This window comes from Achromobacter sp. 01N37 (assembly GCF_056399725.1).
On sequence record NZ_JBFTRX010000005.1, the window covers coordinates 802,741 to 859,926 of the forward strand.

Sequence of the window (57,186 nt, forward strand, 5' to 3'; positions counted from 1 at the left end):
ACGGTGCGCAGCCGCATCCCGCATGCGCGCTGGCATGCGGTGGGCGTATCGCTGGGCGGCAATGCATTGTTGAAGTACCTGGGTGAACACCAGGAAGACACCGGCTGGCTGACCGGCGCCGCGGGCGTTTCCGTGCCGCTGGACCTGGTCGCCTGCGGCAAGACATTGTCTACCGGGGTGTTCAACCGGCGCGTCTACAGCGCCCATTTCCTGAAGACGCTCAAGCACAAGGTGCTGGAAAAGGCGCACCGCTTTCCCGGCTCCATCGACGTGATGCGTATCGCGCACGCGCATGATCTGCGCGAATTCGACGACACCTACACCGCGCCGATGCACGGTTTCCGCAATGCGCTGGATTACTGGACGCGCGCGTCCAGCAAGCCCTGGCTGCCGAAAATTTCCGTGCCCACGCTGGTGCTCAACGCCCGCAATGACCCCTTCATTCCGGCGGCCTCATTGCCCAAGCCCGACGAATGCGCGCCGGTCATTCTGCTGCACCAGCCCACTGACGGCGGGCACGCCGGTTTTCCCACCGGCGCGTTCCCTGCGCATCTGAACTGGCTGCCGCAACGTTTGGGGCGTTTCTTCGAAACGGGCTTGTAAGCCGCGACCCGGCCCGGGGTGATCCCGGGGCCGGGTCCAACGACATCAACCCGACTTGAAGCGTTCCAGCAGTTGCCGTTCTTCGGCCAGCTTGTCTTTCACTTCCTTGATCTGCACGTCGATCTGCGATTGCTCGTAGAAATCGGTCGACAGGCCACGTGCCTGTTGCAGCTGAGATTCCGCAGCAGCAAAGGCGCCGGTCATGACGTAATAGCGCGCCAGATCGCGGCGCGCCTGCACGGGCTTGCCGTTGCGCTCTTCGCTTTGCGCCAGCATCTGGTACAGGCTGGGCTCGTCGCTGCCCCATTGTTTGATCTTCGCGCGCAGGTAGTCTTGCGCATCGGCATGACGGCCGTTGCTTTGCAGCGCCTGGGCATAGGCGATGCCCAATGCCCGCTGCTCGGGCCAGCGCTTGGTCGCCGCCTGGGCCAGCTCCAGCGCACGCGGATATTCCTTGCGCGCCAACGCGATATCCACACTCAGCTTGGCCAGTTGCGCCGAATTGCGCCCCCCCGCCGTGGCCAGGTTCCAGTAGCGGTCGGCTTCGGCCAGGTTGTTGCGCTGGAAGGCCTGCAAGGCCAGCCCGTAATAGGCGGCCGACTGACGCACGCCAGACAGCGCCTGCGCCTCGTCCTGCAATTGCTGGCCGGCCGAACGCAGGCTGACGGCATCTCGCCCCTGCACCACGCGCATCTTGGCGCGCACGTACCAGAAATCATCGCTGTCCACGTGACGTGACGCGGGAAGCGACCGCACACGGTTCTGGACGTCGGACATACGTTCTATGGACAACGGGTGCGTGCTGGCCCATGAACCGCCGCCCGCCCCTTCGTTCAGGCGCGATGCGTTCATCAGCCGCGAGAACATCTGCGACATGCCCTCGGCGTCGTAGCCCGCTTTAGTCAGCATCTGGAAGCCCGCGCGGTCAGCTTCGCGTTCAGCATCCCGCGAAAAGCCCAGTTGACGGTTGATGGCCGCGGCCTGCCCGAATGCCGCCACGCCCATTGCCAGGTTGCCGCCACCGCCAGCCAAAGCCGCCAGCAGCGCGCCGGCCAAGCTGGCCAGCATCACCATGCTGTTCTGGCTTTGCTGCGTCATGCCACGCGCAATATGGCGCTGCACGACGTGGCCGATTTCGTGCGCCAGCACGGCGGCCAGTTCCGACTCACTGCCCGAAGACACGATCAGCCCCGTGTTCACGCCAATAAAGCCGCCGGGCATGGCGAACGCGTTGATCTCGGGGTCGCGCACGCCGAACATTTCCACATCCGGCACGGCGCCAGGCGCAAAGGCCGCCAGCTTGCGGCCCATCGTGGTCAGGTATTGGCTGAGTTCAGGGTCATCGACATAGGTAGGGTCGCGCCGGCCTTGCGACATGATGGCTTCGCCCAGGCTGCGTTCCAGCATGGGGGACAGCTCGGCGGCCGAGGCCGCGCCCATCGAGGGCAAGCCGACCGGCTGCGCCCAGGCGGCGGCCGGAATGGTGGGGGCGACGAGGGCGGCGCTGAGCCCGATGATCGCGCCTCGTTTCGCAATCGAGCAAATGGATGGCATTTTCCTGCGGTTCATAAGCCTATGATAGCGATGAGCTTAAAATGTTTCACCGATACCCCAAACGAGGTCTCAATGCGTCCCGTCCGTAAAGCCGTTTTCCCTGTCGCCGGCATGGGCACCCGCTTCCTGCCCGCCACCAAGGCGATGCCCAAGGAAATGCTGCCCGTGGTCGACAAGCCGTTGATTCAATATGCCGTTGAAGAGGCCGTGGCCGCTGGCATCACCGACCTTATTTTTGTGACCGGCCGCAACAAGCGCGCCATCGAAGACCACTTCGATTCCGCCCCTGAGCTTGAAACCGACTTGGAAATCAAAGGCAAGCACGAGCTGCTGGCCATGGTGCGGGGCATTCTACCTGCGCATGTGAATTGCCTCTACATCCGGCAATCGGCCCCGCTGGGTCTGGGCCACGCCGTGCTGTCGGCCGCGCCCGCCGTGGGCGACGAGCCCTTTGCCGTGCTGCTGGCCGATGACCTGATCGACGCCGACACCCCCGCCATGAAACAGCTGGTGGACATTGCCGTTGCGCAGAACGCCAGCGTGCTGGGCGTGCAGGACGTGCCGCGCGCCGACACGCGCAAATACGGCATCGTGGCCACCCGCGAGGGCGAAGCCCAGCTGGATGCACGCACCGAACGCGTCACGCATATCGTTGAAAAACCGGAACCGGACGCCGCGCCGTCAACGCTGGCCGTTGTGGGCCGTTACGTGCTGGAAGCCGCCATCTTCGACCACCTGCGGTCCACCAAGATGGGCGCGGGCAACGAAATCCAGCTGACTGACGGCATTGCCTCGCTGATGCGCGAACGCGCCGTGTTTGCGCACCGCTTTGAGGGTGTTCGATACGACTGCGGCAATAAGGCCGGCATGTTCCAGGCCACCGTGGCGCTCGGCAAGAAATACCACGGCCTGCTGCCGGAATAATCGGGTAGCGGTTTACGCGGACACCGCCGCGCGGGCCTTGGCTCGCGCGCGCGCATCCCGGTCAGCCTTGCGCAACCGTCCCTTGCCAGACAAGCGCATCAACGTGCCCAGCGCCACCATCAGGCCGATCACTTCGACCAGCGCAGCCGGAATCCACATGGTCAGGCCGCCAATGGTCTGGTCGGTCTGGGCGGACATGGCTATCGCCCGGCCGCACAATTCAAACAAGGGATAGATATCGCTTTCGGTGAAGGCGATGACGGCGCCCGCCACCATTTGCGGCAGCATCGTCAGCACGGGCGAGATCACGCGCCCGCCGGGCGTCATCGCGGCAGGCGGCGCGGGGCGGCGGTCCAGAATCAGGTTCCAGTACATGAACCCGCTGATGACTACCGACCAGTTCATCAGCCGATACAGCCGCCAGTCCAGCATGGAATAAAACTGCACCGACGGAATCAGCCAGACCAGCACCAAAAAGACGAACAGCGTCGGCACGAAAATCTTGTTGGTCAGCACGGCCACGGTGGCGCGGCCTGCGCCCGTGCGCAGAAAGTCGCGCAGGCGGATGCGCCATGACATGGGCAACCCTGCCCGCATGACCTGCCCCGGAAAGGCCGCCATCACCAGCAGCGGCCCCAGATGGTGCAGCACCAGATGCTGGATGCGGTGGATGAAGAACATGCGCTCGGCGTAGTAGTCCACCCGCGTATGCATCGACAGGTACAACAGCACCAGCCCCGCCCAGAAGAACACGCGCCGCGCGCCCGTCACATGGTGGACGCGCTGGCCGCGCACGAACAGCACGATCGCCACTACGAAGGAGGCCACCAGCGTGGGAGAGAACTCCCAGGGTATGAGCCATTCGAGACTATCCATGCAGGCTATCCAGAAGACATCAGAAGGACGGGAAACGGCGCCAGGCGCTGCTACCCGCCGATTGTAGTGGACCCTGCCCGCCTCTGGTCCGGTGGGGCGGAGGGATCAAAAATGGTGCGAAATGCCGGCTCCAACACGGGTGGTGTGGGAGTTGGCGGGGTCAAACTGGTTGTCGAGCGTGTAATTCGACGCATATCCGGCAAAGCCATACAGCGTCGTCCGCGGCGACAGCGCATAGGTATAACCCAAGGTCACCAGTTGCGCATTGCGCGCCGTCATACCGTTGTCCCAACGCCAGTCCGGCCGCGCCAGCGACCATTGCAGCAATACCGTGCCCGGGCCCACCGGCGCGCTTGCCCCCACCAGCCACGCATCGACCGTGCCGCCCCGCACAAAGGCGGCCGGCCCCAGGCCCAGCCCCAGGTCGTCGGGGTCGCCGCCATCCAGCCCCGCATAGCCGTTTTTCTGCCGCGACCAGGCAAGTGACAACTTCAGCACTTCGAAGTCATACGAGGCGCCCAGCTGAATCGCTTGCGGGCGCCCGCCGATGTCTTCCGGCGCATTGGCCAGCCGTAGCTGGTCGAACGTGGCAACCGCCAACAGCGGGCCGCCTTCGTATTTCACGCCCATGCTCAACGCACGGTTGTTCTGATTGGTGCGGAATTGGCCTTGGTCATCGGCATCGAACGCATACCCAACGCCCGCCTGGAATCCGTTCCAGCTGGGCGACATGACGTTGACCATATTGCTGAATTGGAAATTGTCGGACGCCTTGAACGTGGCGCCCATGCCCATTTCCTTCCACGAGGCAATTTCCAGGGCATTGCCGAACTGCTGGCCGATGGTGTGCTGGCGTCCCAGCCGCAATTCGCCATACTCCTCGTGGCCCAGGCCCACCCAGGCGGCGTAATTGAAAAGCTTGCCGTCTTCTTCCAGCTTGCCGCTGGACGGATCGAACCCGCTTTCCAGCTGGAAGCGGCTACGCCAGCCGCCCCCTAAATCTTCGGCGCCCTGCAACCCCCACAGGGAATCCGTCAGGCCGCCGTTGAGCAGGCCGCTATGGCTGCCCTGCCCTGACACGTGGGTGACGGCGACACCCGCGTCCACCACGCCGTACAACTGCACGCCCAATCCGTCGTCATCGGCGGCGAATGCCGCAAGCGGCTGGCCCACGCAGCATGCCAGCGCCACCCCGCAAAATGCATGTTTCATGTTCTTCTCCTGACAGGCGGCAGGCGTCACGCCCACCGCCTCTGCACGATTTACTGCCAGCCGTAACGGCGGACCCAGATGCCCTTGAGCAGTTGCGTCAGAACGCAGTAGCTCAACAGAATGCCCACCAGCCAGGGGAAGTAGCTCCACGGCAGCGCCTGCAGCTGGAAGTATTCAGCCAAAGGCGAGAACGGCAGGATCAACCCGGCCAGCACCACCATCACCGTCATCAGCATCAACGGCCAGGCTGCGCGGCTTTGCAGGAAGGGAATACGGCGCGTACGAATCATATGCACAATCAAGGTTTGCGATAGCAGGCCTTCAACGAACCAGCCGGATTGGAAGAGCGTCTGGTGCTCGGGCGCGTTGGCTTGGAACACGTACCACATCAACGCGTAGGTCGCGATGTCGAAGATGGAGCTGATCGGGCCAAAGAACACCATGAAGCGGCCCAGGCCATCCGGGTCCCATTGCTGCGGCTTTTTCAGGAGTTCTTCGTCGACATTGTCGAACGGAATGGCGGTTTGGGAGATGTCGTACATCAGATTCTGCAGCAGCAGATGGATGGGCAGCATCGGCAAAAAGGGCAGGAAGGCGCTGGCGACCAATACGGAAAACACGTTGCCGAAGTTGGAGCTGGCCGTCATCTTCAAGTACTTGAGCATGTTGCAGAAGGTCTTGCGGCCTTCGATGACGCCATCTTCCAGCACCATCAGGCTCTTTTCCAGCAGGATGATGTCGGCCGCTTCCTTCGAGATATCCACCGCCGAATCCACCGAAATGCCCACGTCGGCCGCGCGCAATGCCGGCGCGTCGTTGATGCCGTCGCCCATGAAACCCACCGTATTGCCCTGGGCGCGCAGGCTGCGCACGATGCGCTCCTTGTGCGCGGGCGTCAGCCGGGCGAACACATTGGCTTCGCGCACGGCGGCAGCCAGCTGCGTATCGTCCATGGCTTCGATCTCGGTGCCCAGATACACCTTGCGGACCTCGAAATCGACTTCGCGGCAGACCTTCTGCGTGACCAACTCGACGTCGCCCGTCAGCACTTTCACTTCAATGCCCGATGCCTTCAGCGCCGCCAACGCGGGGCCGGTGGATTCTTTCGGGGGGTCGAGAAAGGCGATGTACCCCACCAGCACCAGATCGGATTCATCGGCCACGCCATAGGTTTGCTGCGTGGGCGGCATTTCCTTCACGCCCACCGCAATCACGCGCAAGCCGTCGCGGTTGAGTTCGGCCGTCACCCGGCGGATGTCCGCCCGGCGCGCATCGGTCAGCAGATGGACGTCATTGCCCACCCGCAACCGCGTGCATGCCGACAGCATTTCTTCCAGCGCGCCTTTGCAGATCAGCTCGTGATGATCGCGGCCATTCTCGGTTTCGTTGACCACCACCGACATCCGCCGGCGCGAGAAATCAAACGGGATCTCGTCAACCTTGCGGTACTTGGCCGCCAGGTTCAGGCTGCGCTGCACTTCCGCGTGCTGCAACACCGCAACATCCAGCAGGTTCTTCAGACCGGTCTGGTAGTAGCTGTTCAGATAGGCATAGGCCAAGACATCGTCGCTGCTGGTGCCGTAGACATCGGTGTGGCGTTCCAGCACGATGCGGTCTTGCGTCAGCGTGCCGGTCTTGTCGGTGCACAGCACGTTCATCGCGCCCAGGTTCTGGATGGCGTCCAGCCGCTTGACCACAACTTTGCGGCGCGACATGCGCAAGGCGCCCTTGGCCAGCGTGGCCGTGACAATCATCGGCAGCATTTCGGGCGTGAGGCCCACGGCGATTGCCAGCGCAAACAGCAGCGCTTCCAGCCAATCGCCCTTGGTGAAGCCGTTGATCAGCATGACGATCGGCGCCATGACCAGCATGAAGCGGATCAGCACCCAGCTCACGCGGTTGATGCCCTGTTGAAACTGCGTGGGCGCTCGGGTGGTTTGCGTGACGCGGCCAGCCAGCTGGCCGAAATAGGTGTCGCCGCCCGTCGCAATGACCAGCGCGCTGCCCGACCCGCTGACCACGTTGGTGCCCATGAACGCCATGTTTTCCAGTTCCAGGGCGTTTGCCGTTTCCACGCGCTGGATGGCGTGCTTTTCAACCGGCAACGATTCACCGGTCAGCGCCGCCTGCGCAACGAATAGATCCTTGGCGTTGAGGACGCGGCAGTCGGCGGGGATCATATCGCCCGCGGACAGCAGCACGACGTCGCCGGGCACCAGCTCCGCCAATGGCACTTCCATCTGGTGGGAACCCGAATCGTGCAGCGGCGCGCCGAATAGACGCCGTCCGCTGCCATTTGCGGCCGGCGCTTGCGCGTCGGCACGCAGCACCGTGGCGGTGTTCTGCACCATGGCTTTCAGGGCCTCGGCCGCCCGGTTCGAGCGCAGTTCCTGCGCAAAGCGCAGCACCGTCGAAATGACGACCATCGAGCCGATGATGACAACCGCCGTCCAGGACTGGTCATCCGAGTCGGCCATCTGCACATCGGTCAGCCACGACAGGCCGGCCAACGCGGTCAGCAGCAGATTGAAGGGGTTGCGGTAGGACAGCCACAGGTGGGAATACCAGGACAGCGGCTTTTCGTGGTCGACCTCGTTGGCGCCATGGCGTTCACGCGCAGACTGCGCCTGCGCTTCGGACAGCCCGCCGCGTCCGCTGCCAAATCGTGAAAACAGGGCGTTTAGCCCCATGCTCGACAGGTCGAGCATGCGCCGGTTGGCGCGGCGGGACGTATCGGACTCGGTGGCGGCGGCGTGGGCGCCTTGTTCAAGAATGGGGGAACGCCGGAAATGGCGGCCAACGCGCCGCCGGCCCGCGGCGGACGAGAAAAAGGACTTCAGAAAGGTAAACATCGGAGTCTTCCGGTTTTTATTGTGTTGTTGTCGAAGACACGGGCACCCCGCCCGATGTGCTGCGCGCGGGCAGCAGCGGGCCGCAGCTTTCAAAGGAAAGCCGACAATCCGCCGCGTACGGGCGCGCGCAGGCACCGGGGCAATGTTGCCGGTGTCCGGATCGCGTGGAAGTCGCGCCGGGTGCGGAAAACGGAAGGGAAGCGAGCTAGGGAATCGAAACCGGCGCAAGCGGCGCGATCGTCAAGGAAGACGTCGGCCAAGCCGGGGATTCATTGCTGCGGAGTCCGTATGCGCCGGAAGAATGTCCGGCCAGTCGGCTCGCAGGGAGAAGACAGGTCAGACAGGCATGCCGGCGCCGTGCACGTGGCGCAATCGAGGGTCAGGGTCTAAGGCACTGGGCATGATCTCTCTCTTGGGTGGACAGCGCCCGTCAGGCGGCCATTGCGGCGGTTTGCGCGCCGAAATGCACGTGACGAACGGCGGGGTTGGCGCTCAGGCGGCGCGCTTGCGACATCAATTCAGCCCGCAGCTCCGGGGGGCAATTGACGGTGATGCAAGCCGACGCGAGGTTCGGGTCGCGGCCTTGGTCAATCTGCACTTGCGAGACATCCAGGCCGGCGGCGCTGAAGTCCAGGCAGATCTGCTTGCGCAAGGCGCCCAGCTCGTCGCGCGGACAAATGACCGTCAAACGCGACGTGCCGCGACGGCGGCCCAGGGCGGTGGCGCGGTCTACACCAGCGCGGCGTAGGAACAAGTCGAAGAAACGCATAACGACCTCCATTGCAAGAATAGGGAACGGTCATCGCGAGTACGCGTGCACGCGCAGACGCGGCGCATGGCGGGCGAACACAAGACGTGCACGAACGCTGGCGCTGCGACGAGCGGCGGTTCTGGCGGTTTATGCTGGGGAATGTCCCGGCAAGCCGAAGGCTTGCGCTATTGCCTGGGTAAAAACAAAGACCCGGGGCTTGGGATACGCCGCAACCTGTATGACAGGATGCGGCAGATGGAGCTCTGCGTGTTTCCTGTCAGACAGCGATGTCGATGCAAGATCGACTACTTTCGCCGGAATCGGTATTCACGAAGACTGCTCCTGAGATGGATAACAGGCGGAGTTTACGCGGGTTTCCACTGATGGACAAGGGTTGACCGCTTAATTGTGGGCCTACTTGCTTAAGAGGCAGCAAAAAGAATGCAAAAGCGGCGCAACGCCTACAGGCCCTGCGCCGCCGACTGCGTTGCGCCTAACAATCAGGCGTAGAAGTGCCAGCCCAGATAGGCCGCGAACAACGCATAGAACCCGCCCACCGCCGACAACGCCGGCACGCTCATGACCGAACGGCGGAAGCGCAGCCACAGCAGCCCGATCGACAGCATCGTGAACAGGCCAGCGGCCAGCAACGGGGCGTCAAGCAGCCAGGGGGTCATGAAGATACCGAGCGCGCTGGGAATGGTCGCCTGGATCATCATCGCGCCCGAGATATTGGCCAGCGCCAGGCGTTCCTTGCCCTGGCGCACCCAGATCAGCGCATTCATGATTTCCGGCAGCTCGGTGGCGACCGGGGCCAGCAGCAAGGCGGCCACATGCGGCGATGCGCCCATCGCCACGCCCAGCACTTCAATCTGATTCACAAACACATGCGACGCGCCGGCGATGACCACCAGCGCCAGGATCGTCTGCGTGGCGGCCCAGAACATGGACGGGTCTTCGTCGCGGGGGCGCAGCTTCAGCGGCTCGAGGTCTTCGCTGTCAGTGCGTTCTTCGTCATGGCTCAGTTCGCGCTTGATATACAGGCCATACGTGGCCAGGAACAGGATGCCCAGCCAGGGTTTCCACGCGAAGGCCAGCAGGCCCAGCCCGACCTTGAAGATGAAGATGCCCATGAACCAGGCCTGGTCGCGGGCCAGCCGGCGCTGGTCCGCGTTGATACAGTTGGCCTGCAGGGTCTGACCACTGCGCTGCCCACGGCGGGCGCGCCACAGCGCAACACCGACCACGGCATACGCCAGCGTCGCCAGCACCAGGGGGCCGCCCATGGCGGCGCCGACGCCGATATCTTTCTGTTCAGGGGTCTCGCCGAACACGACGGCCATGAAGGTGACCGCGCTTTCAGGCAAGGCTGTGCCAAATGCGGCCAGCACGGTGCCGGTGGCGGTGGCGCCCAGATGGAAGCGATGTCCGACCCATTCAACGCCATTGACGAAGAATTCGCAGGCGAAGTAAATCACTGCCGCGGACAGGAAAAACAAAAACAGCGTGAGCAACATAGGAACGAAGCCGGACGAGCAGAAACCAATTGGCGCGACGCTACGGCTCGCCCGGCTAGGGTGAACGCAACGCGGCCAAAGGTCTCGCCTGGCTGATCCATGCTGGCGGGCGGGCCGCTTGCATGGAAACCGTTAGCGCCATGGAGTTCTAGCAACCGCACCGCGGCCCTGAACCACCAAGTCTGTTGACGCTAACTCCTTTGGGGACAAAGGATGGCTACTCCCCAATGACAGAGCCGCGATTGTAGCAGCGCCAACATGACCGTCCAGTGAATCCCGGGCAGGCCGCACAGGTTCGCGCCGCACTGTTGTTTGCACGCGATAGCGGGGTAAAGTAGGCCGCATCCACAGCTTTCGCGGGGTTCGCGCCCCTGCCCGCCATGAGCCTGCCTCCCGCCGACATCATCCCCTTCGCCGCCCGGCGCCAACGCTTGATGGAGCGGATGCGCGCCGAAGGCGGGGGCATCGCCATCCTGCCGACCGCCCCCGAGGCGATACGCAACCGCGACGCCGAGTACCCCTACCGGCACGACAGCGACTTCTTCTACCTGACCGGTTTCACCGAGCCGGCGGCATGGCTGGTGCTGATTGCGGGCGCGACCGACCGCGCGCTGCTGTTCTGCCGGGAACGCCACGTAGAGCATGAAATCTGGGAAGGCAAACGCTTCGGCCCCGAAGCCGCCGCCGCGCATTTTGGTTTCGACGACGCGCACCCCATCGACGCGCTGGATGAATTGGTGCCCAAGCTGATGCTGGATCACCCCACGCTGTACGCGCCGCTTGCGGGGGATAAACGCACTGACGGGCGCCTGCACCGCTGGCTGGCGTCGGCCCGCGAGGCCAGCCGCGCGGGCCATGCTCCGCCCTCGCGGCAACAGGACATCCGCCCTCTGCTGGCGGAAATGCGTCTGATCAAAGACCCCTCTGAAATCGCCGCGATGCGGCGCGCAGCGAAGATCTCGGCGGGCGCCCACGCGCGCGCCATGCGCGTTGCCCGAGCCGGCATGCACGAATATGAACTGGAAGCCGAGCTGCTGTATGAATTCCGCCGGCACGGCGCCCAGGCCGTCGCCTACAACAGCATCGTGGCCGCAGGCGCCAACGCCTGCGTGCTGCACTACCCCGCTGGCGAGGCCGTGCTGCGCGATGGCGATCTGGTGTTGATCGACGCCGGCTGCGAAGTCGACAGCTACGCCAGCGACATCACCCGCACGTTCCCCGTGAATGGCCGCTACAGCGGCCCGCAGCGCGCGTTGTATGACCTGACGGTAGCGGCGCAGGAAGCGGCGGCGGCGGCCACCGCGCCCGGCCGCAGCTTCAACGACGGCCACGAAGCCGCGCTGCGCGTGCTGGCGCAAGGCATGCTGGATCTGAAACTGTTGAAGGGGTCCCTGGACGGCGTGCTGGAATCCGGCGACTACAGCCGCTTCTACATGCATCGCACCGGCCATTGGCTGGGGCTGGACGTTCATGACGTGGGCGACTATCGCCAAGCAGGCGCGGCCCACGGCGCCGACCGCCCGTGGCGCACGCTGGAACGGGGCATGATGCTGACGATTGAACCCGGCATCTATGTGCGCCCTGCCGACGACGTGCCGGAAAGCTACTGGAACATCGGCATCCGCACCGAGGACGACGCGCTGGTCACGGACGAAGGCTGTGAATTGATCACCCGCGGCGTGCCGGTGCAAGCCAGCGAGATCGAAGCGCTGATGCGCGAATAGGCAATGCCGGGGGCGGCCTAGAGCACCAGGCCGTCCAGCCAGCCCATGGCCACCCAGACGTAGACCACCACCATGGCGATGGCGAACATCGACACGACCGAGCCCACCAGGCACGCCAGAATGGCGACCAGCACCGGCCCCCAGCCCGTGGCTGACGGGCGGCCGTGATCGGGGTTGTAGAGGCGGTCGAATTTCTCGTCGGACATCAGCGAGAACACCGCGCTTTCGATGAACCCGTCGATCATCGGAATGAACAGCAGGAAAAAGGCGGGGTTGTCGTACCAGACCGGATAGAACCGGAACGCGCAGAACAGGCTGACGACCGCCAGCAGCGTTACCAGCCACGCGTGGCGGCGGCCCAGATACCACCAGTGGGCGCCCAGCCAGCCGAACAAGCAGGCCAATAATCCCACCGCGACCTTGCCGCGCGGGCGGCGGGCGGATACGGCGGACAGCGAAGAGGAAGCCTGAACCTGCGTCATATCAATCAACCGGGAAGGTGGGCCGCGCGACCCGCCGCGCTGGCTGTCCGGGATTGTAGTGGACGGTTAAAATCCCGCCATGACTGCATCCGCCTTCGACATTGCGATTCTTGGCGCCGGCCCCGTGGGCCGCGTGCTGGCCCTGATGCTGGCGCGTGTGGCGCCGGACCCGGCCCGCATCGCCCTGCTGGCTGGCGCCGCGCCGGCCCCAGCCACGCCTGCCGCAGCGGTGCCTGCCGCCGACCCCCGCGTGCTGGCCATGAATCATGGCAGCCGCGTGCTGCTGGAAACCTTGCATGCCTGGCCGGATCGTTCGGCCGACATTCGCAACATCCACGTGTCGCAACGCGGCCGGCTGGGCCGCACCGTCATTCAACACAGCGATTTCAATGTGCCGCAGCTGGGCAGCGTCGTGGCCTATGCCGGCCTGCACGCCAAGCTGGACGAATGCGTGGCCGCCAGTGGCGTCACCGTGCTGTCCGGCCCGGCTGCACAGGTTGACCGCCAGGACGCCGACGGCGTGCGCATCGTGCAAGGCGACAACACCTTGCTGTGCCAGATCGCCGTGCAGTCTGACGGCGCAGGCGCCACCGACGTGCGCCGCGATTACGATCAACACGCCGTGCTGACCACCGCACACGCCACCTTGCCGCGCCGCGGCTGGGCTTGGGAACGCTTTACGTCTGAAGGCCCGCTGGCCTTGCTGCCGCACCCGCAGACGCCTGACGCGTACTCGGTGGTGTGGTGCAGCGCGCCCGAACGCGCCGCGGAACTCGCCGCGCTGGACAACGCCGCCTTCTCGAAGGCGCTGTCGGAAGCGTTTGGCGACCGGCTGGGCCGGCTGTCCAGCCAGGCCCCGCGTCACGTCTTCCCCTTGGCGCTGGCCGCCCGCCGCGCCCAAGTGCAAGGCCGCGTGGCCGCCATCGGCAATGCCGCGCAAACCCTGCACCCGGTGGCGGGCCAGGGCCTGAACCTGGGGCTGCGCGACGCCGCCCGGCTGGCGCAAACGCTTGCCGGCTGGCTGGCGCAGCCTGACACCAGCCCCACCCTGCTGCTGGCCGACTTTGCCCAGGCGCGCCAATTCGACCGCGTCATCACCGCCGGCCTGACCGATTTGATGCCCCGGGTGTTCGCCACCGGCTTGGCCCCGGTCGAGCACGCCTGCGGCCTGGCTTTATTGGGGATGGATCTGGCGTCCCCGCTGCGCGCCCCGCTGGCGCAACATCTGCTGCAAGGCTTTCGCGCCTGAGGCTTGTTACCAAGCTGTCGGCCCCTGAAAAAGGGGGGTCTGATCGAGCCGGTTAAAATGTGACCATGCGCATAGGCCAATGGACCCTTCCCAACAACGTGCTTGTCGCTCCCATGGCGGGAGTGACGGACCGTCCGTTCCGACAACTTTGCAAGAAGTTGGGGGCGGGTTACGCCGTATCCGAGATGGCGGCCAGCAACCCCAAGCTGTGGGACAGCGTCAAAACGTCCCGCCGCCTGAACCACGATGGCGAAATCGCCCCCATTTCCGTGCAGATTGCGGGCGCCGACCCGGCCATGATGGCCGAAGCGGCCGTTTTCAATGCCGGCAAGGGCGCGCGCATCATCGATATCAACATGGGCTGCCCCGTGAAGAAGGTCTGTAATGTGGCCTCGGGGTCTGCGCTGCTGCGCCACGAAGACCTGATCGTCCGCATCCTGGACGCCGTCGTGTCGGCCTGCGCCCCGCTGGGGGTGCCGGTTACGCTGAAGACGCGCACAGGCTGGGACCGCGATAGCCGCAACGCCTTGCGCGTGGCGAAGCTGGCCGAAAATGCCGGCATCGCTGCCCTGACCTTGCATGGCCGCACCCGCGCCGACCTCTATACGGGCGAGGCGGAATATGACACTATCCGCGCCGTCAAGGCCGAGCTGAATATCCCCGTGATCGCCAACGGAGATATCGACTCGCCTGAAAAAGCCAAGCACGTCCTGGATTACACTGGCGCCGACGCGGTCATGATTGGCCGGGCGGCCCAAGGCCGTCCCTGGATTTTCCGCGAAGTCGACCACTACCTGCGCACGGGCGAAACACTGGCCCCTCCCTCTTACGGGGAAATGCGCGAGCTGCTGCTCGAACATCTCGACGACCATTACCGGTTCTATGGCGAGCACACCGGCGTACGTACGGCGCGCAAGCATATTGGCTGGTATCTGGACGGCCTGCCGGGCGCGGATTCGTTCTGCGCCCGCATGAACCTGATCGACAATACCCGCGACCAGTGGCGGGCGGTGTCGGATTGGTTCGACACTCTCTCGCGCGACGGCGAGACCCACCCGGCGCCGGTCGCAGAAGCCCTGCTGGCGGCATAACCGCCTCAACACCAACATAAAAATATCTGTACTCAAATGAGCAAGAAAGATGTCCTGGAAGAATGCGTGCGCGCCAGTCTGGAGCGCTATTTCGAAGACTTGGGTGAATCCGAGCCCCACGATATGTGGGACATGGTGATGCGCTGTGTCGAGCGCCCGGTGCTTGAAGTGGCGCTGGAGCGTTCGGGCGGCAACCAGTCGCGGGCATCTGAAATGCTGGGCATCACCCGCAACACCCTGCGCAAGAAGTTGCTGGCGCACAATATCCAGGTATAGCTTTCCCGCGTGGCCAGCCCCTGCCGGGTGCTGGCCGCCCCTTCGCAGATTTCCCATCCCGACCTGAACGAGAAAGGCGCACCGCCCGACTCCCGTCCCCACCATGAAAATCGAAACCGCCCTGCTTTCGGTGTCCGACAAGACCGGCATCGTTGAATTTGCCCGCGCCCTAGCTACGCGTGGCGTGCGCCTGCTGTCGACCGGCGGCACCGCCAAGCTGCTGGCCGACTCCGGCCTGACCGTCACCGAAGTGGCTGCCCACACGGGTTCGCCGGAAATCCTGGATGGCCGCGTCAAGACGCTGCACCCCAAGATTCACGGCGGCCTGCTGGCCCGCCGCGACAGCGCCGAGCACATGGACACCATCAAGGCGGCGGGTATCGATCGCATCGACATGCTGGTGGTCAACCTGTATCCGTTCCGCGAAACCGTCGCCAAGCCGAATTGCACGTTCGCTGACGCGGTTGAGAATATCGACATCGGTGGCCCGGCCATGCTGCGCGCCGCCGCCAAGAACCATGGCACCGAAGCCGGTGGCGTGACGGTCGTGATCGACCCGGTCGACTATTCGCGCGTGCTGTCCGAAATGGACAAGAACGGCAGCACCTCGTACGGCCTGCGCCTGGCGCTGGCCTCGAAGGTCTACGCTCACACGGCCGCGTACGACGGCGCCATCGCCGCCTACCTGACCAGCCTGACCGACGCCGAACCGGCGCAGGAAGCCGTGCCCGCCCGCAACGAATGGCCCGGCACGCTGACCTTGCAGGTCAAGCAGGAGCAGGCGCTGCGCTACGGCGAGAACCCGCACCAGACCGCTGCTTTCTACGTGGACGCCCAGCGTCCGGCCGGCCTGCTGGGCAACTACCGCCAGCTGCAGGGCAAGGAACTGTCCTACAACAACATCGCCGACGCCGACGCCGCATGGGAATGCGCGCGCAGCTTCGACGTGCCGGCCTGCGTCATCGTCAAGCATGCCAACCCCTGCGGCGTGGCCGTGGCGGCTGACACGCTGGGCGCCTACCAGCAAGCCTTCAAGACCGACCCGACTTCCGCTTTCGGCGGCATCATCGCCTTCAACCGCCCGGTTGACGCCGCGACCGCCGAAGCCGTCAGCGGCCAGTTCATGGAAGTGCTGCTGGCCCCGGCCTACGACGGCGCCGCCCTGGCCATTCTGGCCGCCAAGAAGAACGTGCGCGTGCTGGAAGTGCCGATGGGCGTGGGCCAGAACGCCCTGGACATCAAGCGCGTGGGCGGCGGCTGGCTGGTGCAAAGCCCGGACGCCTACAACGTGCCGCGCGATGCGCTCAAGGTGGTCAGCAAGCGCCAGCCCACCGAGCAGGAAATGAACGACCTGGCGTTTGCCTGGAAGGTCGCCAAGTACGTCAAGTCCAACGCCATCGTGTTTGTGGGCGGCGGCATGACGCTCGGCGTGGGCGCCGGCCAGATGAGCCGTATCGACTCGGCCCGCATCGCATCGATCAAGGCGGAAAACGCCGGCCTGACCCTGAAGGGCTCGGCCGTGGCGTCGGACGCGTTCTTCCCGTTCCGCGACGGCCTGGACGTGGTGGTGGCCGCCGGCGCAACCTGCGTGATCCAGCCCGGTGGCAGCATGCGTGACGACGAAGTCATCGCCGCGGCCGACGAGCACGGCATCGCCATGGTGCTGACCGGCACCCGCCACTTCCGCCACTGATGCGCGTTCTCGGCATCGATCCCGGCTTGCGCCGCACCGGCTTCGGTGTGATCGATGCCGACGGCTCCCGGCTGCGTTACGTGGCCAGCGGGACCATCGTGGTCCCGCCGGCGCTGACGCTGGCCGAACGCCTGAAAGTCATCCTGGACAATCTGCGCCAGGTGGCGCACGACACCAAACCCGATGTCGCGGCGCTTGAAATCGTCTTCATGAATACCAACCCCGCGTCCACCCTGCTCTTGGGTCAGGCACGCGGCGCGGCGTTGTGCGCGCTGGCCGATAGTTCGCTGGCGGTGCACGAGTACACCGCCTTGCAGATCAAGAAAGCCGTGGTGGGCACCGGACGCGCCGCCAAAGAGCAGGTGCAGATGATGGTCCAACACTTGCTGGCGCTGGATGGCACGCCCGCCCCTGACTCCGCTGACGCCTTGGCCTGCGCCATCTGCCACGCACACGTCGGCCCGCTGCAAGACAAGCTGGAACGCCTGGGCACGACGCTGCGCATGAGCGGCAAGACGCGCATCCGCAATGGGCGCTTGATAGGCTGATCGCGCCGCGCGCAATCGGTCTGCGACCCTCTGCATCATCCCCGCACGATCCACGCGCGCCCCTCGCGCGTATAGAATGCCCGCATTCGCCGCGCATTCTGCGGCCTCATTTTTTACCAGGCCATCATCATCATGATCGGACGCATCACCGGAACCCTGATCGAAAAACTGCCGCCCACCATTTGCGTGGACGTAGGCGGTCTGGGCTATGACATCGACGTGCCCATGAGCACGCTGTATTCGCTGCCGGAAACCGGCGCGCGCGTCACGCTGTACACGCACCTGACGGTGCGCGAAGACGCGCATATTCTGTATGGCTTCGGCACGGCGGGTGAACGCAGCGCGTTTCGCGAACTGATCAAGGTCAGCGGAATTGGGGCGCGCACGGCGCTGTCGGTGCTGTCTGGCATGTCGGTGGCGGATTTGGCACAGGCTATTACGCTGCAGGAATCGGGCCGCTTGACCCGCGTGCCGGGTATCGGCAAGAAAACTGCTGAACGCCTGCTGCTGGAAATGCGCGGCAAGTTGGGCGCGGATATTGGCGCGGCATCGCATGCCACGCCGGATAATCAGTCGGATATTTTGAACGCGCTGCTGGCGCTGGGGTATTCGGAGAAAGAATCGCTGTCGGCGCTGAAGACGCTACCTGAAGGCGTAGGCGTGTCCGACGGGATCAAGCAGGCGCTGAAGGCGTTGGTGCGCTGATGGCGGCTTGATTGCTTGCTTGGAGCGCTGCTTGATGGGTTGCGCGCGTTCAGCTTTTGCTTTTTTTGGTGATTGTTTCGCACTTCGCCCCCGCTACAGGTAGCGGGGGGCGACGGCTTCCAGGCCTGTGGGCACCACGTGCAGTTCGGGGGCGATCGGCCCGGCGCAGATGTTGTCTCGGCGCAGGGAATCCAGGTTGTCGCGCGACATCAGCGGGGTGCCTGGCATGCATTCAAACAAGCGCGCCTGCATGCGGCCCACGCCCATCGGCATGGTGATCACCGGGCGGGGATGGCCGCTCCAGGCGGCGCACAGCCGCGCAATCTCGCCCAGCGTGTAGACCTGCGGGCCACCTAGCTCATAGATTTTTCCGCACGTGTGGGTGTTGCCCAGCGCGGCGGTCATCGCGGCGACCACATCGCCCACATAGACCGGCTGCATGCGCACGTGCGCCCCCGCCAGCGGCAGCACGGGCAGCCAGCGCGCCAGCCTGGCGAACATATTCGTGAAGTTATCGTCGGCGCCAAAGATCACAGATGGCCGGAAGATCGTCCAACCGGCGTCATTGGCGGCTTGAAATTCTTTTTGGATGGCCGCCTCGCCGTCGCCCTTGGAGCGCTGATACATGCTGTCGCCCTGGGAGTCTGCCCCCAGCGCGCTGACGTGAAGCAAGCGGTGTACGCCCTGGCGCACGCATGCCTGGGCAATGCGCTGCGGCAAATGCACATGCGCGCGCGCAAAGTCCGATCCATACGGCTGGCCCGTGTTGCCGTGCAGGATGCCCACCAGATTCACGACCACGTCGCAGCCGCGTACCAGCTCGTTCAGCGCGGCATCGTCATGGATGTCGGACTGAATCAGGGTAACGGTGGGAAATACTTGCAGTTCACTGCCCCGCGCCAACAGGCGGGTGGGCACGATGATCTGGTGCAGGTCGCCGGACAATCGGGCAATCAGATGACGGCCAAGGAAACCGGTGCCGCCGATGACAAGGATACGCATGCCGCAGCCCCCTGTTTGTCAGGATCGAGATTCGATTCTGCCCTGCACGGGCGACAACCGCAAGCACGTATCCGCGCGACGGTTCGGCGGCCCGGCTGGCGGGCCGCCTCCTGCGCATCAGGACGCCAGCAACTTGGCGTAAGCCGGAAGGTCGACGTTGCCGCCGCTGATGATGACGCCGACCCGCGCGCCCTGCACCGGCACCACGTTCTGCATGACCGCGGCCGCCGCCAGGCAGCCCGTGGGCTCCACCACCATCTTCATGCGTTCGGCGAAGAACTTCATGGTGGTGACCAATTGCGCATCCGTCACCGTGACAATATCGCGCACATGTTTCTGGATGAGCGGGAACGTCAGATTGCCCAGGTGCGTGGTGGCCGCGCCATCAGCCAGCGTCTTGGGCGCCGGGATTCGGACGATTTCACCCTTGCGCAAGGACTGCTGGCCATCGTTGCCGGCTTCGGGCTCAACGCCGTAGACCAGGCAGCGCGGGCTGAGCGCAAACGCCGACAAGGCCGAACCCGACAACAGGCCACCGCCGCCCAGGCACACAAACAGATAGTCCAGTTCGCCTACTTCTTCGAACAATTCCTTGGCCGCCGTGCCTTGGCCGGTGATCACGTCTTCGTGGTCGTAAGGCGGAATCAGCGTGGCTCCGGTTTCGGCCTGGATGCGCAGGGCGATCTGTTCGCGGTCTTCGGTATAGCGGTCATAGGTGACGATCTTGCCGCCGTAGCCTTCCGTTGCCGCGCGCTTGGCCGCGGGGGCGTCCAGCGGCATGATGATCGTGGCCTGCACGCCTTGCAGCTTGGAGGCCAGCGCAATGGCCTGCGCATGATTGCCCGACGAGAACGTCACGACGCCTGCGGCGCGCTGTTCAGGGGTCAGGCGCGCGATGGCGTTATAGCCTCCGCGGAACTTGAAGGCGCCCATGCGCTGGAAGTTTTCGCACTTGAAGAAGACGGACGCGCCGCTGATGGCGTCGGCGGTCGTCGAGGTCAAGACGGGCGTACGGTGGGCGTTGCCGGCCAGGCGCTCGCTGGCGCGGACGACATCATCATAGGTAGGCAATTCGGGCAGCATGGAATCCGGTCCTTTGATCGCGGGAATGTCGAAACCCTCGGATCATAAACCTGTCACGCGAATGCGCGCCACGCGAAATGCGCGCCACACAAAATGCGCGCCGCGCGCGCCTACTTGCCGAAGAGTTCACCGCTGCCGGTGGACACGCCGGCAGGCGGCGTCAGGCCCAGATGGCGCCATGTGGTCAACGTGGCCGTGCGGCCGCGCGGCGTGCGTTGCAGGTAGCCGTGCTGGATCAGGTACGGTTCGATGACGTCTTCGATCGTGTCGCGCTCTTCGCCGATGGCGGCGGCCAGGCTGTCCACACCCACCGGCCCGCCGTCGAACTTGTGGATGATGGCTTCCAGCAGCTTGCGGTCCATCAGGTCCAAACCTTGCGGGTCCACTTCCAGCATGGCCAACGCGCGGCCGGCAACGTCCGCATCGATGGTGCCGCTGGCCTTGACCTCGGCATAGTCGCGCACACGGCGCAACAGGCGGTTGGCGATACGGGGCGTGCCACGGGCGCGGCGCGCCACTTCGGCTGCGCCGTCAGGCGTGATGCCCGCGTTGAGCAGACCCGCGCTGCGCGTCACGATGTGGCCAAGGTCGGTGGCGTTGTAGAACTCAAGCCGGGACACGATGCCGAAGCGGTCGCGCAGCGGATTGGTCAACATGCCCGCGCGCGTGGTGGCGCCCACCAGCGTGAACGGTTGCAGGTCCAGCTTCACGCTGCGCGCGGCCGGGCCCTCACCGATCAGGATGTCGATCTGAAAATCTTCAAGCGCCGGGTAAAGAATTTCCTCGACCACCGGCGACAGGCGATGGATTTCATCGATGAACAGGACGTCGTTCTTTTCCAGGTTGGTCAGCAGCGCGGCCAAGTCGCCCGGACGCTCCAGCACCGGGCCGGACGTCTGGCGCAATTGCACGCCCATTTCGTGCGCAATGATGTGGGCCAGCGTGGTCTTGCCCAGGCCCGGGGGGCCGAACAGCAGCACGTGGTCCAAGGCCTCGCCGCGCTTGCGGGCGGCGGCGATGAAGATCTCGAGCTGTTCGCGCGCACGCTGCTGGCCAACGTATTCCTGAAGCGCCTTGGGACGCAAGGCGCGTTCGATCGATTCCTCGTTGGGCGACACCGGTTGAGGCGCCACGATACGGGGCGCGTCGGGACGGGAGGACAGGGAATCGGACTGAATGGCCATGGTGCGGAAACGACAAGGGAAGAAGCAGGATGCATCGTACCGTATGGAGGGGTCCACCAGGGGCCATCGGGAGCGGCCACCAGGGGCCAGCGGGAGGGGACGCCCCGCGGCTGGCGAGGCGGGAGCGCCTGGGCCGCCCTATTCCCTTAAACCGTTTCCGATGACAGCGGCAGCTTCACCCGCACGCACAAACCGCCGGATTCCGCCTGAAGCAGTTCCAGCGAACCGCCATGCGCGCGCGCGATGGCTTCGGCCAACGCCAGGCCCAGGCCCACGCTGCCCGTGCGCGTGCGCGCGTCGTCCAGCCGGCTGAACGGCCGCAGCGCTTCCTGGCGGCGGTCTGGCACGATGCCGGGGCCATGGTCCGCCACGTCCAGCACCGCGTAGCGGTCTTCGCGGCGCAGGTTGACGTCTACCGGCGGCGCGCCGTGGTTCAGCGCATTGCCGATCAGGTTGTCCAGCAAGCGGCCCAGCGCCACGGCGTCGGCCTGCACGACCAACGGCGCGTCGTCGTCCACCGTTTTCAGATGGATGTCCGTACCCGCGCCCTGCCAGGCGCCCACGCGTTCGGTCAGCCAATCGGACAGCACCATTGACGCGTAACGGTACGCGGCAGGGTCGGTGCCGCGCACGAAGCCGATGAACTGGTCGACCATGTGCTGCATGTCTTGCAGATCGGTGCGCAGACCTTCCTTCAGCTTGGAATCGTCGGCAAGCTCGATGCGCAGCCACATGCGCGACAGCGGCCCCTTCAAGTCGTGCGGCAGGCCCGACAACAGCGTGCGCCGCACGGAATCGGACTCCGCCAGCGCGTCCAGCATCGCGTTAAACCGCACGCCCAGCGCACGGGTTTCATGCGGCCCCGAGGGCTCCACGCGCTGCGGCTGCCCGGCAGCCAGGCGGTCGGCAGCATCGGCCAGCCGGGTGATGGGGCGCGTGATATGCCACGAGAAACCCACAGCCAGCAGCAGCAACAGACCCAGCCCGCCCAGCCAGGCGGCGATGAAGGGGGTCGCCACGGGCGGGTCCAGGCGGTCAAGCGGAATGACCAGCCATTCGCGCAGGCGCGGCACGTCTTCGCTGGCGGAGTTGGGCGCCAGCGAAATGAAGATCTCGGGTGCGGGGCCACGTGACAGCGCCACGCGGGTGCCATCGTTCAGCCGTTCGTTCAGCAGTTGCACCAGCACGCGCAAATCACGGCGGATGTCGTCGGGCTCGGGCTTGTAGCGGCGCATGCGTTCTTCATGCGCGGCGTGGTCCGCATCGCGTTGCTCGGCCACGCGCGTGTCGTCCCGCCCGTTATCGTCGTCGTGCTCTTCGCCGCGGACGTCGGGCGGCGGCGGCATCCCGCCCGGACGGGCGTCAGCGGGCGGAGGCGGGGGCGGACGGGGGGCAGAACGCGGGGGTGGCGGCGGACGGCGGCCATTGAAGCGCTGCAACTTGGCTTCAGCCGGCAACACGCGCGACCACAGCCGCCATTGGTTCTGCGACGCGGTGCGCACGAAATCGGCGCGGTCTTCGGCAGGCACTTCGGACAAGGCTGCACGCAGCGTGCGGATCGTGGTGACGATATAGCCGATGGCCACGTCTTCCATGAACTTGTGCCGGAAGTACGACACCGTCACCAGCGTGGCCGCCTGGGTCAGCAGCACCGACCCAAGGATCAGCAGGATCAGACGTGCCCGCAGCGAACGCGGCACCAGAAAGCCGGGGGAAAAACGCATCAGGGCGAGAACCGGTAGCCAATGCCCCAGACGGTCTGAATCCAGCGCGGCTGCTTGGGGTCGTCTTCGATGACGCGGCGCAGGCGCAGGATGGCGATGTCGATGGCGCGGTCGTTGCGTTCACCGGCGTCGTCATCGCGGGCCAGCGCCAGCAGGCGTTCGCGCGACAGCGGCTTGCCCGCGTTGCGCACCAGGGCTTCCAGCAGATTGATTTCGCCGCCGGTCAGCTTGACCACCGTGCCTTCGCGCGACAGTTGGCGGGTGGACGGGTCAAACAGGAAGGGGCCGAACGTGACGGGCGCGTCCTTCGTCAGCGCGGACGGGCCGCGCTTGCGGCGCAGCACGGCTTCAATGCGGGCCAGCAGTTCACGCGGGTCGAAGGGCTTGCCCACGTAGTCGTCGGCGCCGGCTTCCAGGCCGATGATGCGGTCCACCGCTTCATCTCGGGCGGTCAGGAGAATGACGGGGATGTCTTCGCCCTGCTCGCGCAGGCGGCGGCAGGCATCGGCGCCATCGCCGCCTGGCAGCATGCGGTCAAGCACGAGCAGATCGGGCGCATAGCGGGTGATGCGCGATGACAAATCGGTGGCGTCCGGCGCCAGCAGGGTGTCGTAGCCGTGCCGGTTCAGATAGTCGGCCAGCAGTTGGCGCAGGGCCGGGTCGTCGTCAACGACCAGCAGCTTGGTGTGGGGATTGTCCATGGATGCCATAGTGCGGCGCGGCGCGTTCCGCCGCAAGGGGCAAGAAATCAACTGAAATACACCTGTTGCACGATGTACGGCGGGTTTTCCAAGCCGTTGCGGCGCGCGTGCGGTTCGCCTTGGACTGGCCCTAAAATAGCCGCCGGCCTTGCCGCTCGTCCGGTTTACTAAAAATCGTTTACAGCTACGGTAACGCCCCCTATTTACACTGGTCCGTATGGTCGCCCCTGCAAAGTGGCGCAGACGGTTGTTGCACGCGGCACTGGCGGCGGGTTTGTTCTGCCCGCTGGCCGCAGCGATTGGCGACACCCTCTATGCGCCCCCCTATTCCGAATCCACGCCCGCTGCCGGTACGCCCGCCGCCGGTATGCCCGCTGCCGGTACGCCCGCTGCGGGCAGACCGGTGCTGGTCGCGCGCGGCATTGGGGTTCTGTCCCCGGTGCAACCCATCCCCGTGCGTCCCGCGCCGTCGATTGATGCGCGCGCCGTGCCGTTGGACCCGGCCCCCTGCGATTTGATGGTGGCGGAACCGGCCATGGACACCTCGGTGCAAGGCACCGGGGGCAGCGGCGACGCCGATCCCATTCCCGGGCTGGGGTCGAGCCTGAATGGGGCCGCCGAGGTTGGGGCCGCCGAGGTTGGCGCCGCCGAGGTTGGGGCGGCTCAGGTTGGAGCGGCTCAGGCCGGACCCGCCCCGGGCCAGGCCACTGCGAATGGTGCGGCCGGCTCCTCGCCGCTGGGCTGCGAGCTGACCGCTTCGGCGCCCACGGCGGATTCCGCTGCGGCGCCCGAGGAAACCCCGCCGGACTACGACTTTGCGCTGGACACGGGCGACATCCCCCGCATCCCGGTCGTGGTGATTTCGGGCGTCTCGCGCCCTTCCAGCCCCTGGTTTGCCTCCGTCAGCGGCCAAGATGGCCTGCGCTATGCAGGCGACCGCAACTGGGTCTACCGCAACACCACCGGCCCGTCAGTGACGGTGGGCAACATCAACGCCAATGCACCCGTCTGGGGCAGCAGCGCGCCGGTGGGCGGCTTGCAGATCGCGAACTGGGCGGGGTCCAGCGCGACCGTGCCCGAGGGCAGCTTCGGCTACTCTTCGTCGGTCGGCAAGCTGAACCGCATGGACCCCACCGCCAGCTCTGGGGCGGTGGACTATGGCGCCTCGGTCGGCACAGGCAGCGTGCGCTACGGCCTGACCCCCGCCCTGACCGTCGAAGGCCAGATGCAAAGCGCCCCGTCGCTGACCACCCGCGGGATGGGCACCACGTATGCGGCGGGCGAATATGGCACCTTCCAGGCTGGCGCCACGCAAAGCACGTTTGACGCCTCCAACGCCTGGCGCTACCGCATCGGCTACAGCGTGGACGTGGCCGACACAGTGAACCTGGGCTACACAAACGAACAGATCGGCGCCGGCTTTGGCGACCTGTCGACGTATTCCGGCGGCGTGGCCTCGGCCCCGCAGTCCCGCAACACCTTGTCGGCCGGCGTGCCGATCACCGGATGGGGCACGTTCAGCGGCACATACTCGGGGCTGCATGAAGGGTCCACGCTGGCCGAGCAGCGCGTGGGCCTGTCGCACAGCATGTTCGTGGCGCCCAAGGTGAAGCTGGCCGTCGGGGCCGACCGCGACATCATCTCGGGCAACTACGAGTGGCGCGCCAACCTGAGCATGCCCGTGGATACGTTCATGCGCGGGACCTGGCTGAGCTGGTAGGGATCGCGGGAGCGCCGGCACTCCCGCGAGCGCGAATGCCCGACCGCCGGTTGACCGGACCGCCACCCGGACCGCCACCCGGACGGAAATATCCCGGTAAAAGAGGCGTCCGGGAATTGCGGCTTAAAATCCCTGCCATGATGCTTCCGGCCTACCCCCATGTCTGACGCGCGCGCCCTCGGCGTATTGCAGCGCGTTTTCGGTTACGAATCCTTCCGCGGCGACCAGCAAGCCATTGTCGAACAAGTGATCGACGGCGGTGACGCGCTGGTCCTCATGCCCACGGGCGGAGGGAAATCGCTCTGTTATCAGATCCCGTCACTGGTGCGCGAAGGCACCGGTATTGTCGTGTCGCCGCTGATCGCGCTGATGCAGGATCAGGTCGACGCGCTGACCGAACTTGGCGTGCGCGCCGCGTTCCTGAACTCCACGCAAGAGTGGCGCGTGGCCCGCGACGTCGAACAGGCGTTTCTGGCGGGCGAGCTCGACTTGCTGTACGTCGCCCCCGAACGCCTGTTGACCGACCGCTGCCTGCAGCTGCTTGAACGCGGCCGCATCGCGCTGTTCGCCATCGACGAAGCGCACTGCGTCTCGCAATGGGGGCACGATTTCCGGCCGGAATACCTGGGCCTGTCGATGCTGCACGAGCGCTGGCCAGACGTGCCGCGCATTGCGCTCACGGCCACGGCCACGGCCGATACGCGCGCCGAGATCGCCCAGCGCCTGCAACTGGACGACGCCCGCCATTTCGTTTCCAGCTTTGACCGCCCGAACATCCGCTATCGCATCATCGAAAAGAACGAGGTGCGCAAGCAGCTGCTGGACATGATCCGCACCGAACACGACGGCGAGTCCGGCGTGGTGTATGGCTTGTCGCGGGCGCGGGTGGAAGAAACCGCCGAATTCCTCTGCAACCAGGGCATCGACGCGATGCCCTACCACGCCGGGCTCAGCCCGCAGGTGCGCGCGGCCAACCAGTCCCGGTTCCTGCGCGAAGACGGCGTGGTCATGGTGGCCACCATCGCCTTCGGCATGGGCATCGACAAGCCCGATGTGCGCTTCGTGGCCCACATCGATCTGCCCAAGTCCGTCGAAGGCTACTACCAGGAAACCGGCCGCGCCGGCCGCGACGGCCTGCCCGCCACCGCGTGGCTTGCCTATGGCCTGCAAGACGTGGTGCAACAGCGCCGAATGATCGACGAATCCCCCGGCGACGAATCCTATCGCCGCCGGCTGGGCCAGCAATTGGACGCCATGCTGGGCCTGTGCGAAACCGTGGAATGCCGGCGCGTGCGGCTGCTGGCGTACTTCGGCCAGCAGATCACCGCCTGCGGCAACTGCGACGTCTGCCTGGAACCGCCGCAAGCGTGGGACGGCACCGTCGCCGCGCAGAAAGTGCTGTCGGCCGTGTACCGCTTGTGGAAAGAACGTGGCCAGCGTTACGGCGCCGGCCACATCATCGACATCCTGCGCGGCAAAGTCACCGACCGCACCAAGCAGCACGGCCATGAAACGCTTAGCGTTTTTGGCGTGGGCGAAGACCTGAGCGACACCGCCTGGCGCGGCGTGCTGCGCCAACTGCTGGCGCAGGGCCTGTTGACGGTAGACAACGAAGGGTTCGGCACGCTGGCGCTGACCGAAGGCAGCCGCGCCGTGTTGAAGGGTGAACGCCAGCTGATGCTGCGGCGCGAATCCGAAAAGAAAACCCGGTCAGGCAAAACCAGCAGTGGCCGCCCCAAGGCCGCGGCTATCGACCTGCCGGCCGAACTGCAACCCGTGTTCGAAGCGTTGCGCGCGTGGCGCGGCGAAGTCGCCAAGAGCCACGGCGTGCCCGCGTATGTCATCTTCCACGATGCAACGCTGCGCGAAATCGCCCTGGCTCAGCCCGACTCGATGGATGCGCTCAGCCACATCAGCGGCGTCGGCGCGCGCAAGCTCGAAGCCTACGGCGAAGAGATCCTGCAACGCGTGGCCAAACCGGTTTTGTAGGATGGGTGTAGCGCGAGCGGCCCGCCCGTAGAAAACGGCTGGCGCACGCGCGCAACCCATGAAGCAGCGCTTACGTTGTGGCCGAGTCCGAGAAGAATCAGATGTTGTTTGATGGGTTCCGCGCGTTCGAGATCGGGGTTCTTGGCCTCGCTCTCTTGCGCTTCACCCATCCTACGCCAGGGCCAGGCCCCATCAATACGACGGCGGCGGCAGCAGCGGCACCGGGCCGCGTTCCTTGCCGAAGACCGAGCGGTAAGCCAGGATGTTGAACACCAGCACCACCGGTATCCCCACGACCGCCCCGGCCAGCACCAAGCGCATCGAACCCAGCGCGCCCGCGCCATCCCAAAGCGTCATGTCGTCCAGGATCAGGTACGGGAACAGGCTGTATGCCAGGCCGCTCAGCATCAGCAGGAACAACGCCACGCACAGCACGAACGGCAGCCAGCTGAAGCGGTCGGCCTTGCCGGGCAGACGCGCCAGCAGCATTTCTGCCGCCACGTAGCCCGCCAGCATCAGCACCCAGACCGTGGCCGCCAGGCTCAGGTGGGCGATGTTGCTCCACTTGTAGAAGATGCCCGCATTGGCCAGGCCCAGCGTGACGGCGATCGACACCATGCCCACCGCTGTCCAGCGAATCGCGTGGCGCGCCCAGTTGGCGGCGCGGCGTTGAAGGTCGCCATCCACGCGCATGACAAGCCACGACGCGCCCAGCAACACATAGGCCGCCACGGCGCATAGCCCGACGAACATCGCGAACCAGCCGTAGCCGGCATCAGATTGATACCCGGTGGCGATGCGGCCCAGCAGCATGCCTTGGCCGAAAGCGGTGATGATCGAGCCTGCCCAGAACCCGAAGATCCAGCGCGGTTTGCTTTCATTGCGGGCGCGGATGCGGAATTCAAACGACACGCTGCGCAGCACCACGCCCAGCACCATGAAGGTCAGCGGCCCGTACAGCTTGCCCAGCACGGCGCCCCACGCAAAGGGAAAGGCCGACGCGAACAGCCCCATGCCCAGCAGCAGCCAGAACTCATTGGCGTCGCGCCAGGGGCTTAACAGAGACATCATGCGGCCGCGCTCGTGCTCGGGCGCCAATTGCAGCAGGATGCCCACGCCCAGGTCGAAGCCGTCGAGCACCATGCCGGCGGCAATCACCACGAACAGCAAGCCCATGAAGGCCAGCGGCATCCAGAAGGAAGGGTCTTCGGGGCTCAGCCCCTGCGATGCGGCAAGCATGGCGATCATGGCGTACCTCCGCCCAATTTGCGCACCGGCACGACGCCGTAGCGCGCGGCATGGAACAACATGCCCGCGAAGGCGGCCAGCAGCAAGGCATACAGCAGGCCATACCCCAGCAGCCCGTACAGCACGGTGCTGGACGGAATCTGCCCCAGCACCTCAGACTGCGTGATGGTGCCGTTCACGGCAAACGGTTGCAGCCCGATGATGGATACCCACCATCCCGCCACGACGGCAATGCCGCCCGAGAACATCATGGTGCACAGCACGCGCTGCCACCAGACAGGCAGCGTCGACGGGTCCAGCCCGCGGCGGAACGTCATCAGAAAGGTCACGCACGCCACCGCCAGCATCAACAGACCCAGCCCGACCGCCACCCGCAATGACCAGAAGGTCAGCGCAACCGGCGGCAGCATGCCGGAATACTTGTCCAGGCCCTGATAGGTGCCGTCCGCATTGCGGTGCAGCCACATGCCGCCTGCGTTGCGGATCGTCAGGTCAGACACGTTGGTATGGGCACGCGCATCGGGCCAGCCGAACAGCACCAGTTGCGGCTCCGAGCCACTTTCCCAATAGCCCGCGGCCGCAGCAGCCTTGGCAGGCTGCAACTTGGCCACCATCTGACCCGCGCCTGTTGCCACCGGCACCTGCAAGAACGCAGCCACCACCGCAATCACCAGCGCGGTCTTGAAGGTATTGCGTTCCCCATCACCCAGCGGGCGGCGCAGCGCCTGCAAGGCGGTGACGCCCATCATCAGGAACGCGGCGGCCAGCGCCGCGCCGACCACCACCACGGCCATGCGCCATCCCACCGACGGGTTCAGCACCACGGCCACCCAGTCATAGACCTGGTAGCGGCCATCGACAAGAATCGCGCCGTCGGGCGTTTGCATCCAGGATTGCAGGGCCAGCACCCAGAACACCGCCACCAGCTGGCCCACGGCCACCATCAGCACCGCCAGCGTGTGCGCGAAGTCGGACACGCGGCGCTGGCCGAACAGCATGACGCCCAGGAAACACGACTTCAAGATGAAGACGGACAGGATGCCGTAACCCAGCAAGGGGCCGGCGACGTTACCGATCTTGTCCATGAGGCCGGCCCACAGGCTGCCGATCTGAATCAGCACGGGCACGCTGGCCGCAAGGGTCAGCACGAAGGCCAGGGCGAAAATTCGCACCCAGAAGCGGTAAGCGGCGGTCCAGCCGCCGCGGCCCGACCACCGGGCGCGCACTTTGAAAAACAGCAGCACCCACGCAAGCGCCAGGGAAACGGCCAGGAAAAGCGCCAGAAAGCTCAGGCTGGCCACGAACTGCGCACGGGCCAGGGAAAGGGTGGATATATCCATAATGGGCCGTAGTGTAGAGCCAGTTACAAGACAATGGGGGCAGTTTGAAACCGCTTGAACCGGGTCTAAAAAGGCCCCTGAGGCGGAACGTGGCAAAATTGACGCTTTGTCGCCGCTTTTTCCTATTCTTTCAAGAATGACCTCCGCCACGACGCCGACCCCTGCTGCATCCAATTTCCTGCTTAACATCGTCCAGGACGACCTTGAAGCCAACCGCTTCCAGGGCAAACGCTGGGCGGGCAAGCCTGGCCCGGCCGCCGTGCAGGAACAGGGGCAGCTGGACGCCGCCCGTATCCGCACGCGCTTCCCGCCGGAGCCCAACGGCTACCTGCACATCGGTCACGCCAAGAGCATTTGCGTGAACTTCGGCCTGGCGCGCGATTTCGGCGGTGTCTGTCACCTGCGTTTTGACGACACCAACCCCGAGAAAGAAGACCAGGAATACGTCGACGCCATCATCGAAGCCGTGCACTGGCTGGGCTTTGACTGGAAGGCCGACAACGGCCAGGAAAACCTGTACTTCGCCAGCGATTACTTCGGCTATATGTACGAGTTCGCCGAAGCCCTGGTCGAAGCCGGCCACGCTTACGTCGATGAGCAAAGCCCCGAAGAAATCCGCGCCAACCGCGGCACGCTGACCGAACCCGGCACCGACTCGCCCTGGCGCAACCGCCCGGCCGCCGAGTCCATCACCCTGCTGCGTGAAATGCGCGACGGCAAGCATCCGGACGGCAGCCTGGTGCTGCGCGCGAAGATCAACATGGCCTCGCCGAACATCAACCTGCGCGACCCGGTCATGTACCGCGTGCGCCACGCGACCCACCACCGCACGGGCAACCAGTGGTGCATCTACCCGATGTACAGCTGGGCCCACCCGGTGGAAGACGCGCTGGAAGGCATCACGCACAGCGTCTGCACGCTGGAATTCGAAGATCAGCGCCCGTTCTACGACTGGATACTCACGCGCCTGGCAGAGCTCGGCAAGCTGGCCCAGCCGCTGCCGCACCAATATGAATTCGCCCGCCTGAACCTGAGCTACGTCGTCACCAGCAAGCGCAAACTGCTGCAACTGGTGCGCGAAGGCCATGTGGACGGCTGGGACGACCCCCGCATGCCGACCATCTTCGGCCTGCGCCGCCGCGGCTACACGCCGGCCTCGATCCGCCTGTTCTGCGACCGCACCGCCGTGTCCAAGTCCGACTCGCGTATCGACTACAGCCTGCTCGAACAAGCCGTGCGCGACGATCTCGACCCCATCGCCGCCCGCTCGGTGGCCGTGCTGGACCCGATCAAGCTCGTCATCACGAACTATCCGGAAGGCCAGTCCGAAACCTGCACGGCGCCGCGCAATCCGCATGACCCGGAAGCGGGCGTGCGCGAATTCCCGCTGTCGCGCGAGCTCTGGATTGAACGCGACGACTTCCGCGAAGAAGCACCGAAGAAGTATTTCCGCCTGTTCCCCGGCAACACCGTGCGCCTGAAGTACGGCTACGTCGTGCGCTGCACCGGCTTCACCAAGAACGAAGCCGGCGAAGTCGTCGAAGTGCAAGCTGAATACCTGCCGGAAACCAAAAGCGGCACGCCGGGTGCAGACAGCGTCAAGGTCAAGGGCAACATCACCTGGGTCAGCGCGGCCCACGCGGTGCCGGCCCAGATCCACCTGTACGACCGCCTGTTCGCCGATGCGCGTCCCGATGGCGGCGACAAGGACTTCCTGGCCTGCCTGAACCCGAACTCCAAGCAGACCGTCACCGCCTGGCTGGAACCGGGCACCGTCGCCACGCCGGGCGCCACCTGGCAGTTCGAACGCCTGGGCTACTTCACGGCCGACCTGAAGGAATCCACGGAAGCCGCGCCGGTGCTCAACCGCATCGTGACGCTGCGCGACTCGTGGGCGCAAGGCTGACCCGCCACGCGTGCGTAACACGGAAAAAGGCGCCTTCGGGCGCCTTTTTCTTTCGTCTTCCCCCCTGCGCACCCCACCCCGTAGCGGGTTATCATGCCCGACATCCCGCAGCCGGTTGCGCGCGCCGTTTTCCTGGCGTTGCGAACCGCCAGCCACAATCAAGATGAACACTGAATCTCTAGCCCTGGACTTCAAAAGCGCCACCCTGTATGCCATCCGGGTGGTTCTGCACAGCGCAGACCCCGAACGCCTTACCGCCGCGCTGGCCAAGCGCATGGCGGATGCCGGCAGCTTCTTCGAGAACGAACCCGTGGTCATCGACGCCAGCCGCGTCGACGAGAAGATCGATTGGACGGCGCTGGTCGCCGCGCTGCGCGCCCATAACCTGCCCCCGATCGGCGTGGTGGCCGAAGGCGCGAACCTGAAGGCCGCACGCGAGGCCGGCCTGACGCCGGTGGAACTGTCCACCCCCGCCGCCCGCCCCGCCCCCGTCGTGGACACCGCGCCGCCGAACGACGTGTCGACGCCCGTGCCCTCGGTGCCGGCCGCAGCCGTTGAAACCGCGCCCGCGCCCACCGACACGTCGGCCGCTGATGGCGCAGCAGCAGATACCGCAGCAACGCCGGCCAAGTCCGCATCGGCCGAACCGATGCCGGGTCGCGAAGCCAGCAGCACCACGTCCGCGCCCAGCCCCACGCAAGCCGCCCCGCATTCGGCGTCGGCGCTGGTCATCACCAAGCCCTTGCGTTCCGGCCAGCGCGTTTACGCGCGCCACACGGACCTTGTCGTGATCGGCATGGTGAGCCAGGGCGCCGAAGTTATCGCCGACGGCAACGTGCACGTGTACGGCCCGTTGCGCGGCAAGGCCATGGCTGGCGCGCGCGGCGACACGTCGGCGCGCATCTTCACAACGCATCTGGATGCCGAGCTGCTGGCCGTGGCTGGCGTGTACCGCGTGGTGGAAGACAAGCTCGACCGGACACTGCAAAATCAGCCGGCCTTGATTCGCCTGGACGGCGATACGTTACGCATCGAAGCGCTGAAACCGTAGATCGTTTTTGCGCGGCGCCACGAACGTCTCAACACATTCTGTAAGAAGCCTTACACGGGCTTTTTGCTTTACGATAACGCGATTTATTCGAACATAAGGGTTTGATCGTCATGACACGCATTGTTGTGGTGACTTCCGGCAAAGGCGGCGTGGGTAAAACCACGACGAGCGCCAGTTTTTCCGCGGGCCTCGCGATGCGGGGCCACAAGACCGCTGTCATCGACTTCGATGTCGGCCTGCGCAATCTCGACCTCATCATGGGCTGCGAGCGTCGCGTGGTGTACGACTTCGTCAATGTGATCCAGGGCGAAGCTACCCTCAACCAGGCACTGATCAAGGACAAGCAGCTTGAAAACCTGTTCATCCTGCCCGCCTCGCAAACGCGCGACAAAGACGCGCTGACGCAGGAAGGCGTGGAAAAGGTCATCAACGACCTGAAGGAAATGGGCTTCGAGTACATCGTCTGCGACTCGCCCGCCGGCATCGAAACGGGCGCGCTGATGGCCGCCTACTTCGCCGACGACGCACTCGTCGTCACGAACCCCGAAGTGTCGTCAGTGCGTGACTCTGACCGCATCCTGGGCATCCTGGCGGCCAAGTCCAAGCGCGCCGTTGACGGCGGCGATCCGGTCAAGGAATTCCTGCTGCTCACGCGCTACAACCCGAAGCGCGTGGTCGACGGCGAAATGCTGTCCTTGGGCGACATCGAAGACATCCTGCGCATCAAGCTGATCGGCGTCATCCCCGAATCGGAAGCGGTGCTGCAAGCGTCGAACCAAGGCCTGCCGGCCATCCACCTGAAAGACACGGACGTCTCCGAAGCCTACAAGGACGTCGTGGCCCGTTACCTTGGCGAAGACAAGGCCCTGCGCTTTACCGACTACGAAAAGCCCGGTCTTCTGAAACGCCTGTTCGGAGGCAAGTAAGCAATGTCCTTCCTGTCGTTTCTGCTTGGTCAAAAGAAATCGTCCGCGTCCGTTGCCAAAGAACGGTTGCAGATCATCCTGGCCCACGAGCGGGGCCGCGGCGACTCGCCCGACTACCTGCCGCAGTTGCAGCAGGAACTTATCGCCGTGATCTCAAAATACGTGAAGATCAACCCTGAAGACATCAAGGTTCACCTGGAACGCCAGGACACGCTGGAAGTGTTGGAAGTGAAGATCGAGATGCCGCAGAACGATACGTGATGCGGCGTGGCCGCGCCGGCCTCTGCTGGCGCGCGTCCACCACAACGGCCATAAAAAAACGCCCGGCAATGCCGGGCGTTTTGCATGGCGGGCAGACGCTTAGCGCTTGCCGACCTGATCGCCGATCACGCCACCGATCGCTGCTCCGCCAACCGTACCGAGCACGCCGCCGTTGGTGATCACGGCGCCTGCGACACCGCCCAATGCGGCCCCGCCCACCGTGCTCTTTTGACGATGGCTCATGCCGTCCCAGGACGAGCAGCCGGCCATTGCGGCGGTCATCGCCACGGCGATACAGATTTTGGAAAGAGATGCGATTTTCATGATGAGGCTCCTATTCTTATACCCAGGGGCCGCACCATGGACCTAACGCGAGCGCGCGATCCCCTTTTGGGTTTAGAAACTTCAGGATCTCAAAATATCGCGACAAGCGGTGTTAGGTTTGCCCAGGAATTGTGTCAAACAGCGAGAGAATCTTTGCGCGCCTCTGGGGGCAATGTTGCAGGCCCCATCGGCTATTTGACCAGACGTAACACATCACGAAAGCGCGGATGCTCGCAAGTCTCCATCCACTCAAATATGGCCATTTCCGATGTGACGATATCCGCACCACGCGCACGCGCACGGCGCAACGCGGCATGATGATCAGCAGGCTTGCGCGAGCCGGCGGCGTCAGACACCAACACCGCCTTGTAGCCCATGTCCGCCAAGCCGATCACGGTTTGCAGCACGCAGATATGCGCCTCGCAACCTGCCACCAGAATGGTCTTGCGCGCGGCGGGCAACCACGCTTCAAAGCCGGGTTCGCGCGCAGAAGAAAAATGCATCTTCTGAAACGTCGACTGCACAATGTCGCGCAGCGGGTCGACCGTGACGCCAAGCATCTTGCTGTGATGTTCGGTGGCGATCACCGGCACATCCAGCAGCCTCGCGGCTTGCGCAAGCTTGTGCGTGGAGTTCAGCACGGCCTCGTTGTCATGGATGACCGGCATCAGCCGGCCCTGCATATCAACGATGAGGAAAGTGGAATCGGAGGCGTGCAGCAGCATGGTCGAAGGCTCCAGGTTGAAGTTGTAGGATAACGCCATCCGCCTGCGCGGCAGCGGGCCCAACGCTGGCGAACAGCCACCCAGCCGAGCTAGCACCATCGCGGCGTGGCTTTGTGCCTGCCGCGGCGAATTGCGATCCGAATCGTAGAGCATCATTCCGAATATAGACCGCACAAAAAAATCCCGGCGCATCGGCCGGGATTTCTCAGACTGCTTTACCGCAAGGCTTACTTCAGAGCCTTGTAGCGCAGGCGCTTGGGTTTGGCGCCTTCTTCGCCCAGGCGGCGCTTCTTGTCGGCTTCGTACTCTTGGTAGTTGCCGTCGAAGAACACCACTTGCGAATCGCCTTCGAACGCCAGGATGTGCGTGGCGATACGGTCCAGGAACCAGCGATCGTGGCTGATGACCATGACGCTGCCGGGGAACTCCAGCAAGGCGTCTTCCAGCGCGCGCAGCGTCTCAACGTCGAGGTCGTTGGACGGTTCGTCAAGCAGCAGCACGTTGCCGCCCGCGATCAGCGTCTTGGCCATGTGCAGACGGCCGCGTTCACCGCCCGACAGTTGGCCCACCACCTTGTTCTGGTCGCCGCCCTTGAAGTTGAAGCGGCCCAGATAGGCGCGCGACGACATTTCGAACTTGCCCACGGTCAGGATGTCGGCGCCGTCGGCTACCGCATCAAACACCGTCTTCTTGTCTTCCAGCGCATCGCGCGACTGGTCCACATAGGCCAGCTTCACGGTCTGGCCGATGGTGACTTCGCCCGAATCCGGCTGTTCGCGGCCGGCGATCATGCGGAACAACGTGGACTTACCGGCGCCGTTCGCGCCGATGATGCCAACGATGGCGCCCGGCGGGATCTTGAAGCTGAGGTTGTCGATCAACAGGCGATCGCCATACGCCTTGCTGACGTTGTTGAATTCAATGACCTCGTTACCCAGACGCTCGCCCACCGGAATGAAGATTTCCTGGGTTTCGTTGCGCTTCTGGTATTCATAGGACGACAGTTCCTCAAAGCGGGCCAGACGCGCCTTGGCCTTGGCCTGACGGCCCTTCGGGTTCTGACGCACCCACTCCAGTTCTTTCTTGATCGTCTTCTGGCGGGCCGATTCCGAGGATTCTTCCTGCTTCAGGCGGTCTTCTTTTTGCTCGAGCCACGAGCTGTAGTTGCCCTTCCAGGGAATGCCGTAGCCGCGGTCCAGTTCCAGAATCCACTCAGCGGCGTTATCCAGGAAGTAGCGATCGTGGGTCACGCCAACGACGGTGCCGGGGAACTTGTGCAGGAATTGCTCCAGCCATTCCACGCTTTCGGCGTCCAAGTGGTTGGTGGGTTCGTCAAGCAGCAGCATGTCGGGCTTGGACAGCAGCAGGCGGCACAGGGCCACGCGGCGCTTTTCACCCCCCGACAGATTGCCGACGATGGCGTCCCAGGGCGGCAGACGCAGGGCGTCTGCGGCGATTTCCATCTGGTGCTCGATATCGTCCGAACCGCTGGAGGCGGCGGCGGCGATGATGGCTTCCAGATCGGCTTGTTCAGCGGCCAGCGCGTCGAAGTCGGCGTCGGGCTCGGCGTAAGCGGCGTAGACCTCGTCCAGGCGCTTCTTGGCGGTGACGACGGCGCCCAGGCCTTCTTCGACCGATTGGCGCACCGTGTGCTCGGGGTTCAGTTGCGGTTCCTGCGGCAGATAGCCGATGTTCAGGCCCGGCATGGGAATGGCTTCGCCTTCGATCTCTTTATCGACGCCAGCCATGATCTTCAGCAGCGTCGACTTGCCCGAGCCGTTCAGGCCCAGCACGCCGATCTTGGCGCCAGGAAAAAACGAAAGCGAGATATCACGCAAAATCTGCCGCTTGGGCGGCACGATCTTGCCGACGCGGTTCATGGTGTAGACGTATTGGGCCATGGGCTCGTATAGGGAAAGAAAGCTGATGAACCGTCGATTGTAGGCCGGAACCCTGACAGGCGTGCGTCAGGGACGGAACACTGCGGTCAACCGCCAGCTTTGCCCGTGCGCAACCCCAGGCGCGGCGTGCGCATCTGAGCCAGCATTACCCCCGCCAGCGCCAGCGCGCCCCCCACGATATGGAAGATATGCGGCTTTTCGTCCAGGAAGACGGCAGCGATCGCCACCGTGGCCACCGGCATCAGGTTCAAAAAGATACTGGCGCGGTTCGGGCCCAGGTGCTTCACCCCCTGCATCCACAGGAACGGCGCAAACAGCGACGGGAAAATTGCCGCATACAGCACCAGCGGCACGTTGTCGGCATTCAGCGGCGACGGCGCCGCCATCAGAAACGCGGGCAGCTGGAACAACACGCCAAACGCCACCTGCACATACAGCGACTGCCACGGCCCCACCGGCAAGCCCCAGCGGCGCAGCAGCACGCCATACAGCGCATAGGCCAGCGCGGCCATGCCCATCAGCAGATCACCCGGGTTCGCACCCACCGACAAGAGCCGCGCCGGATCGCCTTCGCCAATCAGCAACGCCAGCCCGGCCAGCGATACCAGGCCGCCCAGCATCGCCATCAGCGTCGGCCGCTGGCGCAGCACGACCGTCCCGACCGCGATGGTCAGCAGCGGAATCATCGCCGTGATGATGCCCATATTGGTCGCGGTGGTGGTGGACGCCGCCACATAGGCCAGGCCCTGGTACAGCGCCATCCCCAAACCGCCCAGCACCGCGAACTTGGGCAAGTACGGCACGATCAGCCGGCGCTGCGCCCACACGCCCGGCAGCGCAAACGGCGTCAGCATCACGCCAGCCAGCGCCCAGCGGTAAAAACCGATCACGGCAGGTGAAATCACGCCAGCGGCCATCTTGGTAACGATCATATTGACCGACCAGATCAGGGCCGCCAGCATCGGAAACAACAGATAGCGGGCGGGAATGGTGGGAGAGTCAGCGCGCGTCATGAATGCGTAATGCCAGATAGGAATAGGCCGCAAGTGTAGGGCGTGTCCGACATGCTGTATATAATGAAAAACAGACATTTCCGTACGAACTTCCGACATGGACTTCGCCGATTCCGCCCCGGTTCTGGCCGGCCACCTGCCCTATCCGCTGGCCTGCCGCATCCTGCATTTCACGCCCCATTCGCGCATGCAGCGCCACAGCTCGCCGTGGGCGGAACTGAACTTTGCGCTGTCGGGCATCATGGAAATCGGCATCAACGGCGTCACCTACCTGTCGCCGCCGCAGTACGCCATCTGGATACCGCCGCATGTGGAGCACTGCTGCCAGAACGAAGGCGAAGTGCACTACGCCTGCATCGATATCCCGGCCGAGGCCTGCGCAGGGCTACCCGATACGCCCTGCACCCTTGAGATCAGCCCCGTCATGCGCGCGATTCTGGCCGACTTCGAACGGCGCGGCATCCGCTACCCCGCCACCCCCGAAGACCGCCGGATGGCGCAGATCGTTATCGACCAAGCCCGCCAGGCCCGCGCCTACGCGAGCTATCTGCCATCCACCACAGAACCGGTGCTGGCCCCCATCCTGTCGGCGTTACAGCGCCGCCCCGGCGACAAACGCGGCGCCGCCTACTGGGCCGCCACCGCCAGCATCACCGAGCGCACCCTGCTGCGCCACTGCCAACAACATCTGGGTATGTCGTTCAACGACTGGCGCCAACGCCTGCGCGTCGTGTCCGCACTCGGCATGCTGGACGCCGGCCAACCCGTGCAAACCGTAGCGCGCGAACTGGGCTACAGCACACCCTCCGCCTTCATCGCCATGTTCCAGCGGCTGACCGGCGAATCCCCCGACAGCGTGCGCAAACGCAGCGTACCGGCCATGGCCTGAAAGGCCTTACCACTTCGTCATCCAAGCGTCCGATGCATTGCAACGCCGATCGCGCGACAATGTCGCCTGACCTTATGTATTTTGCCGTGCCGTCGCGGCTTCATCGCGCCCAGGAAATTTCATGTCCGCCTCTGCAACTCCCCCCACTTCCGTCACCCACTTCAGCGCATCCGAACTGGACATGCTGGCCAAAACGGCTGACGCCCTCAGCGCCTACCTGGGCAAACCGGTCCTGGCCGAAGTGGTGCTGGGCGACGAAGGCACCGAGTGGGTGACCTACGGCGTTCCGCTGGACGAAAACGCAAAAGTCGAAGAAGACCAGACCCACGTCCAACTGGGCGGCGCCGGCTCCCGCATCCTGGGCAACCGCGGCGGCCTGCCGCATTCTGACGACGACACCTACGACTGCCTTTACCTGTGGGCCGTACAGATTTCGCTGAACGAAGGCGAAAGATTCATCAAGCTGGACCACGACGGCGAAGAATCCGCGTGGTCAGACAGCTTGGAAGACGTCTTGCCCTTCGCGTTGACCGAGGAGCCGCAGCCGGTTCAGAACGACGAAGAGGAAGAAGAAGACGACGAGGACGATGAAGACGACGACACGCCGTATGAGCGCGTAGAAGAACCGCGCCGTTGAATTTGAAGTCATACCAAGTCGGCAATGATGGGTAAGCGCGATCCACAATCGCGCAATAGCGCAAGAGCGCAACAGCGCAACAGCGCAAGCCAATACGCGCGTCACCCATCCTACGAATGACTCAGCACCGTCCGCCGCAAGCGGCCATCAGCGGCCGTACCCCACAAGCCACCCCAATGCCAAAAAAGGCCGCCCGCGCGGCCGGCTTTGGCGGCCCAGCAAGACCTTCCCACTCAAAAAAAACGCGCAGCAAAAACGCCAAGCACACCATCCGCCCCAGGGCCGGTCAATTCATGCACAACGCGAGTCCGTCGCGGTGGGGGGCGGGGTGCGCGGGGAGTCGATGCGCCCGAGGGAATCTGAAGGCAGTTGCCGCAGGCAACAACGAAGATGACGAAGGGGCAGTCCGGAGCGAAGGCTCCGGACCGCAATCGTTGACCCGCGCACCCCGCCCCCCACCGCGACGGACGCCACAAGAACAACGATCACCCTAAGCGCAACGATCGCCAAAAGAACAACAACCGCCCCAGCACCAACACCCGTCAAAAACAACTCACCCCGAAATCCGCCCCTCCTCCACCGCGTGGCAAGCCACCACCGACACCCCCGCCAACCGAGCCACCGGCGCCTCAGCCCGGCACCGATCATTCGCATGCGGACACCGCGGATGAAACGTACACCCTGACGGCGGATTCAACGGATTCGGCACTTCCCCGGCCACCGCGGTACGCGGCTTTCCCGCCCCATTGATATCCGGAATCGCCTCCAGCAGCATCCGCGTATACGGATGCCGTGGCCGCGCAAACAACTCATCACGCGGCGCCACTTCCACCATCCGCCCCAGATACATCACCCCGACGCGATCCGCCACGTGATGCACCACCGCCAGATTGTGCGAAATGAACAGGTAAGTCAGCCCCAGCTTGCGTTGCAGATCCTTCATCAGGTTCAGCACCTGCGCCTGCACCGACACGTCCAGCGCCGACGTCGGCTCATCGCACACCAGGAATTCCGGATTCACCGCCAACGCCCGCGCAATCGAAATGCGCTGGCGCTGACCGCCCGAAAACTGATGCGGATAGCGCCCCTGATCCGCCGGGTCCAACCCCACCTGCTTCAGCAATTCACTCACCCGCGCAACCCGTTCGTCGGGCGTCATCTGCGTATGCGTCAGCATCGGCTCCGCAATGATGCGGCCCACGCGCCAACGCGGATTCAAGCTGGCATACGGGTCCTGGAAAATCATCTGCAAGCGCTTGCGCAACGCCCGCCCGCCCTTCTCCGACATCCGCGACAACGGCTGCCCATCGAAACGGATATCCCCCCGCGTCAGGCCATACAAACCCACCAGCATCCGCGCCACCGTGGATTTTCCACACCCTGACTCGCCCACCAGCGCCAACGTTTCGCCCCGCGCAATCTCGAACGACACGCCATCCACCGCGCGCAGCATCACCCGCGGCTTGCCCGCCAGCTTGCGTTCCAACCAAGGCGGCGACACATCGAACCAGCGCGCCGCGTCCTTCACTTCAACCAGAGGCGTGCTCATGCGGCCACCTTACTTTTTTCGTCATGCAACCAACAGGCCGCGCGGGACGTGCCCGCTGGCAACAACTCGGGGCGCTCCGTCGCACAGCGCGGCAAACGCTGCCCGCAACGCGGGTTAAACGCACAGCCCGGCGGAATCGCGTTCAGGCGCGGCATGCTGCCGTCAATCTGCACCAGCCTTTCCGTGTGCCCTTCCAGCGACGGAATCGACCCCATCAGCCCCGACGTATACGGATGGCGCGGCTTGTGAATCACATCCGCCACCGGCCCGATCTCGGCCACGCGGCCCGCGTACATCACCGCCACGCGGTCGGCCGTTTCCGCAATCACGCCCATATCGTGCGTGATCAGCATCACCGCCGTGCCATGCTCGCGGCACAGCCGTTTCAGCAGCTCGATGATCTGCGCCTGAATGGACACATCCAGCGCCGTCGTCGGCTCGTCGGCCACCACCAGCTTGGGCTCGGCCGCCAGCGCCAGCGCAATCACCACGCGCTGACGCATCCCGCCCGAAAACTGATGCGGATAGTGGTCAATGCGCTCGCGCGCCGCCGGAATACCCGTCGACGCCAACAGCTCCACCGCGCGGTTGCGCGCCTGCGACCACGTCATATCCAAGTGCGTGACGATAGTTTCGGCCAACTGCCGGCCCACCGTGTACAGCGGATTCAACGACGTCAGCGGGTCCTGGAACACCGCCCCGATCTCGCGTCCGCGCACGCGGCGCATCTGCTCATCAGGCAGGTTGTCGATACGGCGGCCCGCCAGCAGGATCTCGCCTGCGGCGATGCGCCCCGGCGGCTCCAGCAAACCAATGATGGACGCGCCGGTCAGCGATTTGCCGGCGCCCGACTCACCCACCACGCCCAGGACTTCGCCCGCCTGGATGGAAAAGGACACATCGTCCAGGGCGCGTAGCGTGCCGCGGCGCGTGGGAAACTCCACGCGCAGATTGCGGACTTCTAAAAGTGCGCTCATGGTTACCTCAATTCAGCCGCGGGTTGAGCGCATCGCGCAGCCAGTCACCCAGTAGGTTGACCGACAGCACCAGCAGCACCAGCGCCGCGCCCGGGAAAATGGTGATCCACCATTCGCCGGAAAACAGGAAGTCGTTACCGATACGGATCAGCGTACCCAGCGACGGCGCCGTCGGCGGCACGCCCACCCCCAGGAACGACAAGGTCGCCTCGGTGATGATGGCGGTGGCCAGATGCACCGTCGCCAACACCAGCACCGGCCCCAGCACATTGGGCAGCACGTGGCGGAACATGATGACGGGCGACGCCACGCCAATCACGCGCGCCGCCTGCACGTATTCGCGGTTCTTCTCCACCAGCGTGGAGCCGCGCACGGTGCGTGCATATTGCGGCCAGCCGGCCAGCGCAATGGCGCCGATCAGGACCGGGAACGCGATCAGCTCATGCATGTCGCGCGGCACCGCGGCACGCGCCACGCCATCGATCAGCAGCGCGATCAGAATGGCCGGGAACGACAGCTGCACATCGGCCACCCGCATGATGAACGCGTCGATGCGTCCGCCCGCGTAGCCCGAGATCAGCCCCAGCACAATGCCGATCAGCATCGACAGCACCACCGACGCCAGCCCGATCAAGAGCGACACGCGCGTTCCGTACAGAATGGCCGAATACAGATCGCGGCCCTGGCTGTCGGTGCCCAGCAGATACGTCGCCTGGCCGTTGGCCTCCCAAGCGGGCGGCAACAAGGCGTCCAGCAATTCCACCTTGGTCAGATCGAAGGGATTGTGCGGCGCGACCCAGCCGGCGCCGAACGAGCCAATCAGCAACGTCGCCAGCAGCAGCGTTGCAATGATGGCCACGGGCGCCCGGCGCCAGGCCCAGGCAATGTCGCTGTCCCACCAGCGTTTGAGTACGGCGCGCATCAGTGAGCCCCCCCGGCGCGAGTCATCCCGGAACGCAAGCGCGGGTCCACGACGAAATAAAGAAGATCGACGATCAGGTTGATCACCACGAACACCAGCGCGATCAGGCACAGGTACGCGGCCATGACCGGCACGTCAGCGAATTGCACCGCCTGGATGAACAGCAGGCCCATGCCCGGCCACTGGAACACGGTCTCGGTGACGATGGCGAAGGCGATGATGCCGCCCAGTTGCAAGCCGGTAATGGTGATCACCGGCACCATCGTGTTCTTCAGCGCATGGCCGAAGTGGATGGCGCGGCGCTTCAGGCCCCGGGCGCGGGCAAACTTGATGTAGTCAGACCGCAGCACTTCCAGCATTTCCGAACGCACCAGGCGCAGCACCAAGGTCATCTGAAACAGCGACAAGGTGATGGACGGCAGGATCAGGTGCTTCCAGCCGGTCGCGGTGAAGAGGCCCGACGTCCACCAGCCCACGGCGACGGTATCGCCCCGCCCATAGCTGGGCAGCCAGCCCAGCTGCACCGAGAACACCAGAATCAGCAGGATGCCGATCAGGAACGTCGGCAACGACACGCCCAAGAGCGATCCTGCAAGCAGCAGCTGAGACACCAGGCTGTTGCGCTTGAGCGCGGTGTATACCCCCAGCGGCACACCCACCACCAGCGCCAGCAAGGCGGCCACCATGGACAGCTCTAGCGTTGCCGGCAGGCGGGATTTCAACAAGGTGGAAACGGGTTCGCTCTGACGCAGGGAGATACCGAAATTACCCTGCGCGGCGTTGGCCACGAAATGGCCGAATTGAACGATGGCGGGCTCGTTCAGCCCCAAGCGTTCACGCAACTCGATGCGCTCGGCATCGGTGGCGTCCTGCCCCAGCATGATGGTGACAGGGTCGCCGACGTATTGAAAAAGCACAAAGGCCAGTAGCGCGACGGTGAGCATCACCGCTACGGCCTGCAACAGGCGACGCAGTATGAAAGCAAACATAGGCGGGAAAACCAAAAGCAAAACGGCGGGAGCCGGGTAGGCTCCGCGCCGTCTGGTTAGCCGGGATCAGTCAACCTTGACCCAATCGGCAACAAGGCGATTGTCGGCACGGTGGATGACCGTGACGTTCTTGCGCATCGCCCAGGGGATGACCTGGTCATGCAGCGGGATGTGACCGAAGTCCTTGGCGTGCCCTTCCAGCACGGTGATGATGTCGGCGTCGCGCTTGGCGGGATCAGTCTCGGTCTTGATGCGATCAATGATGGCGTCAAGTTCCTTGTTGCTGTAGCCGCCCAGGTTGTACATGCCGTCCGCGCCTTCGCCCTTGGTGCGGATCAGGTTTTGCAGCGAGTACATGGCGTCGAACGTGGGCACGCCCCAGCCGAACAGGTAGGCGCTGGTGTCAAACGACTGCACCTTCGGGAAGTACGTGGAACGCGGCATGGCGTTCATCGTGGCCTTCACGCCCACCTTCGCCCACATGCCAACCACGGCCTGACAGATGGCTTCGTCGTTGATGTAGCGGTTGTTCGGGCAGTCCAGCGTGAAGTTCAGCGTGCCGTCGTAGCCCGCTTCCTTCAGCAGCGCGCGCGACTTTTCGGGATCGTAGGGCACGCGCTTGTGCACCGATTCCGCCCAGCCATGCACCTGCGGCGCGATCATCGTGCCGGTGGGTGCAGACAGGCCGCGCATCACGGCGCGCTTGATGGCGTCCACGTCGATGGCGCGGTACAGCGCTTCACGCACGCGGATGTCCTGGAACGGGTTCTTGCCCTTGATGTTCGAGTACTGCAACTCCGGACGCTTCTGGTCCAGGCCCAGGTAGATGGTGCGGTATTCGTTGCCTTCAACGACCTTCTGCGCCTGGCGCAGACGCTCCAGATCTTGTGCGGCCGGGTCCAGCACGAAGTCGATCTCGCCCGACAGCAGCGCCGCGGTGCGGGTGGCGTTCTGCTTGATCGGCGTGAACACCACTTCCGTCACGTTGCCGACCTTGCCAGCCTTGTTCCACCAGTCTTTGTTTTCTTCAAAGACGGTGCGCACGTCCACTTCGCGCGTCTTCAGCTTGTACGGGCCGGTGCCGTTGGTGTTGCGGGCGCCGAAGGTTTCTTCCTTGTTGACGTAGTCCTGCGGCTTGGCGATGTTGTTCTTTTCCGACCAGGCCTTGTTCATGATGAACACGTTGGTCAGCTGGCGCAGCAGCACCGGGTTGGGCGCCGACGTTTCGATTTCGATCGTCAGGTCGTCGATCTTGCGCGCTTCCTTGATGCCGGTCGTGTAGGCCTTGTAGTTCGACGTGGGGGCCATGGCGCGGTGAATCGAGAACACCGCGTCGTCCGCCGTGAAGGCGGCGCCGTCATGGAACTTCACGCCGGGGCGCAGCTTGAAGCGGTACAGGGTGGGCGACAGTTGTTCCCATTCCGTCGCCAGGCGCGGCACCACCTTGAACGTCTTGTCGTAGTCCACCAGCGGTTCGTAGATGTAGCTGTTGGCGGCGATCGTCATGCCTTCGTTCTGCGAGTGCGGATCAAAGGTAAGGATGTCGCCCTGAGCGGCCCAACGGAAAGTCTTGGCGTACCCGATCGAGGGTGCTGCCACGGCGGCGGCGATCGCGATAGCAATCAAAGTGCGGCGCATAGGGGTTAACTCCTGACATTAGTCTGAATACCGGCGCGAGTGTGCCTAGCGCCAAGACCCCAGTCAATTCAGGGTTTATGCGTACCGTGGCCCCTTTTCACAGAGGGAGACCTAATAAGGGACGCATATGCTTGTAACAAAATAATTGGATCGAACGATGTTCGAGTGCGCGGATGCAACGGGCCCGTTCACGCGCAGCCCGGCGCGTCCCCGGCAAGGCTCACGCGCCGTTCGGCTCATCCGCGGCACGGCTTGCTCGGATTCCTACTCGTCCGCGTCAATCGGCAATTCCAGCGGCACGTGCTCGGTCATCAGCGTGCCCAGCATCTCGATCAGCAGCGCGGCCTTCTCTTCGCCAAACGGCGCCAGCACCGCCTTCTGATGCTGCAAGGCCTGTTCGCACAGGCTCGCGATCAGATGCGTGCCTTTGGTGGTGATGCAGACGCGCGTCTGGCGCCGGTCTGCCCGCACGCCGGTGCGCGCCACCAGCCCTTCGGCTTCCATCCGCTGCACCACCTTGCTCAGCGTGGGCTGCTTGGTAATGGCCAGCACCGCCAGTGTGCCGATGGTTTCGCCGGGGCTGCCCTCCAGGCTGGCCAGCACCCGCCATTCGGTCACCGACAGCCCCGCCGCCTTCACCTGCAAATGGAATTCGGCCGAAATGCGCTGGCTGGCCTGCGCCAGCAGATAGGCCAGATAACCGTCAACGAAACGCGGCCCCGCCGCGCTGCGTCCTGTCAGAAGCGTGTCCCGCTGCTTGTCCAACCGCATGTTGCTTTGCTCCCACGCACCGGAATTCATGGATGGCCGACGGCCGAAAAAAGGCATTGCACCACGACGGCGCAAACGCGCGCCATGTTGTGCCGCAATGCTGTTGCGCAGCACAGGGTATACCCGAAATCGCAACCCGTTTTTGCACCATGACAGCGCCAGAATACTGCCATGGGACTAGAGAACAACCAGTATATACACCCTTGTTTTAGCGTGATATTTTTTGATTTCCATGAAATTTCATCTTTTTTGTTGACAGCTAAAACGTTGACTCCTAAAGTATTTTTCAGACGGAAATTTCGTGACACGACGATGCTGCATGGCAGCAAGGCTTGAGGACCGGCGCGCCGGCCCGCGAAGGAGTTCGAGATGGCTGAAAGGTCTTTCAAGAAAGAAGTCCAGCAGTTGCGCATCGGGGCCGGCGAAGAGTTTCGCGGCGAAGGCATTCTGGCCGTCACGAAGGGGCTGTTGCAGTCGGGCGTGGGGTATGTCGCGGGCTATCAGGGCTCACCCATTTCCCACCTGATGGATGTGCTGGCGGATGCCAACGACATCCTTCAGGAACTGGGCGTGCACTTCGAGGCCAGCGCCTCGGAAGCCACCGCCGCCGCCACGCTGGCCGCCTCCGTCATGTACCCCATTCGCGGCGCCGTCACGTGGAAATCCACCGTCGGCACCAACGTCGCGTCGGACGCGCTGGCCAACCTGGCCTCCGGCGGCGTCACGGGCGGCGCGCTCGTCATCGTGGGCGAAGACTACGGCGAAGGCTCGTCCATCATGCAGGAACGCTCGCACGCGTTCGCCATGAAATCGCAGATCTGGCTGCTGGACCCGCGCCCCAACCTGGAAAGCATGGTCAAGGCCGTGGAAGACGGCTTTGCATTGTCCGAAGCCAGCAAGACGCCGGTGATGCTGCAACTGCGCATCCGCGGCTGCCACGTCCATGGCCGCTTCATCGCCAAGGAAAACAAACGGCCCGCGTTTTCACTGGCCGAAGCGTTGGAAAGCCCGGCGCGCGACACCAGCCGCATCGTGCTGCCGCCCGCGTCGTTCCTGCACGAACAGGAAAAGATCCAAGAACGCTGGCCCGCCGCCATCCGCTACATCAAGGAACACCAGCTCAACGAGCACTTTGACGGCGACCAGAACGACATCGGCCTGATCCTGCAAGGCGGGCTGTACAACGGCGTCATCCGCGCATTGCAATTGCTGGGCCTGGCCGACAACTTCGGCAACAGCCGCATTCCGCTGTACGTCATGAACGTGACCTATCCCGTCATCGAAGACGAGGTCACCGAGTTCTGCCGCGGCAAGCGCGCCGTGCTGCTGCTGGAAGAAGGCCAGCCCGACTACATCGAACAGAACCTGCACGCGGTGTTGCGCAAGGCCGGCATCGATACGCATCTGTCCGGCAAGGACGTGCTGCCGATGGCGGGCGAATACACCACGCAAGTGATGCGCGACGGCTTGCACGAATTCTTGAAGCGGCATCGCCCGGAATCGTTGCAGACGCACGCAGCGGTGGCGGTGGATGCGCAGGCCGCGGCCAGCGCCGGTGCCGGTGCCGGTGCTGATGCCGGTGCTGAATCCCGGCAGTTGGAAATCACCGAACTGTCGCGCCCGAAGCCTGCGGCAAAGCCCGCCGCACCACCCACTGAGCAGCCCATTACCTTCCACAAGCAGGTGGCAGGCCTGGCCTCGGTCGTGCCGCCGCGCCCCGCCGGGTTCTGTACGGGCTGCCCCGAACGCCCCATCTTTTCCGCGCTGACGCTGGCGCAGGAAACGCTGGGCCAGCACCATATTTCCTGCGATATCGGCTGCCATCTTTTTTCCATCCTGCCGCCCTTCAACCTGGGCGCCACCACCATGGGCTACGGCCTGGGCGCGTCCAGCGCGGCGGCGTTCAACGTGCCGGCCGCCAAGCGGCCCATTTCCATCATGGGCGACGGCGGCTTCTGGCATAACGGCCTGTCGTCCGGCATCGGCAACGCGGTATTCAACAAGTACGACGGCGTCATCGTCATTGTCGACAACTTCTACGCGTCGGCAACCGGCGGGCAAGACATTCTGTCGTCCCGCGCCGACAACCCCGACCGCTCCACCAACAACCCCATCGACCATGCCGTGCGCGGCGTCGGCGTGAAATGGGTGCGCACGCTGGACCGCACGTACGACGTGGCCAAGGTGCGCGCCACAATCGAAGAAGCGCTGACCACCGACATCAAAGGCCCGAAGGTCATCATCGCGCAGTCGGAATGCATGCTGAACAAGCAGCGCCGCGTGAAGCCGCTGTTCAACAAGGCGGTCAAGGAAGGCCGCCGCATGGTCAAGGAACGCTTTGGCGTGGACCCCGACGTCTGCACCGGCGACCACGCCTGTATCCGGCTGTCGGGCTGTCCGTCCTTGTCCGTGAAGGACAGTGGCGACCCCTTGAAAGAAGACCCCGTCGCGCATGTGGAAAGCAGCTGCGTCGGCTGCGGCAACTGCGGCGAAGTCGCGCATGCCGCCGTGCTGTGCCCGTCTTTCTACCGCGCCGACATCGTCCACAACCCGACAGGCAGCGACCGTTTCATGGCGCGGGTGCGCGGTGCGGTCATTGGTTTCCTGCAACGCCGCCGCGCCGCGCGGCTGGCTCAATACGCCCTGTAAGGACAACGCTTTCATGAACCCGGTGGCATTGCAGCAAGGCAACCCGATCAAGATCGCCATCCTGGCCATGGGCGGCCAGGGCGGCGGCGTATTGGCCGACTGGATCGTCGACATGGCCGAGCACGCCGGATGGTGGGCGCAGACCACCTCCGTGCCGGGCGTGGCGCAACGTACCGGCGCCACCATCTATTACCTGGAACTGCTGCCCGAAGCGGATGTGCAGCGCGCCGGACGCCCGCCCGCGCTGGCGCTGATGCCTACCCCCGGCGATGTGGACCTAGTGGTGGCGGCTGAATTGATGGAAGGCGGCCGCGCCATTCAACGCGGCCTGGTCACACCCGAACGCACCGTCCTGCTGTCGTCATCGCACCGCAGCTACGCCGTCAGCGAAAAGTCCGCCCCCGGCAATGGCATCGCCGACCCCAACAAAGTGCTGGAAGCCGGCCGCGCCGCCGCCAAGCGCTTTCTGTGTTTCGACCTGCAAGACCTGGCCGACCGCGCGGGCAGCGTCATCAGCGCCAGCCTGTTCGGCGCCGTGGCGGGCAGCGGCGCCTTGCCGTTTTCACGCGAAGACTACGAAGCCACCGTGCGCCGCGCGGGCCTGGGCGTGGACGCCAGCCTGCGCGCCTTTGCGCTGGGTTTCGATGCCGCGCATCAGGCGCCCGCGCAACCCGCCGCCATCGACCTGACGCGCCCCGTTCCCAACGTGCCGGAACGCGCCGCCAGCCCCAAGGCGCAAGCCTTGCTGGACACCATCAAGCGCGACTTCCCCGCCTGTGCGCAGCCCATGCTGACGGCCGGCGTGCGCCGCCAGATTGAATTCCAGGATCTGGCTTACGCCACCGACTACCTGCGCCGCATGAAGGCGCTGCGCGATCTTGACGCGCAACACGGCGGCGACGCCCGGCAATGGGCATTGACCTGTGCGGCCGCGCGCTATGTCGCCACCGCCATGGCGTACGACGACGTGATACGCGTGGCCGACCTGAAAACGCGCGGAACCCGCTTTGACCGCATTCGTCAAGAAGTGGGCGCGCGCCCCGACCAACTGGTCATGACCACCGACTACATGCACCCGCGCCTGGAAGAAATTTGCGGCACCTTGCCCACAGGGCTGGGCCGCTGGCTTGAAGGCTCCAAGGCCTTTGGCGGCTTTGTGGAACGCCGGCTGGGCAAGGGGCGGCTGATGCAAAGCGGCACGCTCGGCGGCTTCCTGATGCTGTATTCGCTGGCTGGCATGCGCCGCTTTCGCCGCCGCACGCTGCGCCACCAGATTGAATCCGAAGGCTTGCAGCAATGGCTGGACCTGATCACGAAGCTCGCGCCGCAGGACTATGCGCTGGCCGTTGAAACCGTCAACTGCCGCCGGCTGGTCAAGGGCTATAGCGACACGCATGTGCGCGGTGGCGGCAAGTACCGCCAACTGCTTGCGGCAGCCGCGCAACTGGTGGGCCGGCCGGATGCGGCCGAGTCATTGCGCGCCTTGCGCGACACCGCGCTGGCCGATGAAAAGTGCGGCCCCATGGAACGTCAGCTGGCCGAAAAGCTGGCTGCCTGATTCGAATACCGATAGAGACAAACGCCGTGCAGACACTGAAACTCATCATCCGCGAAGTCCGGCAAGAGTCGCCGCTGATCCGATCCTTCCGTCTGGCCCGTGAAGACGCCGGCCCCCTGCCCGCCTTCGGCCCCGGCGCGCATTTGAAGGTAACGGTGCCCGGCTTGCGCGAGCCGCGCTGCTATTCGCTGGTGCAGCTGGCGCCGCAAGCCAATCACTTCGCCGAACCCCAGGAATACCGGCTGGGTGTGCGGCTGGAAGAAACCAGCCAGGGCGGATCGCGCCACATGCATGGGCTCGCCGAAGGCGACACGCTTAGCGTCGAAGGCCCCAAGAACGATTTCCCGCTGCATGAATCTCCTGCGGGCGACGAGCCCGTGGTGTTGATCGCGGGCGGCATCGGCATCACGCCGGTGGCGTCCATGGCCGCCGCGCTGAAGGCCGCCGGCCGCGACTTTCATCTGCACTACTGTGGCCGCAGCAAAGATCAGCTGGCCTTCCTGCCCGAGCTTGAAGCGCTGGCTGGCGACGCCCTTTCCGTCCATGCCGACGATGATTCGACTAGCCGTTTCGACCTGCAAGCCGTGCTGGCCGCAGCGTCACCGCGCCAGCACCTGTACGTGTGCGGCCCCAAGGGCCTGATCGACGCCGTCATCGCAGGCGCCAAGGCCCGCCATTGGCCGGATGCCCACGTCCACTTCGAACTCTTCGCCACCGCCGCGGCGCAAGCCGGCGACCAGCCCTTTGAAGTCGAGCTGCGCCAATCCGGCCGCACGCTGACCATACCCGCCGACAAAACCATCGTCGACGTCATGGAAGAAGAAGGCTGCGACCCGATGTTCGACTGCAAGCGCGGCGAATGCGGCGTCTGCCAGGCGACCGTGCTGGAAGGCGAACCCGATCATCGCGACTACTACCTCTCGGATACCGAGAAGGCCAGCGGCAAGATCATCCAGATCTGCATCTCGCGCGCAAAGTCGGCGCGTCTGGTGCTGGACCTGTAAGGCCGCCGGCCCCGACGACAAGGAAGCGACCATGGCCAAATACCGCGACAACCCCGACGCCATCCGCGCCCTGCTGCGCGACACGGAAGTCCACAAAGACCTGTTCATCGACCAGGAACTGTTCGACCTGGAAATGGAGCGCCTGTACGCCAACACCTGGGTCTACGTCGGGCACGACAGCCAGGTGCCGAACAACGGCGACTACATCACCACCACCGTCGGCAACCAGCCCGTGGTGATGGTGCGCCATAGCGACAAGACCGTGCGCGTGCTGCACAACCGCTGTCCGCACAAGGGCACGATGGTGGCGGGCGAGGCCTGTGGCAACACCGGCAAGTTCTTCCGCTGCCCCTACCACGCCTGGACGTTCAAGACCGATGGCAGCCTGCTGTCGATTCCGCTGAAGAAAGGCTACGAAAACACCGGCCTGGAAAACTGCGAAGCCAGCCAGGGCATGGCGGCCGTCAAAGACGTGAAGAACCATCGCGGCTTCGTGTTCTGCCGTTTGAATCCGGAAGGCCAGTCGTTCGAGGACTTCTTCGGCGAATCCTTGTCCACGCTGGACAACATGGTTGACCGGTCCCCGGAAGGCCGGCTGGAAGTGGCTGGCGGCGTGCTGCGCTACATGCATCGTTGCAACTGGAAGATGCTGGTCGACAACCAGACCGACACCTGCCACCCGATGGTGGCGCATGAATCATCAGCCGGCACCGCCGTGAAGGTGTGGGAACAGGCGCCGGAAGGCACGCCCAAACCGATGGCGGTGGAACTGTTTGCGCCCTTTATCTCGCCGTATGAATTCTTCGAGAACATGGGCATACGCGTGTGGGAAAACGGCCACGGGCATACCGGCGTGTCGGACTCCATCCACGCGTCGTATTCGGGCGTGCCGGGTTACTGGGATTCGATGGTTGAAGCCTATGGCGAAGAACGCGCCAAGCAGATTCTGGGCGATGTGCGCCACAACACCGTGTACTTCCCCAACATCATGGTGAAGGGCCCGATCCAGACGCTGCGCATCTTCAAGCCCATCGCCGCCGACCGCACGCTGGTGGAATCGTGGACGTTCCGCCTGGTGGGCGCGCCCGACCTGCTGCTGGAACGCACGCTTATGTACAACCGGCTGATCAACGCGCCCACGTCCGTTGTCGGCCATGACGATCTGGAAATGTACGAACGCGCGCAAGACGGCTTGAATTCGCGGGCACGCGACTGGGTCAACGTGGGCCGTCTGTACACGCCGGATGAAGCCGGCCAGAAAAACGTCACCACCAACGGCACCAATGAATGGCAGATGCGCAACCAGTACCGCGCATGGGGCCGCTACATGACCGGACCGGAGTCGGTATGAGCGCAAGCGACCGCGAGTTGATTGATTTTGTCTACGCCGAAGCGCGCCTGCTGGACGAGCTGCGCTTTGAAGACTGGCTGAACCTGTACACCGAAGACGGCTACTACTGGATGCCGCTGGCGCATGGCCAGACCGACCCGAAGCTGCATGCCTCATTGATGTACGAAGACAAGCTGCTGTTGCGCGTGCGCGTGGAACGGCTGGCCGGCCAGCGCACGTTTTCGCAGCAGCCCAAGAGCCGTTGCCATCACCTGCTGCAAGCGCCCACGGTGGAACACGGCCACCCGGACGCCGCGCCTAACGAAGGCCGGCATGTGGTGCGCACCGCCTTCCACTACGTCGAAACCCGGCAGGACACGCAGACGCTGTTTGCCGGCTGGACCACGCATCACCTGGTCGAGCAGGACGGCGCGCTGCGCATCCGCTTGAAGCGCGTTGACCTCGTCAACTGCGATGCCGCCTTCGGCAACATCCAACTGTTCATGTAGGAGCGGCTTGTGAGCACCACCGTCCATCAGGCTTTCAGCGACACCGCCGCCCGTTACGGCGCCCAGCCCTTTCTGTGCATCCTGCCGGAAACCGCTGACGTCTACGGCATCGACGCTGGCGAACTCAGCTACGCTCGCGCGGCGGATGCCATCGGCACCCTGCGCGCCGCCTATGCCCAAGCGGGCTATGGCCATGGCCATCGCGTGGGGCTGCTGTTGGAGAACCGTCCGTCGTTCTTCCTGCATTGGTTCGCGTTGAACGCGCTGGGCGTATCGGTCGTGCCGATCAACCCCGACCTGCGCGCGGCCGAACTCGAATACCTGACCGGCCACTCCGAGATCGCGTTGGCCGTCGCCCTGCCGCACCGTCATGCCGACCTGATGGCCGCCGCCGCACGCGCGGGCCGCCCGTTGCGCGTGATGGGCCCGGACGACGCGCCGCCCGCCGCCCCCTTTGCCGCGCCGCTGGGCGATACTGCGCCCACCGAACTAACCGAATGCGCGCTGCTGTACACGTCTGGCACGACCGGCCGCCCCAAGGGCTGCATCCTGCCCAACCGCTACTTCCTGCACGCGGGCGGCTGGTATGCGCGCATTGGCGGCCTGGCCGCGCTGCGCCCCGGCCAGGAACGCATGCTGACCCCGCTGCCGCTGGTCCACATGAACGCGATGGCCTATTCGGCCATGGCGATGGTGCTGACCGGCGGCTGCCTGATTCCGCTGGATCGCTTTCATCCCAAAACGTGGTGGAACAGCGTGCGCGACTCCGGCGCCACCGTGCTGCATTACCTGGGCGTCATGCCCGCCATCCTGATGAAGGCCGCGCCATCAGACGACGACTTGCAGCCCGCCATCCGCTTCGGTTTTGGTGCGGGCGTAGACCGCAAGCTGCATGCGCCCTTTGAAGCGCGCTTCGGCTTCCCCTTGCTGGAAGCCTGGGCCATGACCGAAACCGGCGCGGGCGCCGTCATCATCGCCAACCAGGAACCGCGCCACATCGGCACCAGCAGCTTCGGCCGCGAAGAAGATGACGTCGACGTGCGCATCGTCACCGACGCTGGCCAGCCCGCCGCCGTGGGCGAACATGGCGAACTGCTGGTCCGCCATGCGGGCGACGACCCGCGCTACGGCTTCTTTGCCGGCTACCTGAAAGACGAAGCCGCAACCGATGAAGCCTGGCAGGACGGCTGGTTCCACACGGGCGACATCGTCCGCCGCGAAGCCGACGGGGCGCTGCGCTTCGTAGACCGCAAGAAGAACGTGATTCGCCGCAGCGGTGAAAACATTTCCGCCGTGGAAGTGGAAAGCGTGCTGATGCAGCATCCGCTGGTCAAAGCGGTGGCGGTGGCCGCCGTGCCAGACCCGGTGCGCGGCGACGAAGTGCTGGCCTGCGTGGTGCCCGAATCCCTGCCCGCCGACGCCGACGCCATGGCGGACGCCGCACGCGGCATCGTGCAGTGGTGCCTGGAGCAGCTGGCGTACTACAAGGCGCCCGGCTATGTGGCGTTTGTGGACAGCCTGCCGCTCACCACCACCAACAAGATCCAGCGCGGCGAGATGAAGGCGCTTGCGCCCACCCTGCCCGGCACGGCGCGCTGCGTCGACACCAACGCCATGAAAAAGCGCCAGGAACCCGCCCGCCAGGAGTCTGCCCAATGAGCCGCCTGGGCTACGACGGCATTGTGGCGGCGCTGCCCGTCACGATCCCGTATGAACGCTATTCCACCCATGCCGCGCATTGGTGGCTGGGTCGCGCACTGGGTGCGCTGATCCGGCAGTCCGGCGTGGCCAAGACTGATGTCGACGGCCTGTGCGTGTCCAGCTTCACGCTGGCGCCCGACACCGCCGTGGGCCTCGTCCAGCACCTGGGCATGAGCCCGCGCTGGCTGGACCACATCCCCATGGGCGGCGCCAGCGGCGTGGCTGCCCTGCGCCGCGCCGCGCGCGCCGTGCAAGCGGGCGACGCGAACATCGTGGCCTGCATTGCGGGCGACACCAACCACGTGGACTCGTTTCGCAACACGGTCAGCCAGTTCTCGCGCTTTGCGCAAGACGCCGTCTACCCCTATGGCGCGGGCGGGCCGAACGCCAGCTTCGCCCTGCTGACGGCCAACTACATGCGCACCACGGGCGCCACCCGCGAAGACTTCGGCAAGCTGTGCGTGGCCCAGCGCGACAACGCCTTGCGCTATCCGCACGCGCTGATGAAAAAGCCGCTGAGCTTGCAGCAGTACCTGGACGCGCGCGTCATCACCGACCCAATCCACCTGTTCGACTGCGTCATGCCCTGCGCGGGCGCCGACGCTTTTCTGGTGATGCGCGAAGATCAGGCACGCGCGCTGAACCTGCCCTACGCCCGCATCTGCGCCACCATCGAACGTCACAACGCCTGGATCGACGACCCGATCCAGACGCGCGGCGGCTGGACCATGGACGTGGACGAACTCTACGGCCAAGCCAACGCCACGCCCGCCGACATGGACTTCCTGCAAGCCTATGACGACTATCCCGTCATCAACCTGATGCAAATGGAAGACCTGGGCTTCTGCGAAAAAGGCGCTGCGCCGGAATTCATCCGCAAGCACACCTTCACCGTGGACGGCAGCTTTCCCTTCAACACCAATGGCGGCCAATTGTCGGTAGGCCAGGCGGGTGCCGCAGGCGGCTACCTGGGCCTGATCGAGGCCTTGCGCCAACTGACCGGCACCGCGGGCGGCACACAAGTGACTGACGCCCGCATTGGCTTGGTCAGCGGCTTCGGCATGATCAATTACGACCGCGGGCTGTGCACCGCCGCGGCCATTCTGGCAAGGAGCGACGCATGACCGAGCCGCTAGCCAAACCGCCCCGGAAGAATCCGGTGGCGCGCACTCGCCAGCCCACGCTGCCGCCGGGTTCGCGCAGCCGCGCCGCGCTGGGGCTGACCGCCGCCGCCGCCGAAGGCCGCTTTGATCTTCAGACCTGCGCCGACTGCGGCGCGGTGCAATATCCGCCGCGTGAAGTCTGCGGCCATTGCCTGTCCGAGCACCTGCCCTGGAAGCCTGCCGACCCCAACGGCGTACTGCTGGTCAGCACCACCCTGCATCACAGCAACGACCTGTACTTCCGCGAACGCCTGCCGTGGCGCGTAGGCACCGTGCGCATGGACGCCGGCCCGTCGGTGGTGGCCCATGTGCACCAAGACTGCGCCGATGGCGCCCGCGTGCGGCTGACCCTGAAGCTGGACCGCAGCGGCCAGGCCGTGATGATCGCTCTGCCAGAAAGGAATACCCCGAACATGGAAGACGACAAGACCCTGCGCGAAACCTCGTGCGACCCGAAGTTCCGCCGTGCGCTCGTCACCGATGGCAAATCCGCCGTGGGCAATGCCGTCGCGCGCGCCCTGCTGGACGCAGGTTGCCCCACAGTGTTCGTGGGCAACCCGCAAACCTGGAAGCGCGACGCGGCGTTTGACGCGCTGGCCGCCGACCCGCGCGTGCAGACGGTGACGCTGGATGTCACCGATACCGATTCCGTCGAACGCGCGGCGGCTTCCATCGGCGGCAAGGTCGAAATCCTGGTGAACACGGCCGACCTGGAACGCGAAGGCGGCCTGATGGGCCGCAAAGA

General features: G+C 64.7%; 50 protein-coding genes and 1 riboswitch (2 of these 51 cut by a window edge). Of the genes, 25 read left to right on the forward strand and 25 right to left on the reverse strand.

The window, feature by feature from the left end:
* A protein-coding gene (locus tag AC1DSJ_RS15200) for a YheT family hydrolase (RefSeq protein ID WP_054424549.1) crosses the window boundary here: on the forward strand, window positions 1–603 show its 3' portion. It extends 498 nt beyond the left edge of the window; only the last 603 of its 1,101 coding nucleotides appear in the window; its start codon lies beyond the left edge, outside the window; the stop codon is at window positions 601–603.
* A gap of 45 nt (window positions 604–648) precedes the next feature.
* Here the strand turns inward: AC1DSJ_RS15200 and AC1DSJ_RS15205 are convergent, their stop codons facing one another.
* A complete protein-coding gene (locus AC1DSJ_RS15205; RefSeq protein WP_441370554.1) occupies window positions 649–2,172 on the reverse strand; it encodes a M48 family metalloprotease in 1,524 nt (507 codons plus the stop codon).
* A 57-nt stretch (window positions 2,173–2,229) separates the two neighbouring features.
* Here AC1DSJ_RS15205 and galU point away from each other — a divergent pair, with 57 nt between their 5' ends.
* Window positions 2,230–3,081, forward strand: a complete 852-nt coding sequence (gene galU, locus AC1DSJ_RS15210) for a UTP--glucose-1-phosphate uridylyltransferase GalU (protein ID WP_346552185.1) — start codon at window positions 2,230–2,232, stop codon at window positions 3,079–3,081.
* A gap of 12 nt (window positions 3,082–3,093) precedes the next feature.
* Here the strand turns inward: galU and AC1DSJ_RS15215 are convergent, their stop codons facing one another.
* The 5 genes from AC1DSJ_RS15215 to AC1DSJ_RS15235 all read right to left on the reverse strand — a co-directional run bounded on the left by AC1DSJ_RS15215 (window position 3,094) and on the right by AC1DSJ_RS15235 (window position 10,289).
* Window positions 3,094–3,966: a cytochrome c oxidase assembly protein gene (locus AC1DSJ_RS15215; protein ID WP_156336655.1), complete on the reverse strand. Its 873-nt coding sequence runs from the start codon at window positions 3,964–3,966 to the stop codon at window positions 3,094–3,096.
* Between the two features lie 96 nt (window positions 3,967–4,062).
* On the reverse strand, window positions 4,063–5,169 hold the full coding sequence (locus AC1DSJ_RS15220) for a porin (protein ID WP_427948177.1): 1,107 nt from the start codon (window positions 5,167–5,169) through the stop codon (window positions 4,063–4,065).
* A gap of 50 nt (window positions 5,170–5,219) precedes the next feature.
* A complete protein-coding gene (gene mgtA, locus AC1DSJ_RS15225) occupies window positions 5,220–8,021 on the reverse strand; it encodes a magnesium-translocating P-type ATPase (RefSeq protein WP_441370553.1) in 2,802 nt (933 codons plus the stop codon).
* Between the two features lie 430 nt (window positions 8,022–8,451).
* Complete coding sequence (locus AC1DSJ_RS15230) at window positions 8,452–8,790, reverse strand: hypothetical protein (RefSeq protein WP_054424562.1); 339 nt, start codon at window positions 8,788–8,790, stop codon at window positions 8,452–8,454.
* Between the two features lie 482 nt (window positions 8,791–9,272).
* Window positions 9,273–10,289, reverse strand: coding sequence for a sodium:calcium antiporter (locus AC1DSJ_RS15235; protein WP_054424564.1), 1,017 nt, complete (start codon window positions 10,287–10,289; stop codon window positions 9,273–9,275).
* Window positions 10,290–10,368: 79 nt separating this feature from the next.
* Window positions 10,369–10,534, reverse strand: a riboswitch (yybP-ykoY riboswitch).
* Window positions 10,535–10,669: 135 nt separating this feature from the next.
* Here AC1DSJ_RS15235 and AC1DSJ_RS15240 point away from each other — a divergent pair.
* The gene (locus tag AC1DSJ_RS15240) at window positions 10,670–12,013 is read left to right on the forward strand and encodes an aminopeptidase P N-terminal domain-containing protein (protein WP_342067621.1); all 1,344 of its coding nucleotides are present in this window, start codon (window positions 10,670–10,672) and stop codon (window positions 12,011–12,013) included.
* Between the two features lie 17 nt (window positions 12,014–12,030).
* Here AC1DSJ_RS15240 and AC1DSJ_RS15245 read toward each other — a convergent pair whose 3' ends face one another.
* Window positions 12,031–12,495, reverse strand: coding sequence for a TM2 domain-containing protein (locus AC1DSJ_RS15245; protein WP_054424569.1), 465 nt, complete (start codon window positions 12,493–12,495; stop codon window positions 12,031–12,033).
* 79 nt (window positions 12,496–12,574) lie between these two features.
* Between AC1DSJ_RS15245 and AC1DSJ_RS15250 the strand changes: the two genes are divergently transcribed.
* The 6 genes from AC1DSJ_RS15250 to ruvA all read left to right on the forward strand — a co-directional run bounded on the left by AC1DSJ_RS15250 (window position 12,575) and on the right by ruvA (window position 18,057).
* On the forward strand, window positions 12,575–13,744 hold the full coding sequence (locus tag AC1DSJ_RS15250; protein WP_441370552.1) for a UbiH/UbiF/VisC/COQ6 family ubiquinone biosynthesis hydroxylase: 1,170 nt from the start codon (window positions 12,575–12,577) through the stop codon (window positions 13,742–13,744).
* A 65-nt stretch (window positions 13,745–13,809) separates the two neighbouring features.
* Complete coding sequence (gene dusB, locus AC1DSJ_RS15255; protein WP_054424745.1) at window positions 13,810–14,835, forward strand: tRNA dihydrouridine synthase DusB; 1,026 nt, start codon at window positions 13,810–13,812, stop codon at window positions 14,833–14,835.
* A 36-nt stretch (window positions 14,836–14,871) separates the two neighbouring features.
* Entirely contained in the window at window positions 14,872–15,111 is a 240-nt protein-coding gene (locus AC1DSJ_RS15260; RefSeq protein ID WP_006217670.1) for a helix-turn-helix domain-containing protein, read from the forward strand.
* 103 nt (window positions 15,112–15,214) lie between these two features.
* Window positions 15,215–16,804 carry a bifunctional phosphoribosylaminoimidazolecarboxamide formyltransferase/IMP cyclohydrolase gene (gene purH / locus AC1DSJ_RS15265; RefSeq protein WP_054424571.1) on the forward strand — a complete coding sequence of 530 codons (1,590 nt, stop codon included), beginning with the start codon at window positions 15,215–15,217 and terminating at the stop codon, window positions 16,802–16,804.
* Window positions 16,804–17,352, forward strand: coding sequence for a crossover junction endodeoxyribonuclease RuvC (gene ruvC / locus AC1DSJ_RS15270; protein ID WP_175170812.1), 549 nt, complete (start codon window positions 16,804–16,806; stop codon window positions 17,350–17,352). Before purH ends, ruvC begins: the two co-directional genes overlap by 1 nt.
* A gap of 132 nt (window positions 17,353–17,484) precedes the next feature.
* Complete coding sequence (gene ruvA / locus AC1DSJ_RS15275; RefSeq protein WP_054424574.1) at window positions 17,485–18,057, forward strand: Holliday junction branch migration protein RuvA; 573 nt, start codon at window positions 17,485–17,487, stop codon at window positions 18,055–18,057.
* Between the two features lie 93 nt (window positions 18,058–18,150).
* Here the strand turns inward: ruvA and AC1DSJ_RS15280 are convergent, their stop codons facing one another.
* The 5 genes from AC1DSJ_RS15280 to AC1DSJ_RS15300 form a co-directional block, all read right to left on the reverse strand.
* The gene (locus AC1DSJ_RS15280; RefSeq protein ID WP_342067619.1) at window positions 18,151–19,059 is read right to left on the reverse strand and encodes a complex I NDUFA9 subunit family protein; all 909 of its coding nucleotides are present in this window, start codon (window positions 19,057–19,059) and stop codon (window positions 18,151–18,153) included.
* A 117-nt stretch (window positions 19,060–19,176) separates the two neighbouring features.
* Window positions 19,177–20,142: a threo-3-hydroxy-L-aspartate ammonia-lyase gene (locus AC1DSJ_RS15285; protein WP_054424578.1), complete on the reverse strand. Its 966-nt coding sequence runs from the start codon at window positions 20,140–20,142 to the stop codon at window positions 19,177–19,179.
* A 110-nt stretch (window positions 20,143–20,252) separates the two neighbouring features.
* The gene (gene ruvB, locus AC1DSJ_RS15290; protein ID WP_054424579.1) at window positions 20,253–21,326 is read right to left on the reverse strand and encodes a Holliday junction branch migration DNA helicase RuvB; all 1,074 of its coding nucleotides are present in this window, start codon (window positions 21,324–21,326) and stop codon (window positions 20,253–20,255) included.
* Between the two features lie 146 nt (window positions 21,327–21,472).
* On the reverse strand, window positions 21,473–23,050 hold the full coding sequence (locus AC1DSJ_RS15295; RefSeq protein WP_175170810.1) for a sensor histidine kinase: 1,578 nt from the start codon (window positions 23,048–23,050) through the stop codon (window positions 21,473–21,475).
* On the reverse strand, window positions 23,050–23,751 hold the full coding sequence (locus tag AC1DSJ_RS15300; protein ID WP_054424747.1) for a response regulator: 702 nt from the start codon (window positions 23,749–23,751) through the stop codon (window positions 23,050–23,052). Before AC1DSJ_RS15300 ends, AC1DSJ_RS15295 begins: the two co-directional genes overlap by 1 nt.
* A gap of 250 nt (window positions 23,752–24,001) precedes the next feature.
* Here AC1DSJ_RS15300 and AC1DSJ_RS15305 point away from each other — a divergent pair, with 250 nt between their 5' ends.
* Both AC1DSJ_RS15305 and recQ read left to right on the forward strand, forming a co-directional pair.
* Window positions 24,002–25,471 carry a fimbrial protein gene (locus AC1DSJ_RS15305; protein WP_441370551.1) on the forward strand — a complete coding sequence of 490 codons (1,470 nt, stop codon included), beginning with the start codon at window positions 24,002–24,004 and terminating at the stop codon, window positions 25,469–25,471.
* Between the two features lie 159 nt (window positions 25,472–25,630).
* Complete coding sequence (gene recQ / locus AC1DSJ_RS15310) at window positions 25,631–27,460, forward strand: DNA helicase RecQ (protein WP_054424582.1); 1,830 nt, start codon at window positions 25,631–25,633, stop codon at window positions 27,458–27,460.
* Window positions 27,461–27,652: 192 nt separating this feature from the next.
* Here the strand turns inward: recQ and AC1DSJ_RS15315 are convergent, their stop codons facing one another.
* Window positions 27,653–28,708: a cytochrome d ubiquinol oxidase subunit II gene (locus tag AC1DSJ_RS15315; protein WP_054424583.1), complete on the reverse strand. Its 1,056-nt coding sequence runs from the start codon at window positions 28,706–28,708 to the stop codon at window positions 27,653–27,655.
* Window positions 28,705–30,048, reverse strand: a complete 1,344-nt coding sequence (locus tag AC1DSJ_RS15320; RefSeq protein WP_054424584.1) for a cytochrome ubiquinol oxidase subunit I — start codon at window positions 30,046–30,048, stop codon at window positions 28,705–28,707. Before AC1DSJ_RS15320 ends, AC1DSJ_RS15315 begins: the two co-directional genes overlap by 4 nt.
* A 136-nt stretch (window positions 30,049–30,184) precedes the next feature.
* Here AC1DSJ_RS15320 and AC1DSJ_RS15325 point away from each other — a divergent pair, with 136 nt between their 5' ends.
* The 4 genes from AC1DSJ_RS15325 to minE all read left to right on the forward strand — a co-directional run bounded on the left by AC1DSJ_RS15325 (window position 30,185) and on the right by minE (window position 34,192).
* Entirely contained in the window at window positions 30,185–31,954 is a 1,770-nt protein-coding gene (locus AC1DSJ_RS15325) for a glutamine--tRNA ligase/YqeY domain fusion protein (protein ID WP_175170807.1), read from the forward strand.
* Between the two features lie 163 nt (window positions 31,955–32,117).
* Window positions 32,118–33,005 (forward strand): septum site-determining protein MinC, encoded by an 888-nt coding sequence (minC, locus tag AC1DSJ_RS15330; RefSeq protein ID WP_054424589.1) that lies wholly within the window; start codon window positions 32,118–32,120, stop codon window positions 33,003–33,005.
* A gap of 110 nt (window positions 33,006–33,115) precedes the next feature.
* Entirely contained in the window at window positions 33,116–33,931 is an 816-nt protein-coding gene (gene minD, locus AC1DSJ_RS15335) for a septum site-determining protein MinD (protein ID WP_054424590.1), read from the forward strand.
* A gap of 3 nt (window positions 33,932–33,934) precedes the next feature.
* Window positions 33,935–34,192 carry a cell division topological specificity factor MinE gene (minE, locus tag AC1DSJ_RS15340; RefSeq protein WP_054424591.1) on the forward strand — a complete coding sequence of 86 codons (258 nt, stop codon included), beginning with the start codon at window positions 33,935–33,937 and terminating at the stop codon, window positions 34,190–34,192.
* Between the two features lie 99 nt (window positions 34,193–34,291).
* Here the strand turns inward: minE and AC1DSJ_RS15345 are convergent, their stop codons facing one another.
* From AC1DSJ_RS15345 to AC1DSJ_RS15360, 4 genes are all read right to left on the reverse strand, one after another.
* Window positions 34,292–34,516 (reverse strand): glycine zipper 2TM domain-containing protein, encoded by a 225-nt coding sequence (locus AC1DSJ_RS15345; protein WP_054424593.1) that lies wholly within the window; start codon window positions 34,514–34,516, stop codon window positions 34,292–34,294.
* A 191-nt stretch (window positions 34,517–34,707) separates the two neighbouring features.
* Entirely contained in the window at window positions 34,708–35,241 is a 534-nt protein-coding gene (locus tag AC1DSJ_RS15350; protein WP_441370550.1) for an isochorismatase family protein, read from the reverse strand.
* A gap of 227 nt (window positions 35,242–35,468) precedes the next feature.
* Window positions 35,469–37,142 (reverse strand): energy-dependent translational throttle protein EttA, encoded by a 1,674-nt coding sequence (ettA, locus tag AC1DSJ_RS15355; RefSeq protein ID WP_006217650.1) that lies wholly within the window; start codon window positions 37,140–37,142, stop codon window positions 35,469–35,471.
* An 86-nt stretch (window positions 37,143–37,228) separates the two neighbouring features.
* Window positions 37,229–38,155 (reverse strand): DMT family transporter, encoded by a 927-nt coding sequence (locus AC1DSJ_RS15360; protein ID WP_156336661.1) that lies wholly within the window; start codon window positions 38,153–38,155, stop codon window positions 37,229–37,231.
* A gap of 97 nt (window positions 38,156–38,252) precedes the next feature.
* On the opposite strand from AC1DSJ_RS15360, the gene AC1DSJ_RS15365 reads away from it, so the two are divergent.
* Both AC1DSJ_RS15365 and AC1DSJ_RS15370 read left to right on the forward strand, forming a co-directional pair.
* Complete coding sequence (locus AC1DSJ_RS15365; RefSeq protein WP_054424599.1) at window positions 38,253–39,044, forward strand: AraC family transcriptional regulator; 792 nt, start codon at window positions 38,253–38,255, stop codon at window positions 39,042–39,044.
* Between the two features lie 121 nt (window positions 39,045–39,165).
* Window positions 39,166–39,681, forward strand: coding sequence for a hypothetical protein (locus tag AC1DSJ_RS15370; protein WP_441370549.1), 516 nt, complete (start codon window positions 39,166–39,168; stop codon window positions 39,679–39,681).
* A 553-nt stretch (window positions 39,682–40,234) separates the two neighbouring features.
* Here the strand turns inward: AC1DSJ_RS15370 and AC1DSJ_RS15375 are convergent.
* From AC1DSJ_RS15375 to AC1DSJ_RS15405, 7 genes are all read right to left on the reverse strand, one after another.
* Window positions 40,235–41,230 carry an ABC transporter ATP-binding protein gene (locus AC1DSJ_RS15375; RefSeq protein ID WP_054428069.1) on the reverse strand — a complete coding sequence of 332 codons (996 nt, stop codon included), beginning with the start codon at window positions 41,228–41,230 and terminating at the stop codon, window positions 40,235–40,237.
* Complete coding sequence (locus tag AC1DSJ_RS15380; protein ID WP_054428070.1) at window positions 41,227–42,207, reverse strand: ABC transporter ATP-binding protein; 981 nt, start codon at window positions 42,205–42,207, stop codon at window positions 41,227–41,229. Before AC1DSJ_RS15380 ends, AC1DSJ_RS15375 begins: the two co-directional genes overlap by 4 nt.
* A gap of 7 nt (window positions 42,208–42,214) precedes the next feature.
* Window positions 42,215–43,129 (reverse strand): ABC transporter permease, encoded by a 915-nt coding sequence (locus AC1DSJ_RS15385; RefSeq protein ID WP_175170801.1) that lies wholly within the window; start codon window positions 43,127–43,129, stop codon window positions 42,215–42,217.
* Window positions 43,129–44,118: an ABC transporter permease gene (locus AC1DSJ_RS15390; RefSeq protein ID WP_054428072.1), complete on the reverse strand. Its 990-nt coding sequence runs from the start codon at window positions 44,116–44,118 to the stop codon at window positions 43,129–43,131. Before AC1DSJ_RS15390 ends, AC1DSJ_RS15385 begins: the two co-directional genes overlap by 1 nt.
* 66 nt (window positions 44,119–44,184) lie before the next feature.
* Complete coding sequence (locus AC1DSJ_RS15395) at window positions 44,185–45,756, reverse strand: ABC transporter substrate-binding protein (protein ID WP_054428073.1); 1,572 nt, start codon at window positions 45,754–45,756, stop codon at window positions 44,185–44,187.
* A 264-nt stretch (window positions 45,757–46,020) separates the two neighbouring features.
* Window positions 46,021–46,527 (reverse strand): MarR family winged helix-turn-helix transcriptional regulator, encoded by a 507-nt coding sequence (locus AC1DSJ_RS15400; protein ID WP_054428074.1) that lies wholly within the window; start codon window positions 46,525–46,527, stop codon window positions 46,021–46,023.
* A 26-nt stretch (window positions 46,528–46,553) separates the two neighbouring features.
* Window positions 46,554–46,916: a hypothetical protein gene (locus AC1DSJ_RS15405; RefSeq protein WP_175170800.1), complete on the reverse strand. Its 363-nt coding sequence runs from the start codon at window positions 46,914–46,916 to the stop codon at window positions 46,554–46,556.
* Here AC1DSJ_RS15405 and AC1DSJ_RS15410 point away from each other — a divergent pair.
* The 8 genes in view from AC1DSJ_RS15410 to AC1DSJ_RS15445 are tightly spaced (at most 31 nt apart) and all read left to right on the forward strand, a layout consistent with a single transcriptional unit that may run on beyond the window.
* Entirely contained in the window at window positions 46,897–49,176 is a 2,280-nt protein-coding gene (locus AC1DSJ_RS15410) for a thiamine pyrophosphate-dependent enzyme (protein WP_441370548.1), read from the forward strand. The two genes, AC1DSJ_RS15405 and AC1DSJ_RS15410, sit on opposite strands and share 20 nt — an antisense overlap.
* A 13-nt stretch (window positions 49,177–49,189) precedes the next feature.
* Entirely contained in the window at window positions 49,190–50,734 is a 1,545-nt protein-coding gene (locus tag AC1DSJ_RS15415; protein ID WP_054428100.1) for an indolepyruvate oxidoreductase subunit beta family protein, read from the forward strand.
* Window positions 50,735–50,760: 26 nt separating this feature from the next.
* Window positions 50,761–51,738 (forward strand): PDR/VanB family oxidoreductase, encoded by a 978-nt coding sequence (locus tag AC1DSJ_RS15420; protein ID WP_441370547.1) that lies wholly within the window; start codon window positions 50,761–50,763, stop codon window positions 51,736–51,738.
* Between the two features lie 31 nt (window positions 51,739–51,769).
* Window positions 51,770–53,089: an aromatic ring-hydroxylating dioxygenase subunit alpha gene (locus AC1DSJ_RS15425; RefSeq protein ID WP_054428077.1), complete on the forward strand. Its 1,320-nt coding sequence runs from the start codon at window positions 51,770–51,772 to the stop codon at window positions 53,087–53,089.
* The gene (locus tag AC1DSJ_RS15430) at window positions 53,086–53,577 is read left to right on the forward strand and encodes an aromatic-ring-hydroxylating dioxygenase subunit beta (RefSeq protein ID WP_441370546.1); all 492 of its coding nucleotides are present in this window, start codon (window positions 53,086–53,088) and stop codon (window positions 53,575–53,577) included. Before AC1DSJ_RS15425 ends, AC1DSJ_RS15430 begins: the two co-directional genes overlap by 4 nt.
* A gap of 9 nt (window positions 53,578–53,586) precedes the next feature.
* Complete coding sequence (locus AC1DSJ_RS15435) at window positions 53,587–55,236, forward strand: AMP-binding protein (RefSeq protein WP_346552197.1); 1,650 nt, start codon at window positions 53,587–53,589, stop codon at window positions 55,234–55,236.
* Window positions 55,233–56,402 carry a thiolase family protein gene (locus AC1DSJ_RS15440; RefSeq protein ID WP_441370545.1) on the forward strand — a complete coding sequence of 390 codons (1,170 nt, stop codon included), beginning with the start codon at window positions 55,233–55,235 and terminating at the stop codon, window positions 56,400–56,402. The genes AC1DSJ_RS15435 and AC1DSJ_RS15440 overlap by 4 nt, the downstream gene beginning before the upstream one ends.
* Window positions 56,399–57,186 carry the 5' portion of an SDR family NAD(P)-dependent oxidoreductase gene (locus AC1DSJ_RS15445; protein ID WP_441370544.1) on the forward strand. 454 nt of this gene lie beyond the right edge of the window, so only the first 788 of its 1,242 coding nucleotides appear in the window; it begins with the start codon at window positions 56,399–56,401; the stop codon falls past the right edge of the window. The genes AC1DSJ_RS15440 and AC1DSJ_RS15445 overlap by 4 nt, the downstream gene beginning before the upstream one ends.

Bases quoted from the DNA above. Each gene is read 5' to 3' on its own strand.
- AC1DSJ_RS15205 (WP_441370554.1), bottom strand. From the start codon at position 2,172: ATGAACCGCAGGAAAATGCCATCCATTTGCTCGATTGCGAAACGAGGC.
- galU (WP_346552185.1), top strand. From the start codon at position 2,230: ATGCGTCCCGTCCGTAAAGCCGTTTTCCCTGTCGCCGGCATGGGCACC.
- AC1DSJ_RS15220 (WP_427948177.1), bottom strand. From the start codon at position 5,169: ATGAAACATGCATTTTGCGGGGTGGCGCTGGCATGCTGCGTGGGCCAG.
- mgtA (WP_441370553.1), bottom strand. From the start codon at position 8,021: ATGTTTACCTTTCTGAAGTCCTTTTTCTCGTCCGCCGCGGGCCGGCGG.
- AC1DSJ_RS15230 (WP_054424562.1), bottom strand. From the start codon at position 8,790: ATGCGTTTCTTCGACTTGTTCCTACGCCGCGCTGGTGTAGACCGCGCC.
- AC1DSJ_RS15235 (WP_054424564.1), bottom strand. From the start codon at position 10,289: ATGTTGCTCACGCTGTTTTTGTTTTTCCTGTCCGCGGCAGTGATTTAC.
- AC1DSJ_RS15240 (WP_342067621.1), top strand. From the start codon at position 10,670: ATGAGCCTGCCTCCCGCCGACATCATCCCCTTCGCCGCCCGGCGCCAA.
- AC1DSJ_RS15245 (WP_054424569.1), bottom strand. From the start codon at position 12,495: ATGACGCAGGTTCAGGCTTCCTCTTCGCTGTCCGCCGTATCCGCCCGC.
- AC1DSJ_RS15250 (WP_441370552.1), top strand. From the start codon at position 12,575: ATGACTGCATCCGCCTTCGACATTGCGATTCTTGGCGCCGGCCCCGTG.
- dusB (WP_054424745.1), top strand. From the start codon at position 13,810: ATGCGCATAGGCCAATGGACCCTTCCCAACAACGTGCTTGTCGCTCCC.
- AC1DSJ_RS15260 (WP_006217670.1), top strand. From the start codon at position 14,872: ATGAGCAAGAAAGATGTCCTGGAAGAATGCGTGCGCGCCAGTCTGGAG.
- purH (WP_054424571.1), top strand. From the start codon at position 15,215: ATGAAAATCGAAACCGCCCTGCTTTCGGTGTCCGACAAGACCGGCATC.
- ruvC (WP_175170812.1), top strand. From the start codon at position 16,804: ATGCGCGTTCTCGGCATCGATCCCGGCTTGCGCCGCACCGGCTTCGGT.
- ruvA (WP_054424574.1), top strand. From the start codon at position 17,485: ATGATCGGACGCATCACCGGAACCCTGATCGAAAAACTGCCGCCCACC.
- AC1DSJ_RS15280 (WP_342067619.1), bottom strand. From the start codon at position 19,059: ATGCGTATCCTTGTCATCGGCGGCACCGGTTTCCTTGGCCGTCATCTG.
- AC1DSJ_RS15285 (WP_054424578.1), bottom strand. From the start codon at position 20,142: ATGCTGCCCGAATTGCCTACCTATGATGATGTCGTCCGCGCCAGCGAG.
- ruvB (WP_054424579.1), bottom strand. From the start codon at position 21,326: ATGGCCATTCAGTCCGATTCCCTGTCCTCCCGTCCCGACGCGCCCCGT.
- AC1DSJ_RS15295 (WP_175170810.1), bottom strand. From the start codon at position 23,050: ATGCGTTTTTCCCCCGGCTTTCTGGTGCCGCGTTCGCTGCGGGCACGT.
- AC1DSJ_RS15300 (WP_054424747.1), bottom strand. From the start codon at position 23,751: ATGGACAATCCCCACACCAAGCTGCTGGTCGTTGACGACGACCCGGCC.
- recQ (WP_054424582.1), top strand. From the start codon at position 25,631: ATGTCTGACGCGCGCGCCCTCGGCGTATTGCAGCGCGTTTTCGGTTAC.
- AC1DSJ_RS15315 (WP_054424583.1), bottom strand. From the start codon at position 28,708: ATGATCGCCATGCTTGCCGCATCGCAGGGGCTGAGCCCCGAAGACCCT.
- AC1DSJ_RS15320 (WP_054424584.1), bottom strand. From the start codon at position 30,048: ATGGATATATCCACCCTTTCCCTGGCCCGTGCGCAGTTCGTGGCCAGC.
- AC1DSJ_RS15325 (WP_175170807.1), top strand. From the start codon at position 30,185: ATGACCTCCGCCACGACGCCGACCCCTGCTGCATCCAATTTCCTGCTT.
- minC (WP_054424589.1), top strand. From the start codon at position 32,118: ATGAACACTGAATCTCTAGCCCTGGACTTCAAAAGCGCCACCCTGTAT.
- minD (WP_054424590.1), top strand. From the start codon at position 33,116: ATGACACGCATTGTTGTGGTGACTTCCGGCAAAGGCGGCGTGGGTAAA.
- minE (WP_054424591.1), top strand. From the start codon at position 33,935: ATGTCCTTCCTGTCGTTTCTGCTTGGTCAAAAGAAATCGTCCGCGTCC.
- AC1DSJ_RS15345 (WP_054424593.1), bottom strand. From the start codon at position 34,516: ATGAAAATCGCATCTCTTTCCAAAATCTGTATCGCCGTGGCGATGACC.
- AC1DSJ_RS15350 (WP_441370550.1), bottom strand. From the start codon at position 35,241: ATGCTGCTGCACGCCTCCGATTCCACTTTCCTCATCGTTGATATGCAG.
- ettA (WP_006217650.1), bottom strand. From the start codon at position 37,142: ATGGCCCAATACGTCTACACCATGAACCGCGTCGGCAAGATCGTGCCG.
- AC1DSJ_RS15360 (WP_156336661.1), bottom strand. From the start codon at position 38,155: ATGACGCGCGCTGACTCTCCCACCATTCCCGCCCGCTATCTGTTGTTT.
- AC1DSJ_RS15365 (WP_054424599.1), top strand. From the start codon at position 38,253: ATGGACTTCGCCGATTCCGCCCCGGTTCTGGCCGGCCACCTGCCCTAT.
- AC1DSJ_RS15370 (WP_441370549.1), top strand. From the start codon at position 39,166: ATGTCCGCCTCTGCAACTCCCCCCACTTCCGTCACCCACTTCAGCGCA.
- AC1DSJ_RS15375 (WP_054428069.1), bottom strand. From the start codon at position 41,230: ATGAGCACGCCTCTGGTTGAAGTGAAGGACGCGGCGCGCTGGTTCGAT.
- AC1DSJ_RS15380 (WP_054428070.1), bottom strand. From the start codon at position 42,207: ATGAGCGCACTTTTAGAAGTCCGCAATCTGCGCGTGGAGTTTCCCACG.
- AC1DSJ_RS15385 (WP_175170801.1), bottom strand. From the start codon at position 43,129: ATGCGCGCCGTACTCAAACGCTGGTGGGACAGCGACATTGCCTGGGCC.
- AC1DSJ_RS15390 (WP_054428072.1), bottom strand. From the start codon at position 44,118: ATGTTTGCTTTCATACTGCGTCGCCTGTTGCAGGCCGTAGCGGTGATG.
- AC1DSJ_RS15395 (WP_054428073.1), bottom strand. From the start codon at position 45,756: ATGCGCCGCACTTTGATTGCTATCGCGATCGCCGCCGCCGTGGCAGCA.
- AC1DSJ_RS15400 (WP_054428074.1), bottom strand. From the start codon at position 46,527: ATGCGGTTGGACAAGCAGCGGGACACGCTTCTGACAGGACGCAGCGCG.
- AC1DSJ_RS15410 (WP_441370548.1), top strand. From the start codon at position 46,897: ATGGCTGAAAGGTCTTTCAAGAAAGAAGTCCAGCAGTTGCGCATCGGG.
- AC1DSJ_RS15415 (WP_054428100.1), top strand. From the start codon at position 49,190: ATGAACCCGGTGGCATTGCAGCAAGGCAACCCGATCAAGATCGCCATC.
- AC1DSJ_RS15425 (WP_054428077.1), top strand. From the start codon at position 51,770: ATGGCCAAATACCGCGACAACCCCGACGCCATCCGCGCCCTGCTGCGC.
- AC1DSJ_RS15430 (WP_441370546.1), top strand. From the start codon at position 53,086: ATGAGCGCAAGCGACCGCGAGTTGATTGATTTTGTCTACGCCGAAGCG.
- AC1DSJ_RS15440 (WP_441370545.1), top strand. From the start codon at position 55,233: ATGAGCCGCCTGGGCTACGACGGCATTGTGGCGGCGCTGCCCGTCACG.